This window comes from Providencia sp. PROV129 (assembly GCF_028482245.1).
Lineage (GTDB): Bacteria > Pseudomonadota > Gammaproteobacteria > Enterobacterales > Enterobacteriaceae > Providencia > Providencia vermicola.
Genome location: NZ_JAMPQD010000029.1, coordinates 1 through 46,543, shown reverse-complemented (window position 1 = coordinate 46,543; position 46,543 = coordinate 1). Strand labels below are relative to the sequence as shown.

The 46,543-nt window shown below is 41.9% G+C and carries 44 protein-coding genes; 36 read left to right on the top strand and 8 right to left on the bottom strand.

Annotation, left to right across the window (positions count from 1 at the left end):
• Positions 1-151: 151 nt before the first annotated feature.
• From PSF27_RS19150 to PSF27_RS21245, 3 genes are read right to left on the bottom strand one after another with little or no spacing between them, the layout of a single operon-like run.
• Positions 152-883 (bottom strand): DsbA family protein, encoded by a 732-nt coding sequence (locus tag PSF27_RS19150; RefSeq protein ID WP_272682079.1) that lies wholly within the window; start codon positions 881-883, stop codon positions 152-154.
• The gene (locus tag PSF27_RS19145) at positions 880-2,961 is read right to left on the bottom strand and encodes a protein-disulfide reductase DsbD family protein (protein ID WP_272682078.1); all 2,082 of its coding nucleotides are present in this window, start codon (positions 2,959-2,961) and stop codon (positions 880-882) included. The genes PSF27_RS19150 and PSF27_RS19145 overlap by 4 nt, the downstream gene beginning before the upstream one ends.
• Positions 2,962-3,009: 48 nt before the next feature.
• Entirely contained in the window at positions 3,010-3,417 is a 408-nt protein-coding gene (locus PSF27_RS21245) for a metal resistance protein (RefSeq protein ID WP_442958955.1), read from the bottom strand.
• A 588-nt stretch (positions 3,418-4,005) separates the two neighbouring features.
• On the opposite strand from PSF27_RS21245, the gene PSF27_RS19140 reads away from it, so the two are divergent.
• From PSF27_RS19140 to PSF27_RS19125, 4 genes are all read left to right on the top strand, one after another.
• Complete coding sequence (locus PSF27_RS19140) at positions 4,006-4,899, top strand: amino acid ABC transporter substrate-binding protein (protein WP_206085269.1); 894 nt, start codon at positions 4,006-4,008, stop codon at positions 4,897-4,899.
• Between the two features lie 115 nt (positions 4,900-5,014).
• On the top strand, positions 5,015-5,755 hold the full coding sequence (locus PSF27_RS19135) for an amino acid ABC transporter permease (protein ID WP_272574312.1): 741 nt from the start codon (positions 5,015-5,017) through the stop codon (positions 5,753-5,755).
• Positions 5,756-5,759: 4 nt separating this feature from the next.
• The gene (gene gltK, locus PSF27_RS19130) at positions 5,760-6,437 is read left to right on the top strand and encodes a glutamate/aspartate ABC transporter permease GltK (RefSeq protein ID WP_206085472.1); all 678 of its coding nucleotides are present in this window, start codon (positions 5,760-5,762) and stop codon (positions 6,435-6,437) included.
• A complete protein-coding gene (locus tag PSF27_RS19125; RefSeq protein WP_272682077.1) occupies positions 6,434-7,159 on the top strand; it encodes an amino acid ABC transporter ATP-binding protein in 726 nt (241 codons plus the stop codon). The genes gltK and PSF27_RS19125 overlap by 4 nt, the downstream gene beginning before the upstream one ends.
• A 27-nt stretch (positions 7,160-7,186) precedes the next feature.
• On the opposite strand, the gene PSF27_RS19120 is transcribed toward PSF27_RS19125, so the two are convergent.
• The gene (locus PSF27_RS19120) at positions 7,187-7,591 is read right to left on the bottom strand and encodes a GFA family protein (protein ID WP_272682082.1); all 405 of its coding nucleotides are present in this window, start codon (positions 7,589-7,591) and stop codon (positions 7,187-7,189) included.
• 381 nt (positions 7,592-7,972) lie between these two features.
• On the opposite strand from PSF27_RS19120, the gene leuS reads away from it, so the two are divergent.
• From leuS to nadD, 4 genes are read left to right on the top strand one after another with little or no spacing between them, the layout of a single operon-like run.
• A complete protein-coding gene (leuS, locus tag PSF27_RS19115; protein ID WP_272682081.1) occupies positions 7,973-10,555 on the top strand; it encodes a leucine--tRNA ligase in 2,583 nt (860 codons plus the stop codon).
• A gap of 30 nt (positions 10,556-10,585) precedes the next feature.
• Positions 10,586-11,125 carry an LPS assembly lipoprotein LptE gene (lptE, locus tag PSF27_RS19110; RefSeq protein WP_206085265.1) on the top strand — a complete coding sequence of 180 codons (540 nt, stop codon included), beginning with the start codon at positions 10,586-10,588 and terminating at the stop codon, positions 11,123-11,125.
• Positions 11,125-12,156: a DNA polymerase III subunit delta gene (holA, locus tag PSF27_RS19105; protein ID WP_206085264.1), complete on the top strand. Its 1,032-nt coding sequence runs from the start codon at positions 11,125-11,127 to the stop codon at positions 12,154-12,156. The genes lptE and holA overlap by 1 nt, the downstream gene beginning before the upstream one ends.
• Positions 12,149-12,823, top strand: coding sequence for a nicotinate-nucleotide adenylyltransferase (gene nadD, locus PSF27_RS19100; protein WP_272574311.1), 675 nt, complete (start codon positions 12,149-12,151; stop codon positions 12,821-12,823). Before holA ends, nadD begins: the two co-directional genes overlap by 8 nt.
• Here the strand turns inward: nadD and PSF27_RS19095 are convergent.
• Positions 12,811-13,536, bottom strand: a complete 726-nt coding sequence (locus PSF27_RS19095; RefSeq protein WP_272574310.1) for a DUF1722 domain-containing protein — start codon at positions 13,534-13,536, stop codon at positions 12,811-12,813. The two genes, nadD and PSF27_RS19095, sit on opposite strands and share 13 nt — an antisense overlap.
• Positions 13,537-13,803: 267 nt before the next feature.
• Between PSF27_RS19095 and rsfS the strand changes: the two genes are divergently transcribed.
• From rsfS to lipA, 9 genes are all read left to right on the top strand, one after another.
• Positions 13,804-14,130 (top strand): ribosome silencing factor, encoded by a 327-nt coding sequence (rsfS, locus tag PSF27_RS19090; protein ID WP_206085261.1) that lies wholly within the window; start codon positions 13,804-13,806, stop codon positions 14,128-14,130.
• A gap of 2 nt (positions 14,131-14,132) precedes the next feature.
• Complete coding sequence (rlmH, locus tag PSF27_RS19085; protein ID WP_206085260.1) at positions 14,133-14,603, top strand: 23S rRNA (pseudouridine(1915)-N(3))-methyltransferase RlmH; 471 nt, start codon at positions 14,133-14,135, stop codon at positions 14,601-14,603.
• Positions 14,604-14,635: 32 nt separating this feature from the next.
• Positions 14,636-16,525, top strand: coding sequence for a peptidoglycan DD-transpeptidase MrdA (gene mrdA / locus PSF27_RS19080; protein WP_272682076.1), 1,890 nt, complete (start codon positions 14,636-14,638; stop codon positions 16,523-16,525).
• 39 nt (positions 16,526-16,564) lie between these two features.
• Entirely contained in the window at positions 16,565-17,677 is a 1,113-nt protein-coding gene (gene mrdB / locus PSF27_RS19075; protein WP_272539839.1) for a peptidoglycan glycosyltransferase MrdB, read from the top strand.
• 13 nt (positions 17,678-17,690) lie between these two features.
• Complete coding sequence (gene rlpA / locus PSF27_RS19070) at positions 17,691-18,668, top strand: endolytic peptidoglycan transglycosylase RlpA (RefSeq protein WP_206085257.1); 978 nt, start codon at positions 17,691-17,693, stop codon at positions 18,666-18,668.
• A gap of 167 nt (positions 18,669-18,835) precedes the next feature.
• A complete protein-coding gene (gene dacA / locus PSF27_RS19065; RefSeq protein WP_206085256.1) occupies positions 18,836-20,047 on the top strand; it encodes a D-alanyl-D-alanine carboxypeptidase DacA in 1,212 nt (403 codons plus the stop codon).
• 136 nt (positions 20,048-20,183) lie between these two features.
• A complete protein-coding gene (gene ybeD, locus PSF27_RS19060; RefSeq protein WP_047756149.1) occupies positions 20,184-20,447 on the top strand; it encodes a DUF493 family protein YbeD in 264 nt (87 codons plus the stop codon).
• A gap of 218 nt (positions 20,448-20,665) precedes the next feature.
• On the top strand, positions 20,666-21,229 hold the full coding sequence (gene lipB / locus PSF27_RS19055; RefSeq protein WP_241016873.1) for a lipoyl(octanoyl) transferase LipB: 564 nt from the start codon (positions 20,666-20,668) through the stop codon (positions 21,227-21,229).
• A gap of 123 nt (positions 21,230-21,352) precedes the next feature.
• Positions 21,353-22,318 (top strand): lipoyl synthase, encoded by a 966-nt coding sequence (gene lipA / locus PSF27_RS19050; RefSeq protein ID WP_206085254.1) that lies wholly within the window; start codon positions 21,353-21,355, stop codon positions 22,316-22,318.
• Positions 22,319-22,477: 159 nt separating this feature from the next.
• Here the strand turns inward: lipA and cspE are convergent, their stop codons facing one another.
• Both cspE and PSF27_RS19040 read right to left on the bottom strand, forming a co-directional pair.
• Complete coding sequence (gene cspE, locus PSF27_RS19045) at positions 22,478-22,687, bottom strand: transcription antiterminator/RNA stability regulator CspE (RefSeq protein WP_206085253.1); 210 nt, start codon at positions 22,685-22,687, stop codon at positions 22,478-22,480.
• A gap of 217 nt (positions 22,688-22,904) precedes the next feature.
• Positions 22,905-23,363: a methylated-DNA--[protein]-cysteine S-methyltransferase gene (locus PSF27_RS19040; protein ID WP_206085252.1), complete on the bottom strand. Its 459-nt coding sequence runs from the start codon at positions 23,361-23,363 to the stop codon at positions 22,905-22,907.
• Between the two features lie 282 nt (positions 23,364-23,645).
• On the opposite strand from PSF27_RS19040, the gene nrdH reads away from it, so the two are divergent.
• From nrdH to PSF27_RS18980, 12 genes are all read left to right on the top strand, one after another.
• On the top strand, positions 23,646-23,873 hold the full coding sequence (gene nrdH, locus PSF27_RS19035; protein WP_206085251.1) for a glutaredoxin-like protein NrdH: 228 nt from the start codon (positions 23,646-23,648) through the stop codon (positions 23,871-23,873).
• An 8-nt stretch (positions 23,874-23,881) separates the two neighbouring features.
• Positions 23,882-24,307: a class Ib ribonucleoside-diphosphate reductase assembly flavoprotein NrdI gene (gene nrdI, locus PSF27_RS19030; protein ID WP_206085250.1), complete on the top strand. Its 426-nt coding sequence runs from the start codon at positions 23,882-23,884 to the stop codon at positions 24,305-24,307.
• Complete coding sequence (nrdE, locus tag PSF27_RS19025; RefSeq protein ID WP_206085249.1) at positions 24,307-26,439, top strand: class 1b ribonucleoside-diphosphate reductase subunit alpha; 2,133 nt, start codon at positions 24,307-24,309, stop codon at positions 26,437-26,439. The genes nrdI and nrdE overlap by 1 nt, the downstream gene beginning before the upstream one ends.
• A 13-nt stretch (positions 26,440-26,452) precedes the next feature.
• Complete coding sequence (gene nrdF / locus PSF27_RS19020) at positions 26,453-27,424, top strand: class 1b ribonucleoside-diphosphate reductase subunit beta (RefSeq protein ID WP_206085248.1); 972 nt, start codon at positions 26,453-26,455, stop codon at positions 27,422-27,424.
• Positions 27,425-28,154: 730 nt separating this feature from the next.
• The gene (gene proV / locus PSF27_RS19015; protein ID WP_272682075.1) at positions 28,155-29,354 is read left to right on the top strand and encodes a glycine betaine/L-proline ABC transporter ATP-binding protein ProV; all 1,200 of its coding nucleotides are present in this window, start codon (positions 28,155-28,157) and stop codon (positions 29,352-29,354) included.
• Positions 29,347-30,507: a glycine betaine/L-proline ABC transporter permease ProW gene (gene proW, locus PSF27_RS19010; protein ID WP_272682074.1), complete on the top strand. Its 1,161-nt coding sequence runs from the start codon at positions 29,347-29,349 to the stop codon at positions 30,505-30,507. Before proV ends, proW begins: the two co-directional genes overlap by 8 nt.
• A 104-nt stretch (positions 30,508-30,611) precedes the next feature.
• Entirely contained in the window at positions 30,612-31,607 is a 996-nt protein-coding gene (gene proX, locus PSF27_RS19005) for a glycine betaine/L-proline ABC transporter substrate-binding protein ProX (RefSeq protein WP_206085245.1), read from the top strand.
• A 134-nt stretch (positions 31,608-31,741) separates the two neighbouring features.
• Positions 31,742-32,941 (top strand): MFS transporter, encoded by a 1,200-nt coding sequence (locus tag PSF27_RS19000; protein WP_206085244.1) that lies wholly within the window; start codon positions 31,742-31,744, stop codon positions 32,939-32,941.
• A 662-nt stretch (positions 32,942-33,603) separates the two neighbouring features.
• Positions 33,604-34,119, top strand: a complete 516-nt coding sequence (mprA, locus tag PSF27_RS18995) for a transcriptional repressor MprA (RefSeq protein ID WP_206085243.1) — start codon at positions 33,604-33,606, stop codon at positions 34,117-34,119.
• 217 nt (positions 34,120-34,336) lie between these two features.
• Complete coding sequence (gene emrA, locus PSF27_RS18990; RefSeq protein ID WP_206085242.1) at positions 34,337-35,518, top strand: multidrug efflux MFS transporter periplasmic adaptor subunit EmrA; 1,182 nt, start codon at positions 34,337-34,339, stop codon at positions 35,516-35,518.
• A 17-nt stretch (positions 35,519-35,535) separates the two neighbouring features.
• Entirely contained in the window at positions 35,536-37,071 is a 1,536-nt protein-coding gene (emrB, locus tag PSF27_RS18985; protein WP_206085241.1) for a multidrug efflux MFS transporter permease subunit EmrB, read from the top strand.
• Between the two features lie 99 nt (positions 37,072-37,170).
• On the top strand, positions 37,171-37,593 hold the full coding sequence (locus tag PSF27_RS18980; RefSeq protein ID WP_206085240.1) for a hypothetical protein: 423 nt from the start codon (positions 37,171-37,173) through the stop codon (positions 37,591-37,593).
• 68 nt (positions 37,594-37,661) lie between these two features.
• Here the strand turns inward: PSF27_RS18980 and PSF27_RS18975 are convergent, their stop codons facing one another.
• Positions 37,662-38,765 carry a tRNA/rRNA methyltransferase gene (locus PSF27_RS18975; RefSeq protein ID WP_272682073.1) on the bottom strand — a complete coding sequence of 368 codons (1,104 nt, stop codon included), beginning with the start codon at positions 38,763-38,765 and terminating at the stop codon, positions 37,662-37,664.
• A gap of 170 nt (positions 38,766-38,935) precedes the next feature.
• Here PSF27_RS18975 and PSF27_RS18970 point away from each other — a divergent pair, with 170 nt between their 5' ends.
• The 7 genes from PSF27_RS18970 (at position 38,936) to PSF27_RS18940 (ending at position 45,944) form a co-directional block, all read left to right on the top strand.
• Positions 38,936-39,637 carry a tRNA-uridine aminocarboxypropyltransferase gene (locus PSF27_RS18970; protein ID WP_272682072.1) on the top strand — a complete coding sequence of 234 codons (702 nt, stop codon included), beginning with the start codon at positions 38,936-38,938 and terminating at the stop codon, positions 39,635-39,637.
• 235 nt (positions 39,638-39,872) lie between these two features.
• Entirely contained in the window at positions 39,873-42,509 is a 2,637-nt protein-coding gene (locus PSF27_RS18965; protein ID WP_206085471.1) for a bifunctional acetate--CoA ligase family protein/GNAT family N-acetyltransferase, read from the top strand.
• A gap of 159 nt (positions 42,510-42,668) precedes the next feature.
• Positions 42,669-44,024: a CDP-diacylglycerol--serine O-phosphatidyltransferase gene (pssA, locus tag PSF27_RS18960; RefSeq protein ID WP_272682080.1), complete on the top strand. Its 1,356-nt coding sequence runs from the start codon at positions 42,669-42,671 to the stop codon at positions 44,022-44,024.
• A gap of 54 nt (positions 44,025-44,078) precedes the next feature.
• Positions 44,079-44,423 carry a YfiM family lipoprotein gene (locus PSF27_RS18955; RefSeq protein ID WP_225819939.1) on the top strand — a complete coding sequence of 115 codons (345 nt, stop codon included), beginning with the start codon at positions 44,079-44,081 and terminating at the stop codon, positions 44,421-44,423.
• Between the two features lie 109 nt (positions 44,424-44,532).
• Positions 44,533-44,856 (top strand): antibiotic biosynthesis monooxygenase family protein, encoded by a 324-nt coding sequence (locus tag PSF27_RS18950; RefSeq protein WP_206085236.1) that lies wholly within the window; start codon positions 44,533-44,535, stop codon positions 44,854-44,856.
• On the top strand, positions 44,849-45,253 hold the full coding sequence (locus tag PSF27_RS18945) for an amino acid-binding protein (protein WP_272682071.1): 405 nt from the start codon (positions 44,849-44,851) through the stop codon (positions 45,251-45,253). Before PSF27_RS18950 ends, PSF27_RS18945 begins: the two co-directional genes overlap by 8 nt.
• Positions 45,234-45,944: an ArsR/SmtB family transcription factor gene (locus PSF27_RS18940; RefSeq protein ID WP_272682070.1), complete on the top strand. Its 711-nt coding sequence runs from the start codon at positions 45,234-45,236 to the stop codon at positions 45,942-45,944. Before PSF27_RS18945 ends, PSF27_RS18940 begins: the two co-directional genes overlap by 20 nt.
• Positions 45,945-46,543 lie beyond the last annotated feature (599 nt).

The window sequence follows — 46,543 nt, the reverse complement described above, 5'->3', positions numbered from 1 at the left end:
GGCTAGGCGGCAAGTGAAACTAAGCCCTAGGAGCATACACAAGTATGTGACTAGGGTTAGTAAACGAAGCCAACACCGCCACAGCACGAAGTATGACGAGGATAGAGCCAACACCGCCACAGCGCGAAGTATGACGAGGATAACGAGGATATTATTTGAGCTTAGCTAGCTGCTCCTTCACCACCTCTTCAAACTGCTGTGCATCGATAGCCCCTGGGATCATCTCATCACCCACCAGCGTTGCAGGCGTTCCGTTTACCCCAAGTTTTTCTGCTAACATCATATTTGTACGAATGCCTTCACGGCTTTTCTCACTCGCTTTAAGCTTGTCGTTACCCGTTGCTTTGAGCGCATCTTTGATATTTGCATCTGACAGCATGCCTTGCTTTTGCATAAATTTATGATGCAATGCTTCAAATGCTTTCGGGTCTTCTTGCCAGAGTGTCATGGTTAATTGTGCTGAATCTAACGATGTTTGGCCTTTAAATGGTAAATACTTGATCACCACTGCAACGTCATCTGGGTATTTTTTCACGATATCCATCAGTTGTGGGTCAAAACGTTTGCAATATGGGCAGTTAAAATCGGTAAAGTTAACTAACACCAACTTGGCATCTTTTTTACCTATCCGCGGGCTTGTTGGGTCGTTAAATAAGGCATTGTGCTCGGCTTTTAGCGTTTCTTTCATCTGCGCTTGTTGTTTTTCACCTTGCTTCGCTTGCAGCGCAACAATAGCTTCTTCCAAAATTTCTGGGTTTTCAACTAACGTATCACGTACCAATTTACGCACTTGCGCTTCTTGGTCTGCCGTTAATGGGGCGGCTTGAGCTGTTGCCCCCATCATGAGAGATGAAAATAGAACAGCTAAAATTGTTTTTTTCATTTTGTGGCTCCTTTGGCCTGATTCATAACTGAGATTAACGATTCACGGTCAAGTATTGTTGACAGCACCTCGCCGTCGGCCAAGTTAGGGCCATAAATCTGATTAAAAGGAACTGCGACTTGCCCACGTTTTTGCAAGAACGCAGTAATTTCAGGAGACGGTTTGGTCCAATCTCCACGTAATGCGACAACATCTGGCTCACCTAATAGCTGCTGAATATCATCTCTTAATAGTACATTGTATTTATTTGCCTTGCAGGTAACACACCACTCTGCCGTTACATCAATAAAAACGCGTTTGTTTTGTGCTAGGGCATCGGTAATTGCCTGCTCAGTTAAAGGTTGCCAATTCACTGTATCTTTGACTAATGAGCGACTTCCTGCCTGCTGTCCTTGGGTCATCCAAACAAAAGTGCCCGCAAACAATGTAAATAATACTAAGGGGAAAATAGCCGCTTTTATCCCTTTTTTGATAGCAATAAAGACCACCAGCAAGACTAAGAATATCATGGCAATCGCGGTGGAGTAGGTTGCACCAAAATGAGGAATTAATAAGCTAATTAACCAAAGGCTAGACACTAACATCATCAAGCCAAGCACCGCGCGTAATTTCAGCATCCATGTGCCAGGTTTCGGAAGTAATTTTGCAATAGCAGGGAAAGCGGCAATCAGTAACCAAGGTAAACTCATTCCAATACCTAATGCAGTGAAAATTAACCATAACTCACTCATTGGCGCGGCGAGCGCAAAGGCTACAGCGGTGCCCAAAAATGGTGCAGAACACGGAGTGGCTAATAACGTTGCAAATACGCCTTGCCAGAAATGCCCACTATTCCCCTGTCCCCCCGCTGTCGCGAGGCGTGTATTCGCTTTACTGCCAAGGTTAATTTCGAATAAACCGAATAAATTTGCTGTAAACAATGCGGTAACTAGAACCATAAAACCAATAAACCATGGGTTTTGGAATTGAATTCCCCAACCAACTGCTTGCTGGCCAACACGTAACAGCGTCATCAACAGAGCGAGTAACCAGAAAGAAACTAAGATCCCAGAGGAAGAGAGTAAAAATTGACGACGAATGGTTTTTTGTTCACCCTGTGGCGCCATCAATACGGAGCCGAGTTTCATTGCAAGCACAGGAAGAACGCATGGCATCAAATTAAGAATTAGTCCGCCAACGACAGCGAACAAGACCACTTGCCACAACGAAATTGTACTTCCTGCTCCATTTGGGCTAATTGTGCCAGTAAATGGCGTCACTTCACTGCTAATTTGCTGGGAAATGTCACCATCAGTGACCACAAATGATACGTTTTTTCCTGTTAAGTTTGGTGATTCCCCCCCCCAATCATCACTTACATCAATGATTGCGGTAAGGCTATTCCCTGATGTTTTAATCACTGGCACCCCTAAAACAGCGCCATCGACTACATCAGTGAAAATATTTGGTTTAATCCATGCACTACCTGAATTTTTTTGCAGCTCAATAACCAATTTTTCATTGGCAAAACCCGCTTTTGCTTGCTCAACCAAACCACTCGTTGGTGGCACGGCCCCTTTGGCTTGGTTAAAAGCCCACGTAAAATCAGCGGGGGCTGGCTCCGTTAAATCAAGCTCAAAAGGATAATCGGTTAAAATACAGACATTGCTACATGTCGATAACGTTAAAACACCTGTTAATTTATCGAGTTTGTCTTTGCTAGAGACTGTAATGGGGAAAATAATATCGCCCATATAGCCTTGAGTTGACACCCCAGCCACATCAAAACGCCCAGGTGCGGGCCATTGCCAATCTATTGTATCGACGGGTGTTGACCAAACGATTTCAGGTGCGACGCCCCCTTCTCCTGGTGAGCGCCAATAGGTCTTCCAACCATCATCGAGTTTCACATCCAGCAAAATATCAATTTTGCCATCGTCCTGTTGAGTCGAACTCAGCAAACGCACTTGTGCATGCATTGGGGTGTTATCACTCATCCACCCAGTTTTTGCAGGTTGCAGCCACCCCGTATCCGCAGCCTGTAAGCTGCTCGAAAATAGAGCAAATAAAATCAAAAATGAATTAATTAAAAAACGCATTGTTTCCTCCAGAATAAATTACACCAACGAATTGAAATTCGTTGTGCGCTAATTCCGAAGATTACAAAACTGTAAGTGTCGTCTGACTCTTGGAGGGGCATGCTTTTCTTCATTGTTTGCTCTAGATATAAATAGATTAGTGCAAAATACCATTAATGCAGCTAAAGCAAGAAACATAAAGAAGAAAGGCTCGATAACAGCAGGTAGCAAAGTGATTAATGATTTAGCACTAAGCTCACAACTAGAAAGATGCGTACTGCTATCACTTTGTTCTAATTGAGATTTATCGGTATAGGTAAGGTTAGATCGAGCATGACTTTGTGCGTGAACTAAAACGTTCGGCACAAAAAAATTGGCAAATAGACGCTCTCCGACGGCGCGCTGATTCATACAAATCAATACCATCAGACAGGCGAATATCACTAATCCTTTACCTAATTTTAAATGCCTGTTCATGCGTTTCTCGGTATATCTTCCTGAAATAACACCAATTAAACAACTTTAGCAATAATAACGGTAGAAATCTAACTTTGACTAAAACCGTTATGCCATCTATAAGTTAAATGGAGGTTACATCTTACACAGCAAAACATTCCGTACAAGTAGCATCATCTAACTTTACAAATACATTTCCCTTTTCGATAAACAAAAACTTACCTATCTCTAAAACTCGGCACAGAAATTGCTACATCTTATACAGGAATGAAAGTGGCGATAGTTTGCACCCTAACAGTGCGCGATTATCAGTTTTAAACAATTTTTAGTCGTTATTCACCATATTAGTGCGCTGATTCAAGAATGCACCAAATAATATGCGAGATAGCTCCCGAAATTGAAACAATCCATTTTCATTAGTTAACAAATTTAATTACTTTTTAACAATAATAAAACATACAGCCGATGATCGTGGCGTTATCGAAATCCTCGACACATCAGCAAACATAACACAACAAAACTAACGTCATTCAAGTGTAACCTCGTTCCATGACAGGTCACCTTTGAAATATGACGGGTTTACACCGATGTTCTAAAGGAGCTGTAATTATGCGTATAAGTAAGCTTGTATTATCAATGATGATTTTAGGTGCGACCTGCGCAGTTCAAGCAGACGAGCTAAACGGGACTCTGAAAAAAATCAAAGATAACGGTGTCATTGTTGTTGGTCACCGTGAATCTTCTGTACCGTTTTCCTACTATGACAATAACCAGAAAGTCGTTGGTTATTCACAGGATTACTCAAACGAAATCGTTGATGCAGTGAAGAAAAAATTAAATATGCCAGATCTGCAAGTGAAATTAATCCCAATTACGTCGCAAAACCGTATCCCATTGTTACAAAATGGCACCTTTGACTTCGAGTGTGGCTCAACCACCAATAATATAGAAAGACAAAAACAAGCGGCGTTCTCCAACACAATTTTCGTGGTTGGTACACGCTTACTGACTAAGAACGATTCTGGCGTCAAAGATTTTGCGGACTTAGCAGGGAAAAACGTTGTTGTAACCTCTGGTACAACGTCTGAAATCCTGTTAAATCAATTAAATGACGAAAAAAACATGAAAATGCGCATTATCAGCGCCAAAGACCATGGTGATTCATTCCGTACTTTAGAATCTGGCCGTGCCGTTGCCTTTATGATGGATGACGCACTGCTAGCGGGTGAACGTGCTAAAGCGAAAAAACCTGAAATTTGGGAAATCGTTGGTAAGCCACAAACTGAAGAAGCCTATGGCTGTATGTTGCGTAAAGACGACCCGCAATTCAAAGCACTGGTTGACGAAACTATCGCAACCGCACAAACCTCAGGCAAAGCTGAAAAATCCTTTGATCGTTGGTTTAACCAACCTATCCCACCAAAAAATCTGAATCTGAAGTTTACGTTGTCCGATGAAATGAAAGCACTGTTTAAAGCGCCAAATGACAAAGCACTAAACTAATAAAAAAGACAAACAGGGTGTTACTGGAAGTAAGGGTTGCAAGGCGGTCGTTCCCCGCCTTGCTCACTCTTCACAGTATTCGGGACAATCTAATTGCCCACAGGAAGTCAAAATTATGTCAATTAATTGGAATTGGGGAATATTCCTTCAGGAAGCCCCGTTTGGGAATACCACTTATTTAGGGTGGTTAATATCTGGCCTAGAAGTCACTGTCACACTTTCTATTTGCGCATGGATTATCGCATTCTTAGTCGGTTCATTTTTCGGTATTTTACGTACAGTCCCTAACCGCTTTTTAGCCTTTTTAGGTACCGCTTATGTGGAATTATTCCGTAACGTGCCACTCATCGTGCAATTCTTCACGTGGTATTTAGTGATCCCTGAGCTGCTTCCCCGCTCAATTGGCGATTGGTTTAAAATGGAGTTAGATCCTAACTATCAATTTTTTATTTCTTCAATGTTATGTCTGGGGTTATTTACCGCAGCACGTATGACCGAACAGGTACGCGCGGCAATACAATCACTGCCTAGAGGGCAAAAAAGCGCAGCGTTAGCGATGGGCTTAACCTTGCCACAAACCTATCGTTACGTATTATTGCCAAATGCGTATCGCGTGATCTTGCCACCAATGACCTCAGAAATGTTGAACTTGGTGAAAAACTCTGCCATTGCCTCCACCATCGGCTTAGTCGATATGGCGGCACAAGCAGGTAAGCTGCTCGATTACTCAGCTCACGCATGGGAATCATTCACTGCAATTACATTAGCTTATGTAGGTATTAACGTCATCATTATGATTTTGATGGCGCTATTAGAGCGTAAAGTTCGCTTACCTGGCACATTAGGAGGGCGATAAAATGATTTATGATTTTGATTGGAGCTCAATTGCCCCAAGCATGCCCTTCTTAATTGATGGCTTTATTGTAACGGCTAAAATCACATTAACCGCTATTGTAGTGGGGATTTTATGGGGAACCGTCTTGGCGGTCATGCGTTTATCAACTTTCAAGCCAATTAGCTGGTTTGCTGCGCTTTACGTGAATACGTTCCGTTCCATTCCACTCGTTATGGTCTTGTTATGGTTCTATTTAATCGTTCCAAGCTTATTACAAAATGTTCTAGGCTTATCACCAAAAAATGATATTCGTTTGATTTCAGCAATGATAGCCTTCTCTCTTTTTGAAGCGGCTTATTATTCCGAAATCATTCGTGCGGGTATTCAAAGCATTTCCCGTGGACAAGCCTCTGCTGCGTTAGCGCTAGGCATGACACAAATGCAAACCATGAGACTCGTCGTGTTACCGCAAGCGTTTAAAGCGATGGTACCACTGTTATTAACACAAGGTATTGTGTTATTTCAGGACTCATCCCTTGTGTATGTCCTGAGCTTAACCGACTTCTTCCGTACCGCCACAAATATTGGTGAGCGAGATGGCACACAGGTAGAGATGGTACTGTTTGCAGGTCTGGTGTACTTTATTATCAGTTTTGGCGCTTCAATGTTAGTGAATTATCTTAAGAAAAGGACTGTTTCATGATTACCCTGAAAAATGTATCCAAATGGTATGGCCAATTTCAGGTGCTCACAGACTGCACAACTGAAGTTAAAAAAGGTGAAGTTGTCGTCGTATGTGGGCCATCTGGTTCGGGTAAATCCACATTAATAAAAACAGTGAATGGCTTAGAACCTATTCAGCAGGGTGAGATTTTTGTGAATGATATTCAAGTCAATAGCAAAAAAACAGACCTTGCAAAACTACGTTCTAAAGTGGGGATGGTATTCCAACACTTTGAATTATTTCCACATTTATCCATTATTGAAAACTTAACACTGGCGCAAGTTAAAGTGTTAAATCGCGATAAAAAGGAAGCTGAGGCAAAAGGTTTGAAATTATTGGAACGCGTAGGTTTATCCAGCCATGCCAATAAATTCCCTGCTCAGCTTTCAGGGGGACAACAACAACGTGTCGCTATTGCTCGAGCGCTGTGTATGGATCCTATCGCCATGTTGTTCGATGAACCCACATCGGCCCTTGACCCTGAAATGATCAATGAAGTGCTCGATGTTATGGTTGAGCTCGCCAATGAAGGAATGACCATGATGGTGGTGACCCATGAAATGGGCTTCGCCAAAAAAGTAGCTAATCGCGTTATTTTTATGGATGAAGGCAAGATTGTCGAAGACAGTAAAAAAGAAGACTTTTTTGCTAATCCTCAGTCTGATAGAGCAAAAGATTTCCTCGCTAAAATCTTGCACTAAATTCAGTTATTACATGGCAGAAAACCATTAGGTTTTCTGCCACTTTTTATAAATAATCTGCCCAATAACCCCACCACCACCATCTTTTGGATGATGTATTCCATCCATCACTTTCACCTCAGCAAAATCAAATGGAGAAATGCCCTCTAAGCATGCCACATTAATGCCATATTCTTCTGGGTTCGAACGTCTTTGATGAAAAGTGTAAATGCCACACACTGAGCAAAAATAATGTACGGCTTGATTAGTATTAAAGCGGTATTGAGTTAGCTTTTCTTCACCTTCAAGAATATTAACTCCAGATAATGGCGCAGAAACCGCGATGGCTCCTCTCATGGAGCAAAAAGAACAGTTGCAACGCCTAGCAGTATTAAGCCCATCAGTTAAAGCCACTGTAAACTTTACCACACCACAGTGACATTGTGCTTTCATTTTAACCACTCAATCTTCTCCTCATCTTTAATCTTCCCCTTAATTTATGCGTAATATTTTCATCTTATTAAGGGATTGATGCTCTTTTGTACATAATATAAATGTGCCGTTTTACGTCTATAGACAAATAACCACTTACTGAATTTGAAATAGTTCAACAAACCACTACCATTTCACTGTTTTTTTAGTTAAGTTGTTTGGTTATCAGAGTAAAATATTCTGACTCCGTTCCCCGAAAAGCAATATCCAGCTTCCCCCGAAGGTTCAGCTAATCAACTATTGTTGTTTTCGGTGAGGATCCGCTATGCTATGCGGATCTTAATTAAGAAAGACATTCACGCTACAAATGTAGCATTTATTCACCATAGGATTATCGGTGCCATGCAAGAACAATATCGTCCAGAAGATATAGAGCCTAAAGTACAGCGTCACTGGGATGAAAAAGCAACTTTCAAAGTGACTGAAGACAACAGCAAAGAAAAATACTACTGCCTGTCCATGCTACCTTACCCTTCTGGTCGACTACACATGGGCCATGTACGTAACTACACCATGGGTGACGTTATCTCTCGTTACCAACGTTTGTTGGGGAAAAACGTTCTCCAACCAATTGGTTGGGATGCGTTTGGTCTACCTGCTGAAGGTGCTGCGGTTAAAAATAACACTGCTCCTGCGCCATGGACTTATGCCAATATTGATTACATGAAAAGCCAGCTTAAAATGCTCGGCTTCGGTTACGATTGGGATCGCGAAGTCACGACTTGTACCCCTGAATATTACCGTTGGGAACAATGGTTCTTCACTAAGCTGTATGAAAAGGGTTTAGTGTATAAAAAAACCTCAGCGGTCAACTGGTGTCCACATGACTTAACCGTTCTGGCTAATGAACAAGTCATTGATGGGTGCTGCTGGCGTTGTGATACCCCAGTTGAGCGCAAAGAAATCCCACAATGGTTCATCAAGATTACTAACTACGCAGAAGAGTTGCTCAACGATCTGGACAAATTGGAAGATTGGCCTGAGCAAGTTAAAACGATGCAACGCAACTGGATCGGCCGCTCCGAGGGGACTGAGATCACCTTTAATGTTGCTGACCGCGATGAAACCTTAACGGTTTATACCACTCGCCCTGATACCTTTATGGGTGCAACTTATGTTGCCGTTGCCGCAGGTCACCCTTTAGCAAAAGAAGCCGCTACGAATAATCCTGAATTAGCGCAATTTATTGATGAATGCCGTAACACCAAAACCGCAGAAGCGGATATGGCAACGATGGATAAAAAAGGGATGGCAACAGGCTTATTCGTTGTACATCCATTGACTCAAGAAAAACTGCCAATTTGGGTCGCAAACTTTGTATTAATGGAATACGGTACTGGCGCGGTTATGGCCGTCCCTGCTCACGACCAACGTGACTGGGAGTTTGCTCACAAATACAATCTGCCAATTAAAGCCGTCATTGCTGATGCAGAAGGCAACGAGCCTGATTTATCCCAAGAAGCCATGACGGAGAAAAACGCACTGATTAATTCAGGTGAATTCAGCGGGTTAGACCATCAAGCTGGTTTCAATGCGATTTCAGACAAACTTGTTGCACTGGGTGCAGGCCAACGTAAAGTCAACTATCGCTTACGTGACTGGGGTGTTTCACGTCAACGTTACTGGGGCGCGCCAATCCCAATGGCAACATTGGAAGACGGCACTGTCGTTCCTGTTCCAGAAGATCAACTGCCTGTGATTTTGCCTGAAGATGTTGTGATGAACGGCATTACCAGCCCGATTAAAGCAGATCCTGAGTGGGCGAAAATGACCATTAATGGTCAACCTGCACTACGTGAAACAGATACCTTCGATACCTTTATGGAATCTTCTTGGTACTACGCACGTTATACTTGCCCTCAATATGATGACGGTATGTTAGACCCAGCCGCAGCTAACTACTGGTTACCTGTAGACCAATATATTGGCGGTATTGAACACGCTATCATGCACTTAATGTATTTCCGTTTCTTCCACAAATTGATGCGTGATGCAGGGCTGGTCAACTCCGATGAACCCGCAAAACGCCTACTGTGCCAAGGCATGGTACTTGCTGATGCATTCTATTACACGGGAAGCGATGGACAACGTGTTTGGGTTTCCCCTGCTGATGCCATTGTTGAACGTGATGACAAAAACCGTATTACTAAAGCTGTAGACAATGAAGGCCATGAACTGGTTTATACTGGTATGAGCAAAATGTCTAAGTCTAAAAATAACGGTATTGACCCACAATTAATGGTCGAAAAATACGGCGCAGATACGGTTCGTTTATTCATGATGTTTGCAGCACCGCCTGAGCTAACCCTTGAATGGCAAGAGTCTAGCGTTGAAGGCGCCAACCGATTCGTTCGCCGTGTTTGGCGTTTAGTGCATGAACATTCTCAAAAAGGCGCAACATCTCCTTTAGATATCAGTGCATTAACGACAGAGCAAAAAGACTTACGCCGTGATCTACACAAAACAATCGCTAAAGTCTCTGATGATTTTAGTCGCCGTTATGCATTTAACACGGCAATTGCCGCGATCATGGAGTTCTTGAATAAATTAGTCCGTGCTCCGCAAGAAACCGAGCAAGACCGTGCATTAGTCCAAGAGTCTCTCGAAGCCATTACACTGATGCTGTCACCTATTATCCCACATGCTTGCTTTGAAATGTGGAAAGCTTTGGGTCATCAAACAGACATCGATTTCGCACAGTGGCCTGTTGCTGATGAAAAAGCCATGATTGATGACACTAAGTTGGTTGTCGTTCAAGTCAATGGCAAGGTGCGTGGTCGTATTACCGTTCCAGCCGATGCGACACAAGAATTTGTCTTAGAAATGGCGCAACAAGAGCCTAGCGTGTCAAAATACCTTGAAGAGGTGAGTATTCGCAAAGTAATCTATGTTCCAGGCAAATTGCTTAACCTTGTTGTAGGTTGATATTAGGCTGTTGGCTGATAAGGAGGCCAGGTGCGTTATCTAATAACTTTATTTTTGAGTCTTGCGGTACTCGTTACCGCAGGTTGCGGTTTTCGTTTACAAGGAACAACGCAAATTCCTGAAGAATTGAAAACATTGCAGCTGAGTTCAAACGATCCATACGGCTACCTGACACGTGCCCTTCGGGAACAATTGCGACTCAATAACGTGACGATCCTCGAAACAGGCAACGCGAGCGTCCCTATTTTGAAAATCACAAGTTCCAGTGAAAACACTGAAACTGTATCGATTTATCAAGATGGTAAAGCTGCTGAGAAACAATTAACGTTCACGATGAATGCGCAGGTTTTAATGCCAGATGGTGCAATATACCCGCTGCAAAGCCGTGTAGAACGTACTTTCTTTGACAACCCATTAGAAGCACTTGCAAAAGATGCGGAAAAAGAGATTGTTAAGCAAGAAATGCAAGAGCAGGCGGCACGCAATATCGTCCGCAAGTTACTGTTGGTTCACTCAGCTGAACTTGAAAAAGCGAAAGCTCAAGCCGCTGAAGCTAACACGCAACCATAATGACGCGTATTTACCCTGAACAGTTGGCCTCTTCGTTACAAGAGTCTCTAAGAGGCCGCTATTTAATTTGGGGCAATGAGCCCCTTCTTCTTCAAGAAAGTCAGGATGCGATTCGTAAAGCCGCTATTGAGCAAGGGTTCGAAGAGCATTTTACTTTTGCCCTTGAGCAAAACACGGATTGGGATGAAATTTTTAGCTTGTGCCAAGCACTGAGCTTATTCGCCAGCCGTCAAACACTCACTTTACTGCTCCCCGAAAATGGCCCAAATGCGGCAATGGCGGAAAAATTAAACCAGCTTTCTCAATTATTGCACGCCGATTTACTGTTGGTGCTGCGTGGGCACAAGTTAACCAAAGCCCAAGAAAACAGTGCTTGGTTTAAAGCTATTAGCCAAGATGCGATTTATGTCAGCTGTTTAACGCCTGAATACCAACGCTTGCCTCAATGGGTGTCTAAGCGCGCATACAATATGCGGTTATCCCTCGAAGCTGAAGCAAACCAATTGCTTTGCTATTGTTATGAAGGGAATCTATTGGGGTTAGCTCAAGCTCTTGAGCGACTTTCATTACTCTACCCCGATGGCAAATTGACCTACCCACGAGTTGAAAGCGCGGTGAATGATTCCGCACATTTCACCCCTTTTCATTGGGTTGATGCCCTATTAGCGGGGAAATCTCGCCGCTCATGGCATATTCTTGAGCAACTTCAACATGAAGATGTTGAACCTGTTATTTTATTGCGCTCAATCCAACGAGAATTAATGCTGTTGATCACCTTAAAACGCCAATCAGCGACTACACCTTTAAAAACCTTATTTGACCAACACAAGGTCTGGCAGAACCGCCGTGGCGTGATGACTGAAGCTTTGCAACGTTTAAGTTTGCATCAATTACAATCTGCACTCATGTTATTAACTCAAGCAGAGGTTCACATTAAACAAGACTTTAGCCATTCTGCATGGCCCGATCTTCAATCCCTGTCTATGTTGCTGTGTGGCAAATCATTTGCAGAGAATTTTATTCATGGTTAATCAGCTTGCTTTTCAAAAAAAAAATACGGGTCTGCAAGCCTTATTTGGCGGAACATTCGACCCCATCCATTATGGTCATTTGCGCCCTGTTCAAGCACTCGCAAAGCAAGTTGGGTTACAAAAGGTTCTTTTGCTACCAAACCACGTTCCGCCTCATCGCCCGCAGCCTGAAGCAAGCCCATCCCAACGATTAGAAATGGTAAAATTAGCCATTCAAGGTAATCCGTTATTTACAATTGATACACGGGAACTCGAAAAAAATTCGCCATCTTATACCATTGAAACATTGACAGAATTACGCCAAGAAAAGGGCTCGACGCAACCTTTAGCGTTTATTATTGGGCAAGACTCATTACTTTCCATTAATACCTGGCACGGGTGGGATAAAATATTAGATAACTGCCATTTACTGGTTTGCTCACGTCCAGGGTATGCAACACAATTTACTGACCCGAAAATGCAAGCATGGCTTTCACAACATAAAACAGCCCAGCCCGAAAAATTGCGCAGTACACCCCACGGTTATATTTTTTTAGGGGATACACCGCTTATTAATATTTCCGCTACAGAGATACGCCAAAAATTAATTGCAGGTGATAGCTGCCGTGATTTAATTCCTGAAGCTGTTTTACAGTATATTCACCAGCAAGGTCTTTACCAACGATAAGGCCTTTCTCTTAATACATTACAGTTAGGGTAAGGCGCAAAGAAATATTGCCCCTTGAGGTAGTCATCGGGATATTGCTGTAGCAATTGCTGCATCATCATTAATGGCCGATTAATGGGCAAATAACCTTCTCGATAATCATTAATTAACCACAACAATCGTTTTTTCTCGTCTTGAGTTGCTTTATGTTTAAAATAGCCTTGCATATGGCTAAGTGCATTTACTTGAATATTTTTAGGCGCTACGGTTGCAAATATTTCCATCAAGCTCGCTTTATATTGATTAAAAAATAACGTCAAATTACTGCCTTTGCGAATAGTCGCCACTAGACGACCTGTTAATTGATACCCCACAGGGGAGTACGCCATAATCAAATATTTATGACGACTATGAAATTGAATTATTTCATGATGAGTTAACCGCTGTTGCAAATATTCAAGCCGTTGCAAGGTATATAATTGCGTTAAAAAAGCATCCCAGTGGGGTATATCTTGCAATTTATCTCCCGTTAAAATAGGTATATTCGCAGGAAATAACCCGATTAATTCGGATAGATTCGATAATGAACAGACCACTCCCAACGCCCCCGCTGTACAAGAAACACTCGATAGATTGGTTATGGATTCCACAATAGGAGCGATGTCATCCTGTATTTCTATCGGGAGGTGATTAATCCCTTCAAACATAAACACTTGAGGCTTAATTATTTGCACTCTGTTCATCCCATTCTAAAATATTTGTTAGGGTAAAAATTTCTTTTGTTATTTTGTAAAGTTAACACAAACTTCTTGCCCAAATGAGCAGATATCCCTATAAATTTCACTTCAAAATGAATAAAAAAGAATTTAGCCGATTTTTCTTAAAATCTAGGGTAAAATGACTCTGCTGAAAATGAGTCTAATTCGTTTATTGGCAGCAAACTATTTGTCTATAAACTACAAACAGTATTTAACATCATATTCTGTTTGTTTGAATAAAAGGTGAACCTTTTGCAAGGAACTGAACTCCAAAAATTTATTATCGAAAGTCTCGATGATGCGAAAGCCGAAGATATCATCACTATCGATGTTCAAGGGAAATCAAGTATTACCGATCAGATGATCATCTGTACAGGAACCTCAAGCCGCCATTTGATGTCCGTCGCTGACAGGTTGATTGACGCTTGCCGTAAAAACGGGTTAATGCCGTTAGGTGTTGAAGGGCAAGGAATTTCTGATTGGATTGTTGTTGATCTTGGCGATGCCATCGTTCACATCATGCAAGATGAAAGTCGCCGTATGTATGAATTAGAAAAACTCTGGAGCTGAGGTTGAAATTACAGCTCATTGCCGTTGGAACAAAAATGCCGGACTGGGTTCAGACCGGCTTTATGGATTATCTCCACCGATTTCCTAAAGATATGCCGTTTGAACTAACGGAAATTCCAGCAGGAAAACGTGGAAAAAATGCCGATATCAAGCGTATTTTGGAAAAAGAAGGCGAGTTAATGCTTGCCGCAGTAGGGAAAGGTAATCGCATTGTCACACTGGATATTCCAGGTGACCGCTGGGATACCCCCAAACTTGCTGTCCAACTTGATAAATGGAAACAAGATGGTCGAAATGTCAGCTTGTTGATTGGTGGTCCCGAAGGCCTTGCCCCTGCTTGCAAAGAAGCAGCGGAGCAAAGTTGGTCATTGTCACCACTTACGCTACCACACCCTTTAGTTCGAGTCCTTGTTGCCGAAAGTCTTTATCGGGCATGGAGTATTACGACTAATCACCCTTACCACAGGGAATAGTCAGGTTTTAATATGTTCAAAATGGCAATGGGATGAAAACACAACGCACCCCTTTTCGCGACCATACCGCTGAATCTGTCTTATTTATTCGCCGAGCGCTTATTGCCTTCGGCGTGATTGTTATTTTGACTGCCATTCTTGTCACTAATTTGTATCATCTGCAAATTGTTCGTCATGAAGATTATCAAACTCGTTCAAATGATAACCGAATCAAATTAGTCCCTATTGCGCCAAGCCGCGGAATTATTTATGACCGACGAGGAACACAACTTGCGCTTAACAGCACATTCTATCAACTAGAAATCATTCCTGAAAAAGTCGATGATTTAAAAGAAACACTTGAAAAATTACGCAATGTTGTCGATTTAACCGATGAAGATATCACTAACTTTGAAAAAGAGCGTAAACGTTCACGCCGTTTTACCTCTATTGCACTGAAAACTCAACTTAATGAAGTACAAGTAGCGCGCTTTGCAGTTAATCAATACCGCTTTCCTGGTTTAGAGGTCAAAAGCTACCAGCGCCGTTCTTACCCTTATGGATCCGCATTAACTCACGTGATTGGCTACGTCGCAAAAATTAACGATAAAGACGTAGAACGCTTGGATAAAGAAGGCGTATTGCCAAACTATGCTGCGAGCCACGATATTGGAAAATTAGGCATTGAACGCTTTTACGAAGATATCTTGCACGGTAAAACAGGCTATGAAGAAGTCGAGGTCAATAGCCGCGGTCGCGTGATCCGCCAGTTACATGAGCAACCGCCTCAAGCAGGGCGTGATATCTATCTCACTATCGACCTAGAACTACAAACTTATATCGAAAAACTGTTAACCACCAGCCGCGCCGCTGTCGTCGTAACCGACCCTCGCAATGGAGAAATACTGGCTTTGGTATCAAACCCGAGTTATGACTCAAACTTGTTTGTTAATGGTATCTCGAACAAAGATTATCAGGCGTTGCTAAATAACCCAGATAGACCGCTTATTAACCGCACCACTCAGGGGCTCTATCCTCCTGCATCAACGGTAAAACCATTTATTTCGGTTGCTGCCCTAAGCGAAAAAGTGATCACACCGAATACCACCATTTTTGACCCTGGCTGGTGGCAACTTCCTGGCTCAGAAAAACGTTACCGTGACTGGAAACGTTGGGGGCACGGTAAATTAAATGTTGTTAAATCGATTGTTGAATCAGCGGATACTTTCTTCTATCAAGTCGCTTATGATATGGGGATAGACCGTCTTTCTGCGTGGATGACGCGTTTTGGTTTCGGAGAATACACAGGCATTGACCTTGCAGAAGAACGTTCAGGTATCATGCCAACCCGAGAATGGAAGCAAAAGCGTTATAAAAAACCCTGGTATCAAGGGGATACAATTCCTGTTGGAATAGGTCAAGGCTACTGGACAGCAACACCAATCCAAATGTCTAAAGCATTGATGACGTTAATCAATGATGGCCAAGTCAAAACCCCTCACCTGCTGTATGGCACGAAACTGGGTAACGCAATGGTGCCTTATGAAGATAAGGAAACCAAGCAAATTGGTGACATTCATTCGGGATATTGGGAACTGGCTAAACACGGTATGTATGGTGTCGCAAATGCGCCGAACGGTACGGGTCGTCGCAGCTTTATTGGCACCCCCTATAAAGTGGCTGCCAAATCAGGAACTGCACAGGTTTTCAGCTATGAAACCTATAATGCAAGTAAGCTGGCAGAACATTTACGTGACCACAAATTAATGATTGCTTATGCACCTTATGATAAGCCAACAATTGCTATCGCGATTATTTTAGAAAACGGCGGTGCAGGTCCAGCAGTTGGTGATATTGTTCGCCAAATATTTGACCATGTCCTGCTTGGCGATAACCGAACTGAAGTTGTCTCATCAGCAGCAGGTGTGGGGGAAGATCGCTAATGCGTGTTTTAAGAACCTTTTTTATGAGCAATAAAGATTATGACTGACGATAAGAGAAAAAATTCATTATCAACGCGTCTGCACATAGATGTACCTATGTTATTGATCATTATTGCATTACTTGCTTACAGCGCGTTTATCATGTGGAGCGCTAGTGGGCAAGACCCTGAAATGATGGAAAGAAAACTTGGGCAAATTGCCACAGGTTTTATTGTCATGATTGTGATGGCACAAATTCCTCCTCGGATGTATGAAAGTTGGGCGCCGCACTTATTTATTTTTTGCGTGATTTTACTGATTTTTGTAGATGTGTTCGGGCAAATAAGTAAAGGGGCTCAACGTTGGTTAGATTTAGGCTTTGTACGTTTTCAGCCATCTGAAATCGCTAAAATAGCCGTTCCTCTGATGGTAGCGCGCTTTATGAACCGCGATTCGTGCCCGCCTTCATTTAAAAATACACTGATTGCCTTAATACTGATTTTTGTTCCAACACTACTCGTTGCCGCACAGCCTGACCTTGGAACCTCTATTTTAGTCGCGGCTTCAGGGCTGTTTGTTCTCTTTCTTGCGGGGATGAGCTGGCGGCTTATCGCCGTTGCAGCCATCGCACTTGCCGCCTTTATCCCGCTGTTATGGTTCTTCTTGATGCATGATTATCAAAGAGCTCGCGTGATGATGCTACTCGATCCTGAAACAGACCCGTTAGGTGCTGGCTACCATATCATTCAATCTAAAATCGCCATTGGCTCTGGTGGGCTCATGGGCAAAGGTTGGTTACATGGTACGCAATCTCAACTGGAGTTCTTACCAGAAAGGCATACCGACTTTATTTTTGCTGTACTGGCAGAAGAACTGGGTTTGGTTGGTGTTCTTATTCTTTTAGGTCTCTATATACTGCTAATCATTCGTGGGCTGTATATCGCCGCGAGTGCACAGAATACGTTTGGCCGAGTGATGGTTGGCGGTTTGATCTTAATCCTTTTTGTTTATGTATTTGTTAATATCGGCATGGTAAGTGGTATATTACCCGTTGTTGGCGTCCCCCTCCCCTTGGTGAGTTATGGGGGGTCTGCCTTAATTGTATTAATGGCTGGGTTCGGTATTATCATGTCGATACATACACACCGAAAATTTCTATCCAAAAGTTTATAAAATGAGGCTTAGTATGCGTTTACAATGGATAATGCTTGGCATCACTGCCGCGCTACTCAGTGGCTGTGTGACAGAAGACGTTAAGCAGGCACCACAAGTGCCGACAAATGTGCCAACACAAGATGTATTAGGTGCAGAGCCTCATTATGAGCCATATCATCCGACGGCAAATAACGACTATTCCCGTAATGGGCAACAATATCAAATTGTTCGCGATCCAGCTCAGTTTTCACAAGTCGGTTATGCATCAATTTACGGTGCTGAATCGACTGGCAATATGACCGCAATTGGTGAGCGCGTAAACCCCGTTGAATTAACGGCTGCGCATCCTACGTTACCTATCCCAAGCTATGTTCGCATTACTAATATGATGAATGGCCGTATGATGGTCGTTCGTGTTAATGACCGTGGCCCTTACATCCCAGGTAAAAGTATTGCAGTTTCCCGCGCAACGGCAGATCGCTTAAATTTAATGCCGACAACAAAAATCAAAATTGATGCAATTTCAGTTGCACAAGATGGCAGTTTATCTGGTGCAGGTACCGTTGGCTCCAACTTTGTCAAACAAAGCTATGCCCTGCCAGGACGTCCACAATTAGGTTCAGGCCCAATGGGCACACCTGTAATGGAAAATTTACCAACGCCAGAAAATGCACTGCCAGTTCAACAACCTAAAGAACCAATGCAACCCACCATGCCTGACATGAGCTTGCAAACACCAACGCCTACACCTGCGCCTCAAGCTGCGAGTGAAGAAGCGGTACCTGAACGCGGCTTTTTAGTTCAAGCAGGGGCAATTAGTAGCCAAACCAATGCACAATCGATGCTAAATGAGTTAAAAAACCAGTTTAATGTGCCTGGTCGTCTCCAACCTTATAATGGAATTTACCGCGTACAATTAGGGCCATTTAGTACAAGACAACAAGCTGTCGAGGTTCAAGGGCGTTTGCAGTCCGAACGCAACCAAGCTTCGATGGTTATCGCACCTTAAGGCTTCAAATATGTGAAGGGGAAAGAGATAACACCACTTCACATATGAAAAAGATAAAATGCAATAAAATGATTGGCGCAATGTAAAAGGGGCTTTTTTGTTCACTCACTCTTTTGCTACACTGCGCCTCCTTGTGTTAACCGAATTTCGGATGTAATGGTACAACCATGAATAATGTCGCTCCATCACGCATTGTGCGTCACACTGTGCTGGGTTCTGCACTGCTGCTTTTGACTGCCAATATTGCAACTGCTAATGAAACTTTTCCAAATACCTCAATTCCTGCGGCACCGCCAATTGATGCAGAAGCTTATATTCTGATTGATTATAATTCAGGAAAAGTCCTCGCTGAAAGTAATGCAGATCAGCGCCGTGATCCTGCTAGTTTAACCAAAATGATGACGAGCTACGTGATTGGTCAAGCGATTAAATCAGGTAAAATTGGTGCGAATGACATGGTCACGGTAGGTGAAGATGCATGGGCAACAGGAAATCCTGTGTTTAAAGGCTCCTCATTGATGTTTTTAAAACCAGGCGATCGCGTCAGTGTTTCTCAGTTAACGCGCGGTATTAACCTGCAATCAGGTAACGATGCCTGTGTCGCGATGGCGGATCATATCGCGGGTGATCAAACCAATTTCGTTCAGCTAATGAATGGCTATGTGAATAAACTGGGCTTGAAAAATACCCATTTCCAAACGGTTCATGGTTTGGATGCCGATGGGCAGTATAGTTCAGCACGAGACATGGCACTGATTGGCCAAGCACTCGTACGTGATGTCCCTGAAGAATATGCTATCTACAAAGAAAAAGAGTTTACCTTTAACAATATCCGCCAAACAAACCGTAATGGCCTGTTATGGGATAAGAGCCTCGCAGTTGATGGGATCAAAACGGGTCACACTAATGCCGCAGGGTACAACCTAGTTGCCTCTGCAACTGAAGGTGACATGCGTTTAATTTCTGTCGTTATGGGCGGCAAAAGTAGCAAAGGCCGTGATGCAGAAAGTAAAAAATTATTAACTTATGGCTTCCGTTTCTATGAAACAGTAAAACCACTGCAAGCAGGGGTCGATTTTGCCAGTGCACCCGTCTGGTTTGGTGATGAAAACGAGGTCAAACTCGGTGTTGTCGAAGATCTCTACCTGACTATACCGCGTGGTCGTTTAAAAGACTTGAAAGCCAGCTATGAACTATCCACTACAGAGCTGCAGGCCCCATTAACAAAGGGCCAGCAGGTGGGGACAATTAGCTTCCAACTAGATGGCAAAACTATCGAGCAGCACCCATTAGCGGTGCTGAAAGATGTTGAAGAAGGTGGTTTTTTCAGTCGCCTAATCGACTATATTAAACTGTTATTCCATCGCTGGTTCGGCTAGCCCTTGAAACGAAAATAAGTCATCCCCATATAGTAAGTATCAATATGTTTGTTGGATGAAGACAACTCATTGGCTGGTTTGATACCAGCCAATCTTTTTCAACCAGCGACACAATTTAAAAAAATTAGGAGTGCCCATGAAAACGAAATTAGGTGAACTGCTTGAGTTCCCATGTCCATTAACTTACAAAGTAATGGGCTTGGCACAGCCTGAACTGGTTGATCAAGTGATTGAAGTGGTTCAACGCCACGCACCAGGTGATTATGCCCCTGATGTCAAACCAAGCAGCAAAGGTAATTATCACTCAGTGTCGATTACCATTAATGCCACCCATATTGAACAAGTTGAAACCTTGTATAGTGAATTAGGTGCATTAGAATTAGTGAAAGTTGTTCTTTAATGAACGCTTAACTGACAAGCCGAATAGCATCACTGCTGTTCGGCTTTTTTGTTTTATGGGTTAGATAAATAACAAATTAATAACAAAGCAAACTGGAGATATGCTTTTTGCGGAGTTATACTGCCTTCATTTGAACCGTTGGACACAAAATTTTGTCAGACAGAAGCATCATCATTCGCCAACTTGGCCATGCACCTTATCAAACGGTTTCTGATGCCATGCACCAATTTACTGAGTGTCGCACCGCAAAAACCCTTGATGAAATTTGGCTTGTTGAGCACCCGCGTGTTTTCACTCAGGGGCAAGCAGGGAAAGCTGAACATGTTTTAGCTCCTGGAGATATCCCTGTCATTCAAAGCGATAGAGGCGGCCAAGTCACCTATCATGGCCCTGGTCAGCAAGTCATGTATGTTATGCTTGATTTAAAGCGCAATAAAATTGGCGTACGTGAACTCGTCACTGCGCTGGAAAACACGGTGGTAAACACTCTAGCCCATTTTAATATTGAAGCTTACCCTCGCCCTGATGCCCCTGGTGTTTATGTTAATGGGGAAAAAATTTGCTCTCTTGGGTTACGCATTCGCCAAGGTTGCTCATTCCACGGGTTAGCATTAAATATTGATATGGATCTTGAGCCGTTTAACCGTATAAACCCGTGTGGTTACAGTGAGTTGAAAATGACTCAAGTCTGTGACCTCGCCCCCAAAGTGTCATTATCTGATGTTCAGCCTGTGCTAATTAGCCAATTCTGTGACACACTGGGATTTCATATTGTTCAATAATAATGCTATAATTTTTTAACATTTTTAAAAAATTTTTTAATGGGTGAGTTACGGCGCTCCCTGTATTTTGTTTAGAATTAGAACTTATCCATCAGCATAAAAGATAACTGGAACCGTCATATTATGAGTAAACCAATTCAGATAGAACGCGGAATTAAATATCGTGACGCCGACAAAATGGCGCTGATCCCTGTCAAAAATGTGGTGACTGAACGCGAAGAAATTCTACGCAAACCTGACTGGATGAAAATTCGGCTTCCCGCTGACTCAACACGTATACAAGGTATCAAAGCAGCGATGCGCAAAAATGGCCTTCACTCCGTATGTGAAGAAGCCTCCTGCCCAAATCTATCTGAATGCTTTAATCATGGTACAGCTACCTTTATGATCTTAGGGGCTATTTGTACCAGACGCTGTCCATTCTGTGATGTTGCCCACGGCCGTCCTAACGCACCCGATGCAAATGAGCCTGAAAAATTAGCGCAAACGATCAAAGACATGGCATTACGTTATGTGGTGATCACCTCTGTTGACCGCGACGATCTGCGTGATGGTGGCGCACAACATTTTGCGGATTGTATCAGTGCTATTCGCGAGAAAAGCCCATCGATTAAAATCGAAACCCTAGTCCCCGATTTCCGTGGCCGTATGGATCGCGCATTAGAAATCTTAACGGCAACACCACCTGATGTGTTTAACCACAACCTTGAAAACGTGCCACGTGTTTATCGCCAAGTTCGCCCTGGTGCAAATTATGAATGGTCACTGAAATTACTCGAAAAATTCAAAGAAGCTCATCCTGATATCCCAACCAAATCAGGTTTGATGGTTGGCCTTGGTGAGACTAATGCTGAAATCATTGAGGTTATGCGGGATTTACGTCGCCATGGCGTAACCATGCTGACCCTTGGGCAATACTTGCAGCCGAGCCGTCACCATTTACCTGTAAAACGCTACGTAAGCCCTGCAGAGTTCGATGAGATGAAAGAAGAAGCGATGGCAATGGGCTTTACCCATGCAGCTTGTGGGCCTTTTGTACGCTCATCTTACCATGCTGACTTGCAAGCTAAAGGCGAAGAAGTGAAATAAGTACTCAATTTATTCATTTATTCACCTAGAGACCTGATTTGGGAAACCGAGTCAGGTTTTTTATTGCCAATCATTCCTCAGTTTTTTCCATAAAAAAACTCGCTCCAGTTAACTAGAGCGAGTTTATAGCTGTTCGTTTCTAATTGTTAATTATTAAAATTACAGAGAGACAACGTTTACAGCAGATGGGCCTTTAGCACCTTCAGTGATTTCAAATTCAACTTTCTGGCCTTCCGCTAGGGTTTTGAAACCATCGCTAGCAATCGCAGAAAAGTGAACAAAAACATCTTTGCTGCCATCTTCTGGAGTGATAAAACCAAAACCTTTAGATTCGTTGAACCACTTAACGTTACCTTTAACTTTAGACATCAAATTATTACCTTTAAAATAAAATAGACACACCATCTGTATCAAGCTCAGTACATCAGATCTCTGAGTTACTTGTCTACAACCTAGATCACGAAAACCAACTAAAATGATAAAAATATATTATTTATTGGTTATTTCCGCTCTGCTTTCGCCAATTATTCTTATCAATAGCAATTAATCCAACTAATAGTATCACCTATAGCGAATTATTTAGATTTTACTTCTCATGTAATAGCAGCCAATCTTTAATATCTAATCCCCCCGTGTATCCCACTAACTTACCATCATGGCCTAACACACGGTGACAGGGCACGATTAATGAAATGGGATTACGTGAATTTGCCATTCCCACCGCACGGCAATAATTGGCAGAGCCTAACTTCAACGCTAAATCCTTATAACTCCAACGCTCCCCATAAGGGATCCCACATAGATGCTTCCATACTTTCTTTTGGAACTCTGTGCCATGGGGGTTTAACGCCACCGTAAACGTTTTTCTTTTGTGGTTAAAATATTCTTTTAATTCTTTAGCACACAGTTTGGAGTGCTCGTTTTTACTCTCTTTTTCTGTTTTTTCATCAACAAAATAGAGGCTCGTGATCCCTTCGTCATCCGCCGTAATATGGACCCACGGCTTAGGAAATTTATCTGGTGTCGCTAAATATTGATGGTACATAGTATCTCCTTAAAAGGATTCATTTACCTGATTGTATATACAGTTATAGAGTAAATTATTTCTACATTGCAATGCTATTTTTTCTTAGTGTGGCAAACGGAATCATCAAATACCCCATTTTTTTATTTTCAATATAAATAACAACCTAGCAGATAATTAGAATAATTATCATTCAACATTCACTATTCACTATATATTGTGTGGTTGATAAATTTTCAATCTATATATAGTCTTTGGGTATCACATGCCAAGATGCTCTTAGAAATTTAAAAGGTGAATATGATGAATAAGATTACCATTTATAGTAAGCCCAACTGCGTTCAATGTAATGCCACCTATCAAGCCTTAGACCGCAAGCAAATCGCTTATCAGATAATTGACTTAACAAAAGATACCCAAGCGCTTGAATTAGTTAGAAAGTTAGGTTACCAACAGGTACCAGTTGTTGTTGCGGGTGACAAACATTGGGCTGGTTTTCGTCCCGATATGATAAGCCTTCTTGCCGCATAGGAAATCCCATGAAAACGGAATCACTCATCTATTTTTCAAGCCGCTCAGGCAATTGCCATCGATTTGTTGAAAAATTGGGCTTGCCTGCAACGCGCCTCCCAATCGGGCCACAAGAAATGAGCCCTATTGCCACAAAACCTTATGTTCTACTGCTTCCAACCTACGGTGGCGGTGGCACAAAAGGCGCGGTGCCAAAAGAAGTGATTCAGTTTTTAAATATCGAGGAAAACCGTTTATTCCTTCGTGGTGTGATTGCTGCGGGGAATACTAACTTTGGCGATGCTTACGCAATTGCGGGGGATATCGTCGCACAAAAATGCCGTGTGCCTTACCTCTATCGCTTTGAACTCTTAGGTACTGCAAAAGATGTTCAGTCGGTTAAAGATGGCCTACAAACGTTCTGGCAACATGCCCACAACGAGAGCTTTTCATAATGGATACAATACAAAATAATACTGAAGTTGATTACCATGCCCTGAATGCCATGCTGAATTTATATAACAGCGAAGGTCATATTCAGTTTGATAAAGATAAAGAAGCTGCACACCATTATTTCCGCCAGCATGTTAATCAAAACACTGTATTTTTCCATGATTTAAAAGAAAAACTAGATTTTCTTGTTCAAGAAAATTACTACGAAAACGATATATTGCAGCAATACCGTTTTGACTTTATTAAGTCACTGTTTCAGCAAGCCTATGCGCATAAATTTCGTTTCCAAACCTTTCTTGGCGCATTCAAATACTACACCAGCTATACGCTGAAAACTTTTGATGGAAAGCGCTATTTAGAACGCTATGAAGACCGTGTTTGCATGGTGGCATTAACTTTAGCACAAGGCTCAGAATCACTCGCTAAATTGTATGTCGATGAAATTATTACGGGCCGTTTCCAACCCGCTACGCCAACATTTCTCAATTGCGGGAAAAAGCAGCGAGGCGAATTAATATCCTGTTTTCTATTGCGTATAGAAGACAATATGGAGTCTATCGGGCGTTCTGTCAATTCCGCACTCCAACTATCCAAACGGGGTGGCGGAGTTGCCTTTATGATGACCAACTTACGCGAACAAGGCGCCCCAATAAAATTGATTGAAAACCAATCTTCTGGTGTGGTTCCTGTGATGAAAATGTTGGAAGACGCCTTTTCCTACGCGAATCAATTGGGCGCTCGTCAAGGTGCAGGAGCCGTGTATTTACATGCGCATCACCCTGACATTATGCGTTTTCTCGACACAAAACGGGAAAATGCAGATGAAAAAATACGCATAAAAACCTTATCCCTTGGCGTGGTGATCCCAGACATTACTTTTCAGTTAGCCAAAAATAACGAAGATATGTACTTATTCTCACCTTACGATGTACAACGTGTTTATGGCGTTCCCATGTCTGAAATCAGCGTCTCTGAAAAATACGCTGAAATGGTGGATAACAAAGCTATAAAAAAATACAAAATTAATGCCCGGGAATTTTTCCAAACGTTAGCTGAAATTCAATTTGAATCGGGCTACCCGTATATTTTATTTGAAGATACCGCCAATAGAGCCAATCCTATTGCAGGGCGAATTAATATGAGCAACTTGTGCTCAGAAATTCTGCAAGTTAATCGCCCTAGCCTGTATGAAGAGGATTTAAGTTACCAAGAAATTGGTAAAGATATCAGCTGCAATTTAGGGTCTATGAATATTGCCAAAACCATGGATTCACCGAACTTTGCACGATCCATCGAAGCTGCTGTCAGAGCACTTAGTGCCGTGTCCGATATGAGCGATATTCGTTCTGTACCGTCTATTGCACAAGGAAACCGTCAATCCCACGCTATTGGCCTTGGGCAAATGAACTTACATGGCTATTTAGCCCGTGAACATATTCATTATGGTAGTGAAGAAGCACTTGATTTTACCAATATCTATTTTTATACAGTGACTTATTACGCCCTAAAAACATCAAACCAATTAGCGATTGAGCGCAAAACCGCCTTTGTTGGCTTTGAGCACTCCACTTATGGCTCAGGTGACTATTTTGATAAATATATCAACGATATTTGGTTACCAAAGACACAAACCGTGCAGGAATTATTCCGACGTTCGGGTATCGAAATTCCCACACGAGAAGACTGGCAAGCCTTAAGACAATCAGTGATCACCTATGGTATTTACAACCAAAACTTGCAAGCCATCCCCCCCACAGGGTCTATTTCCTATATCAATAATTCCACATCTAGCATTCATCCAATTGTTTCTCGTATAGAGATCCGTAAGGAAGGGAAGATTGGTCGAGTCTATTATCCGGCCCCATTTATGGATAACGAGAATCTTGAGTATTACCAAGATGCCTATCAAATCGGCCCTGAAAAAATTATTGATACCTATGCGATGGCCACCCAACACGTTGACCAGGGCTTATCGTTAACGCTCTTTTTCAAAGATGATGCCACAACGCGAGATATTAACCGAGCACAAATCTACGCATGGAAAAAAGGTATAAAAACTTTGTATTACATACGATTACGTCAAACCGCTTTGGAAGGTACTGAAGTTGACGGCTGCGTATCTTGCACTCTGTAATAGGAATCAGAATATGACCACCAATACATCCGCAGCCCCTGTGAAGGCAATCAACTGGAACCGCATTCAAGATGATAAAGACCTTGAGGTTTGGAACCGCCTCACCTCTAACTTCTGGTTACCCGAAAAAGTCCCGCTATCCAACGATATCCCATCGTGGAATACCCTCACTGAAGCAGAAAAAAAGCTGACTATACGTGTCTTTACCGGTCTAACACTGCTTGACACCATTCAAAATACGGTTGGTGCGCCTTGTTTGATGCCTGACTCACAAACGCCCCACGAAGAAGCCGTTTTATCCAATATTAGCTTTATGGAAGCGGTACATGCGCGCTCTTACAGTTCTATTTTCTCCACCTTATGTTCCACCAGCGATGTCGATGAAGCTTTTCGTTGGAGTGAGGAGAATAATGCATTACAGAATAAAGCTAAAATCATTCTTTCTTATTATTGTGATTCACATCCATTAAAGAAAAAAGTGGCGAGTGTCTTTTTGGAATCTTTCTTATTCTATTCTGGGTTTTATTTACCTATGTATTGGTCAAGCCGTGGCAAACTCACAAATACTGCTGACTTAATTCGATTAATCATTCGAGATGAGGCGATTCATGGTTATTATATTGGCTATAAATTCCAAAAATCATTATTGAATTATGATGAAAAAACACAATCAGAAATAAAGAATTTTACTTTCTCATTATTATTCGATTTATATGAAAATGAAGTAAAATATACCCAAGAGCTATATGACCCCGTAGGCTGGACAGAAGATGTTAAAAAGTTCTTACACTATAATGCCAACAAGGCTTTAATGAATTTAGGTTATGAAGCCTTATTCCCTGATACAGTCACCGATGTGAGTGCGGCAATATTATCTGCATTATCCCCTGACGCGAATGAAAATCATGATTTCTTCTCAGGTTCAGGTTCTTCTTATATTATTGGCAAAGCTGTCAGCACAGAGGATGATGACTGGAACTTTTAATCAATTGATTGATTAATTTATTTTACATTTAACTTAAAGCATCAATACCAAACATACCCTGATGAATAATAATAACTTTATTTTTTAGGGTATTTTTTAGACTAAAAAACACTCAAATCAGTTCGTTTTTTATAGGGATATCTGTTTGATTACTCATTTTTAATGAATTAATCAGGCATTTTTTTCATTTCTCTATTTTGAAACCTGAAAATAAGTTAATAAAATTAATGATTATGGTATTTTATCTTATTTATTTTCATTCGCTAATTATTACATTATTGTTGTCTAAAAATTATCATCATTAATTCACTAAATCTCATTTGATTATTTTTAATTCTGTCAAAATAAATACAGTCTCACCAGCAAGTTAACTATCTCTATTAATTTTCATATTATTGCTCATACTCGCTACTTTCTTTTGATTATTTGAATGATATTCAGCATTTTTGACATTCATTTTTTTGATTAATTCTGCTTAACCAAGGGTTGTCAGGAGTTTTTATTATGCTAGGGTTTATTGCTTGCAATTTTTACTAATAATCTAATCAGGAGCATTTGAATTTAAACCATAATGAATAAACCCATTAAATTAAAATAGGAATTTCTGCCCTAATAATTTTCAAGCGATAGCCTACGTTTAGGTCTCAATAGGCTCGACTATCATCATTGAATCAACATTATTCATTTGGGCTCCAACTCTTTTGTTGATTGAAAATTGGGTAAATAATATATGGCAATAAAATTAGAAGTTAAAAATTTATATAAAATATTTGGGGAAAATCCTGACTCCGCATTTAAGCTTTTAGAATCAGGAATGGACAAAGATGCTATCTTTGAAAAAACGGGCCTCACGGTCGGTGTTCAAGATGTGAATCTGGCGATTGAAGAAGGCGAAATCTTCGTAGTCATGGGGCTTTCGGGTTCAGGGAAGTCCACTTTGGTGCGCCTCCTCAATCGCCTGATTGAACCTACCAGCGGCCAGGTGCTGATTGATGGGCAAGATATCTCTAATATTTCCGACAAAGCGCTGCGTGAAGTACGTCGAACTAAAATCAGTATGGTATTCCAATCCTTTGCGTTAATGCCACACATGAATGTGATTGATAATACAGCTTTTGGCATGGAACTTTCTGGCATTTCAAAAGAAGAACGCTATAAAAAAGCAATGGATGCACTGAATCAAGTTAACCTCGATAAATGGGCTAACTCATTCCCTGATGAGCTTTCTGGCGGAATGCGCCAACGCATTGGCTTAGCGCGAGCACTCGCTAATGACCCTGATATTCTTTTAATGGATGAAGCCTTTTCTGCTCTTGACCCACTCATTCGAACAGAAATGCAAGATGAATTGCTTTCTTTACAAGGTGATAAACAACGCACTATCGTTTTTATCTCCCATGACCTCGATGAAGCTATGCGAATTGGTGACCGCATTGCCATTATGCAAGGTGGCGTGGTCGTTCAAGTCGGAACACCCGATGAAATACTGAATAACCCTGCCAATGACTACGTCAGAACTTTCTTCCGTGGAGTTGATATTAGCCAAGTATTCAGTGCCAAAGATATAGCGCGAAGACGCCCTAATGCATTGTTGCATATCGCGCCTGGCTTTGGGCCTCGTTCAGCCTTAAAAGTGCTTAATGATGAAGACCGCTACCATGGCTATTTGCTCTCACGCGGCCATACTTTTGCTGGTGTTGTATCCATTGAATCCTTAGAAAAAGCGCTGCATGACAAAGCCGGAATTGAAGCTGCCATTTTGCCAGATATCGAGCCGATTCAAGGTAATACCTCCTTAAATGAAGTCATCTCGACGATTGCACAAGCACCTTGTGCGGTCCCTGTCGTCAACGAAAAAAATCGTTATTTAGGGGTGATTTCGAAAGGCATGCTACTACAAGCACTGGATAAGGAGACGCCAAATGAGTAAGCAAAATCAAGAAAATACCATCGACCAACAGGATCCATGGGCCGATACTCAAGTTGAGCAAACGCCAGAACAAACGCCTGAAACAACCTCATCAGACGATCCATGGGCAACAAGCTCCACGCCAGACCAAAGTGCTTCAGATGATCCATGGGGTGGCTCACCCACAACAGATTCAGGATCCAGTGATTGGCTTGATGCAGCTCCAACAGATAGCATCGTACCCGATCAGTTTAATATTATGGATCCTTTCCAGCATACGCTTATCCCCCTTGATTCATGGGTTGCCCATGCCATCGATTGGGTTGTTCTCAACTTCCGTCCTGTATTTCAAGGAATACGAGCGCCCATCGATTTTATTCTCAGTGGGTTTGAACAATTTCTCACCTCGCTACCGTCTCCCGTAGCCATTATCATTTTTGCATTACTTGCTTGGCAATTTGCAGGACGAGCAATGGGAGTTGCCACCTTTGTTTCGATGATAGCCATTGGAGCAATTGGTGCATGGTCGGAAGCGATGGTGACGTTATCGCTGGTACTCACCTCATTGATGTTTTGTATTGTGATAGGGCTACCGTTGGGGATTTGGCTAGCGCGCAGTGATAGAGCCTCCAGAATCATTCGCCCATTACTTGATGCAATGCAAACCACCCCTGCATTCGTCTATTTAGTGCCGATCGTCATGTTATTTGGTATCGGTAATGTGCCAGGCGTCGTCGTCACCATTATATTTGCATTACCGCCGATCATTCGTTTGACCATTTTAGGGATCAAGCAAGTCCCTGCCGATTTAATTGAAGCCGCGGAATCATTCGGAGCAAGCCCTCGCCAAATGTTGTTTAAAGTGCAATTACCACTCGCTATGCCAACCATTATGGCTGGGGTTAACCAAACCTTAATGTTAGCGCTGTCAATGGTGGTTATCGCATCAATGATTGCAGTCGGGGGCTTAGGCCAAATGGTCTTAAGGGGGATAGGTCGCCTTGATATGGGCCTCGCATCCGTCGGGGGTGTCGGTATTGTGATCCTCGCCATCATTTTAGACCGCCTTACCCAATCTTTAGGGCAAGATACTCGTGGTAAAACACCGACTCGTTGGTATCAGAAAGGCCCTATAGGACTGGTCGTACGCCCATTTTGCAAAAAAAACAATTAATTAAAACATCCTCCATTCACCTGAGTGCCATTCACTTGGCACTTAACTTGGCTCTTCCCATTACAGCCAAGCTCGCTGCGAAATAAAACAGAGGGAACAATATAATGAAACATAAAATCATTCTTGCATCTGCACTGACAGCCATATTTACCGTTCCATTGGCAACCGCTAACGACCTACCTGGTAAAGGAATAAAAATTAATCCTGTACAAAGTACAATCAGTGAAGAAACATTCCAAACACTGATCGTTGCAAAAGCCCTTGAGGAACTGGGCTATGATGTTCAGCCTATCAAAGAGGTCGACTATAACGTAGCTTATGCATCCATTGCGAATGGTGATGCAACTTACTTAGCCACCAGCTGGGTTCCTTTGCATAATGCCCAGTATGATGCTGCTGGCGGTGATAACGTGTTCTATCGTCAAGGGAATTATGTCGTCAATGCGGCTCAAGGCTACCTCATCGACAAAAAAACGGCTGAAAAATACAATATTACCAATGTGGAACAACTCAAAGATCCTAAAATTGCCAAACTCTTTGATTCAAATGGCAATGGTAAAGCCGATTTAACAGGCTGTAACCCAGGCTGGGGTTGTGAAGCCGCCATTAATAATCATTTAAAAGCCTATGATCTCGAAAAAACAGTTGATCACAACCAAGGTAACTATGCGGCAATGATGGCAGATACCATTACCCGATATAAAGAAGGTAAGCCTATTTTATACTATACATGGACACCTTACTGGATCAGTGATGTGCTCAAGCCTGGTCGTGATGTGGTCTGGCTAGAAGTGCCTTTCTCTTCAATGCCAAACGGTGAAAAAACAGACACGACGTTACCTAATGGAAAAAACTATGGTTTCCCACCGAATACCATGCATATCGTGGCTAACAAAAAATGGGCTGCGGATAACCCTTCAGCAGCAAAATTATTTGAAGTGATGAAGCTGCCTATTGCGGATATCAATGCGCAGAATTTAAGAATGCATAACGGGGAAGCCTCACAAGCGGATATTCAACGTCACACAAATGCTTGGATAAAAGCTCACCAATCGACATTTGATGGCTGGGTGAAAACAGCGAAGGAAGCCGCTAAGTAAGCATAAATCACATAATAAAATGCCTAAAGCCACCCGCTAATCTGGGTGGTTTTTTGTATCAATGGCAAAAAGAAATAAACCAAGGTAATAAATTTTGTTTATAGTAGTCGCCTAGCTAATATTAGGTAACCCACATGAAACAGACCCAAACTGCTGAGCTAACAACGGGCCTCACAATTTTGATGGCCATTGCGACAGGCCTTGTCGTTGCCAGCAACTATTATGCCCAACCACTGTTAGATACCATTGCTGCTCAATTTAACCTGACAACTAATATGGCAGGGTTTATTGTCACAGCCGCACAGCTTGGCTACGCAGTCGGTTTACTGTTTTTAGTTCCTCTAGGGGACTTATTTGAACGAAAACGTCTAATATTATTTATGACGTTTCTTTCCGCTTCAGGCTTACTCATTACTGCTCTTTCAACCAATATTTGGCAAATCCTATTAGGAACGGCACTCACAGGACTATTTTCTGTTGTTGCTCAAGTACTTATTCCAATGGCAGCCTCCATTGCACACCCCAATAAACGGGGGAAAGCCGTTGGGATTATTATGAGTGGCTTACTGCTGGGGATTTTACTGGCGAGAACGGTATCTGGCGCAGTGGCAATGGTCGGAGGCTGGCGAGCGATTTATTGGGTCGCATTTGTTTTATTAATTATCTTATTAATTGTATTAGCGATTAAATTACCTCGCTATCATCAAAAAGCCAATCTTAACTACTTTCAATTACTTTGCTCTATTGGTCGCTTATTTTTTAGTACACCTGTTTTAGCTGTCCGAGCCTCACTGGGTGCACTTTCTTTTGCCAATTTTGGTTTACTGTGGACAGCAATGGCATTTTTATTAGCGAGCCCCCCATTTAACTACTCTGAAGGAACTATCGGTTTGTTTGGCCTTGTTGGTGCAGCGGGCGCATTGATGGCATCTCAAGCAGGGCACCTTGTGGATAAAGGTAAAGGCAAGATAATCACCACAATTGGACTCGTTTTATTACTGCTCTCCTGGTTACCCATTGGCTTAGCAAAACACTCCTTGATCGCCTTTATTATTGGCATTTTAGTTCTTGACCTTGCCGTTCAAGCTGTCCACGTTACTAGCCAAAGCACCTTATATCGAATTATGCCTGAAGCGCGTAACCGCCTCACTGCAGGGTATATGACCAGTTATTTTATTGGTGGCGCACTCGGCTCGTTATTATCAGGTTATGCCTATGAGCGCGCAGGCTGGGAAGGAGTCGCAATTGCAGGCGTTAGTTTAACGGCCTTAAGCTTAATTATTTGGGTCATTGGTATCCGATTTGATCCAACTATCGCTGCTTCAGATGAATAATGCGTTTTCCTTTTCTGCGGCTGTTAACATTTTGTTTTAAATGTTATCAGCCGCACGTTAATACTTAAAAATACATAATATATTCAGAGTGGAATCATCACTTTTCTTACTCATATTTATGCATAATCAATAAATTACCATCAATAATTCAAGATAATAGTTATATGTTGTTATTATTACCATGGCGAAAGTTAACAAATGACACTGTTAAACAAATACTATAGCTCTTCAGTAAGGTATAATTATTGTTAATTCAATAAGTAATTACTGGTAATAATAATTATACAAAATTAAAAAATAAGTACTTACACTTAGATGATCGCAATATCTATCTAACTTGTAATTATTGGGTAATAAAAAAAATGGTATTGAGTTAATACGATGTGATTATATATTGTTTTATATGGTTTTGTTTGACGTATAAATTGCATTTATTTTGGTTAAATTATAGCCAAATAAACTTAAATAGGCTAGAAATGCACTTTGCGCTATACTGAAACCCATAAATTACATTCATAATATTTATGAATCATGTATCATTATCAAAATAAAATCATCGATGTTAATTAAGTATAATTGCTAATTCTATCTTTTAATATACCATTTAGATGGTTGATGACAGTTGTAATCTTACCAACTGAAACTAATAAGGTATCCAAATAATGGAAAGTTCATTTACACCGACAGAAGAGCTTTTAAATGCTCGTGTCGCGCAACAAGATACACACGAAAAACCGATCCCGTATCAAGAGATACTCTTAACACGCTTATGTATGCATGTTCATGGAAAATTACTTGAATCTCGTAATAATATGCTACGAGCTCAAGGAATTAATGAAACACTTTTCATGGCCTTAATGATCTTAGATACAAAAGATTCACGCAGTATCCAACCTTCTGAGCTCAGTGCAGCGCTTGGTTCATCTCGCACCAATGCGACACGCATCGCTGATGAACTCGAAAAGAATGGTTGGATTGAACGTAAAGAAAGTCACAATGATAGACGTTGTCTACATTTGCACCTCACCGAAAAAGGCTCAGAGTTTTTAAGTGGTTTGTTACCGCCACAACATCGAGCGTTAATCGATATCTGGTCAGTTTTAGAAGCTGATGAAAAACAACAGCTTGATAAACTAATGCGTAAATTACTGACAAAACTGGATACTATAAAAGATTAACCATTATTTTTGTAAGGTTAATGTATTTGAGGCATTCGAAGGCTTAAAAGCAAAAAAAAACTTTTCAGCCTACAATATTTCATTATCCTTTCAACCTTGTGCTTTACGATATTCCCATCAAGCAACAAAATCATTTGTAGTCTCAGTTTCCAGTGGTTATTACTAGCTACTGGAAACAACCGTGATCCTTATCCATCAAAAATGGAGTAATACCAGTATGAGTTCCCCTGAGGAAATGCAACAAACGCAAGCTCCCCAACGAAATAAAAAAAGACAGCGCAAAAATGCCTTAATGTTTTTAACGTTTATTTTTATCGCTATTGGCGTGGGTTGGGGCGTTTACTGGTATTTAGTCCTTCGCCATTATGAGTCAACGGATAACGCTTACGTTGCTGGTAACCAAGTGCAAATTCAATCCCAAGTATCAGGGAGCGTCATGACCGTTAACGTTGATAATACTGACTTCGTACAAAGCGGTACTGTGCTAGTTGAACTTGACCCTCGAGATGCTGAACTTGCACTGGATAAAGCCAAAACCGAACTGGCAAATAGTGTACGCCAAACCCGCCAGCACATTATTAATAGCCGCCAGCTGCAAGCTAATATTGATGTTAAACGTTCTGAATTAGGGCGTTTACAAAACGACCTAAAACGCCGTGAAGTGCTAGGTAGTAGTAATTTAATTGGTAAAGAAGAGCTACAACACGCCCGTGAATCAGTCGTCAGCGCAAAAGCCGCATTGGACATGGCAGTTGAACAATATAATGCTAACCAAGCGATCGTGCTTAACTCGCCCATTGAAAAACAACCCGCAGTAGAACAGGCTGCGACTCAAGTTCGTAATGCATGGCTAGCCTTACAACGCACCAAAATTGTTAGTCCAGTAGACGGTTATGTCTCTCGCCGTAGTGTGCAAATTGGCTCACAAATCACCCCATCAACACCATTAATGGCTATCGTTCCATCGAGTGGCATGTGGATTGATGCAAACTTTAAAGAAACGCAACTTGCAGATATGCGTATCGGCCAACCAGCGAAAGTAACAGCCGACTTCTACGGCAAGGACGTGGTCTTTAACGGTACCGTGGTCGGTTTAGACATGGGAACGGGAAGTGCATTTTCATTATTACCTGCACAAAACGCCAGTGGAAACTGGATAAAAGTAGTACAGCGCCTGCCCGTGCGTATCGCGTTAGACCCTGCGCAACTTGAAGAACGCCCATTGCGTATCGGTTTATCCACTGAAGTGACGATTGATACTCTCAATAAAGATGGCAAAGTACTGTCAAAAGGCATGCGCGATGCGCCAGCATACCATACATCTGCATTAGCGGTGGATATGTCTCCTGCGGACAAAATAGTTACTGAGATAATTAATAATAACGCTGGGAACAAATAATTGGGGGCGCAACTGACATGACAGCACCGCTCACTGGTTCAAAACTGGCTTGGATGACTATCGCCCTTTCCTTGGCGACCTTTATGCAAGTACTTGACTCAACCATTGCTAACGTTGCTATCCCAACGATTGCGGGTAATTTAGGAGCATCTAACTCCCAAGGAACGTGGGTGATTACCTCGTTTGGTGTAGCAAATGCAATCTCTATTCCCGTTACTGGCTGGCTAGCACGGCGTATTGGTGAAGTTCGACTATTTCTATGGTCAACGGGTCTCTTTGCCTTAACATCTTGGTTATGCGGCATTTCTGGCAGCTTAGAAATGCTAATTTTATTCCGTGTACTTCAAGGTTTAGTCGCAGGGCCACTGATCCCTCTATCCCAAAGCCTACTTCTGAACAACTACCCCCCTGCCAAGCGCAGCATGGCACTGGCACTTTGGTCAATGACCATTGTTGTGGCTCCAATTTGCGGGCCCATTCTTGGGGGCTATATTAGTGACAACTACCATTGGGGATGGATATTCTTTATCAACGTCCCATTCAGTGTGGCGATTATCTTTGCCATCATGCGCACTTTAAAAGGCCGTGAAACAAAAGTTTCCATCCAACGCATTGATACTATTGGTTTAGTCTTACTGGTTGTCGGGATTGGTGCACTGCAAATCATGCTCGACCAAGGGAAAGAGCTGGATTGGTTTAACTCAACCGAAATCATTGTCTTGACGGTGATCGCCGTTGTGGCGATAGCCTTCTTAATTGTCTGGGAGTTAACTGACGACCACCCTGTCATTGACCTCTCTCTATTTAAGGAACGTAATTTTACCATTGGCTGCTTATCACTCAGCCTCGCCTATATGCTGTACTTTGGTACCATCGTCTTGCTCCCGCAGTTGTTGCAAGAGGTCTATGGTTATACTGCAACATGGGCGGGCTTAGCCTCTGCACCCGTTGGGTTATTGCCGCTACTGATCACGCCAATTATCGGTAAATTTGGTAACCGCATTGATATGCGTTATTTAGTGACATTCAGCTTTATTATCTATGCTGTCTGTTACTACTGGCGTGCTTATACCTTTGAACCAGGTATGGGCTTTGCAGCAGCTGCCTGGCCGCAATTTGTTCAAGGCCTCGCGATTGCCTGCTTCTTTATGCCATTAACCACCATTACCTTATCGGGGTTACCCCCTGAAAAAATGGCATCGGCATCTAGCTTATCTAACTTTACCCGAACGCTAGCGGGGGCAATTGGTACCTCGATTACCACGACAATGTGGACACAAAGAGAATCCATGCACCATGAAAATCTTGCAGAATTTGTCAATCCATACAATCCAAATGCACAGCATATGTACAGTGAATTGGCTCAGATTGGCATGAATGAGCAGCAAAGTGCAGCTTACTTAGCCAAAACCATTACAGATCAAGGCTTAATCTTATCAGCTAATGAAATTTTCTGGTTATCCGCAGGGATCTTTATTTTGCTGATGGTGATCGTCTGGTTCGCTAAACCACCATTTGGCGCTGGGTCGAAAGACGGTGGTGGCGCTCACTAACTTCAAATTAACCCTACATTTCCGTGTAGGGTTAATTTTGCTTCATTTTTTCCCATCAAATACACTAGTTCAACCATTAATCTGCTTAGGTAAACGCTCATGAAATCATGGATTGAAAACAGTCAGGTATTAGCATTGATTAATACAATAAGTGATATTCAGGCGGAGCAATTCCGCAGAAAACTTATTTGCTATGTCAACCAATACCAAGAGGTTTATCCATTCGATATTTTGGACGATGTTCAAGCCTATATGCAGTTAAAGTTAGAGGCTGATGACTTGAATTTTAATACAGTCCCCGATGAAATTAAGCAGGCTCTTACAGAAGGTTATTACGAATACTGCATCAGTTTAAACGAAATATCTGCGGCATATATGATAGTAACTAAATCCACACCATTAACGCGTTTAGATCTCATTCAGTTCACTAATCACTTATTAGAAGCTTATTCATGTAATTATCCAGAAAATGAATTTCTCGTGCCGAAACTTGCTGAGTTTGCAGATTTATTTACTCACTAACCAAATAGTAGATAGAAAAAAGCCATACGTGAAAACGTATGGCCTTAGGAATCATATCGATAAGACAATTATTTAACTTGGTTTTGCTGCCACCATTGTGCCAACATCACCCCTGTAGCAACAGAGACATTCAGGCTTTCAACTTTGCCCGTTCCGCCGATAAACAGGCTCATATCCCCTTGATCCCACGTACTATCGCTCAAACCATCACTTTCTTGGCCTAAAACAAGCACCATTTTGGCTGGCAATTTTGCTTTTGCTAAATCTTGGCTGCCTTTATGGCTTGACGTGGTCACGATGGTGTAACCCGCTTTGCGGAATTTCTCTAATGTGGACGTTAGACCGTCAGCATCAATAGCTTTAATGTGCTCAGCACCACCCTCTGCGGTACGAATTGCCGCACCAGATTCCAACATGCCCGCATCTTGTAAAATCACACCTTGCACACCAAAGTGGGCGCAACTACGCATGATCCCGCCTAAATTATGTGGGTTACCAACATCTTCCAGCGCTAATACACAATCTTTTTCTGCGGCTTGTGCTAAATATGCATCTGCGCTCATGCCGCCTCGTTTTTTGATAATAAAGCACACGCCGCCATGGTGTTCTGTTCCAGAGGCTTTCGATAACTCTTCATCATCAACAACATGGTAAGCTTTACGGTTTGCTGCCATCCATTTCAGGGCATCACGAAAACGTGGGGTGACAGATTGCAAGAACCATGCGCGAACAATGGCATCTGGTCGATTTTTAAACATCGCTTGGCACGCATTTTCGCCGTAAATTCGGGTCTCTTCTTGGCGTTGCTTGCGCAGTTGCTCAGGGTCGATTTGGCTTTTGCCAACAATCCCACCATGGTCATTTTCAAATTCTTCGCTATCTGGTTTAGAAACAGTGCGCCACGGAGAACGCTCACGCGGTGTACTCTCGCGGTTATCTGAACGGCGTTCTTGGCGGCCACCTTCAGGGCGATTTGAACGCCCCCCTCTTTCTTGACGGCCACCACCACGTCGATCACCACCGCGTTTATCGCTACCACCACGTCTATCATCGCGACCACCGTCACGACCGCCACGGCGTTTATCGTTACCTTTGTTGTCCTGCTCTTCGCTGCGGACATACATCACTTTTACTTTGCCGTTTTTACCACTAAAATCATTCGAGTCGTTCATCACTATCCCCTACTAAGCTATGGCGCGAAGATTACATGATGTTGCAAGGCTACGCTACCGATTCGCGCTATTATCTCACCGAAAAGTTATTGAATATACCTCTATCGCATAGAAATCGTTTTGCGTACAATATGCGGCTTATTTTATGGCCTGTAAAACAGTAATCGAACATGACACCTAATGCCGTTTATCACCTCCGCCAGCAACGCCTCGCCTTATCGACAAAACCTTTTAAAGCAAGGGGCTGTCGCGTAAAACGCTGCCAATATTGCTTGCTACCCATTCCGCAATGCCTGTGTCAAAAAACGGCGTCCGCTCAAGCGAAAAGCCAATTTTGCTTAATCATGTTTGATGGTGAAGTATTTAAACCTAGCAACACGGGAAAACTGATCGCGGATGTTCTGCCTGACACCCTTGCTTTTCAGTGGTCAAGAACAGCTCCAGATGCACTACTTTTAGCAGCCTTACAGGATGATACCCGCCAGCCTTACCTCATATTCCCTGAAAGCTATGCACAAGAAAACCGTGTTGTCGTGAATAAACCGAACATCTCTGATAAGCCAGCTTTATTTATTCTATTAGATGGAACCTGGCCTGAAGCGCGCAAAATGTTCCGCAAGAGCCCGTACCTCAATAACATTCCAATGCTATCCATCAATACAAAAGCTCGGACAGACTACCTGCTACGCACACCATCCCGTGAAGAACAGCATTGCACCGCAGAAGTTGCCGCAACCATATTAGAGCTTGCTGGTGATATCCAAGCCTCACAGCAGTTATTTAGTCATTTTAGCCTGTTTCGTCAAAAATACCTTGAAGGGAAACCCCATCACCCTGTGGCACAAATGGTGTTAAACGCAGCGGTTCCCTAACTATTTTTAGGGACTGTTTTCACGATTTTTTTCGTAAGCAGTTCCAAGAAATAGCAACTTTCGGATAAACGTCATCATAAAACGTGAAGGTGCTTGTATAAATTAATTAAATTCACCAGATAAACTAGCGCAATATAAAAGATAGGGCATAGTATTCATAAGTATTACTCAGCCTCTTTTTATCTCTTGAACGATTATACCGTTCACCAAGCGAAGGGTTATCTTTATGGGTTTAGTGAGTCAGTTAGAATCTTTATTCAGGCCAAAATCAATTGTGGTCATTGGCGCCTCTGAAAACCCGAGCCGTGCAGGTTCGGTGATGATGAAAAACCTTCTCACCAGCGGCTTTAAAGGCCCGATTCTCCCAGTTAATCCAAATCGTAGCTCCGTCTTGGGGGTACTGGCCTATCCCTCTATTGACAAGCTTCCACTCAAACCTGACCTTGCGGTAATTTGTACACACCATTCGAGAAATATTACTTGTTTACAGCAACTTGGTGAAGCTGGCTGCAAAGTTGTCATTATCTTATCATCCCCTTCCATTCAATTTAATGAATTAAAAAAGGTGGCTCAGCAATACCAAATTCGGCTTTTAGGCCCTAATAGCTTAGGCTTTTTAGCGCCATGGCAAGGTTTAAATGCCAGTTTTTCTCCTATTCCAATACTCAAAGGCAAACTAGCTTTTATTTCCCAATCTGCGGCAGTTTCTAATACTGTGCTTGATTGGGCAAGGCATCGTGATATCGGTTTTTCCTATTTTATCGCTCTGGGTGATAGTATCGATATTGATATTGATGACTTACTGGATTACTTAGCCCGCGATAGCAAAACCAGTGCAATTTTGCTTTACCTTGAAAACATCAGTGATGCACGACGCTTTTTATCGTCATCACGCAGTGCATCACGTAACAAGCCTATTCTCGTCATAAAAAGTGGTCGAACACGCAAAGCCCAAGAGCTTTTAGGGGAAAAACCCAGCTTGGATGCCGCCTATGATGCCGCTATCCAACGCGCGGGGCTATTACGGGTGCAAGATACCCATGAAATGTTTTCTGCAGTTGAAACACTAAGCTATATGACCCCACTACGGGGTGAACGTTTATCAATCATGAGCAATGGTGCCGCGCCTGCAGCCATGGCACTGGATGAACTTTTACAGCGTAATGGTAAGCTGGCCAAACTCAGTATTGAAACCGAAAATGAACTCAGTGCCCTACTTCCACTTGACCTCTCTACACAAAATCCGATTGACTTGGGTGATGATTCCACAGTAGATCGCTACATTAACGTATTAAACAAAATGCTCGATAGCCATGATCATGATGCTCTTTTATTGATCCATACCCCCAGCGCGATCACTGAAAGCAAGTCCATGGCAGAAAAAATCATTAAAACCATCAAGCAGCATCCTCGAGGAAAATGGCTGACGATATTAACCAATTGGTGTGGTGAATATTCATCCCAAGAATCCCGGCGTTTGTTTAGTGAAGCAGGGATCCCAACTTACCGCACTCCTGAAGGTGCCATAACTGCTTACATGCATATGGTGGAATACCGACGCAACCAAAAACAATTAAAAGAAACACCAGCACTGCCTGTGGGCATCACTGCCAATACACAGCAAGCGCATGAATATATTCAACAAGCATTAAAAAATAACAACTTACATTTAGATACGCATGAAGTTCAACCTATTTTAAAAGCTTATGGGCTACATAGCTTACCCACTTGGATTGCCCACTCAAGTGATGAAGCGATTGAAATTGCTGAGAAAATTGGTTACCCCGTTGCTTTAAAACTGCGTTCTCCCGATATTGTGCATAAATCAGAAGTTCAAGGTGTTATGCTATATCTGAGAAACTCGAAAGAGGTTGAAGATGCCGCAAAAGCGATTATTGAACGTGTCTCCACCAATTTTCCAAACGCTCGCATCGAAGGTTTATTAGTACAAAGCATGGCAAACCGTGCTGGCGCCCAAGAATTACGTATTGCTGTAGAATTAGACCCCGTATTTGGGCCATTGATAATGCTAGGCGAAGGGGGAATTGAGTGGCAACAAGAAAGCCAAGCTGCTGTCGCTTTACCCCCACTAAATATGGCACTCGCGCGTTATCTTGTTATTAACGCAATCAAAGGTTATAAAATTAAATCGCGCAGTGCATTAGAACCGTTAAATATCCCAGGGCTCTCAAGCTTATTAGTCAGAGTCTCAAATTTAATCATCGATTGCCCTAATATTACACGTTTAGACATTCACCCATTACTCGCCTCTGGCGATGAATTTACCCTGCTGGATGTCTCCATGACACTCAGCCCAAGTGATAGCGCAACAACCTCTAGGCTTGCTATTCGCCCTTACCCAAGTGAATTAGAAGAAACCATTCATTTAAAAGATGATTTAAGCTGCTTATTACGCCCAATACTTCCCGAAGATGAACCACTATTGAAGTCTTTTATCGAGCAGGTCACAAAAGAAGATCTCTATTATCGGTATTTTAGTGAAATCAGCGAGTTTACCCATGACGATCTCGCCAATATGACCCAAATAGACTACGACCGTGAAATGGCCTTTGTCGCAGTAAAAAGCCAAAGTTCCACCCCTGAAATTATTGGTGTTGTTCGTGCAATGGCAGATCCTGATAATCAAGAGGCTGAATTCGCAGTATTAGTACGCTCCGATATGAAAGGGCAAACACTGGGCTATCAGTTGATGCAAAAACTGCTTAACTATACCCGCGGTCATGGCATCAAAAAATTAACCGCAATCACCATGCCTGAGAATCGTAATATGATCAGCTTGGCCAAAAAATTGGGGTTTGAGGTTGAAGTACTATTTGAAGATGGTGTTGTAAACCTCACTCTTCATCTTTAACAACGCAGGGATGTGTCGCATAACCTGTATGGAAATTAAACAGATATGCAATTTATTCTAAATGGTTTGACTAAATATGCTATCATCCCTAGATCATTCGCTTAAAAATGTGCGCAAAGCGATTTGCTATTGGACTAATAAGAGAAAATTCACACTGTGATGTTGTCAAAATTAAAACAAGCAAAGCATCAACAATATTTGGTAAGTTTACCTAAACTCTCTCAAGATGTTGATGATGTCAAAACGCTATATAAGACAGAAGATTTTCGTGATGAACTGCTTAAACAAATTTCTCTCGCTGAAAATACTATCTACATTACGGCTTTGTATTTAGAGAAAGATGACGCAGGTAAAGACATTCTTCATGCGCTGTATGCGGCAAAACAAGCTAATACATCATTAGATATCAAGATTCTCGTCGATTGGCATCGGGCTCAACGAGGGCGCATTGGTGCAACCGCAAATTCCACCAATGCAGATTGGTATTTCGATGTCTCACAACATTATCCAAATGTCGACATTCCTATCTATGGTATTCCAGTCAATACTCGGGAAGCTTTAGGTGTCTTACATCTAAAAGGCTTTCTTTTTGATGATACCCTATTGTATAGCGGAGCAAGTATCAATGATGTGTATTTACAACGACATGAAAAATATCGTTATGACCGATATCACCTTATTAAAAACAGTCAGCTAACCGCATCAATGCGAAAATTTATTGATGACTCTTTATTACCCGCTGATGCCATTCATCGTCTAAATACAGAAACGCGCCCTAAAACCGCTGAATTTAAGCACCTAATAAAACAATTCCGCTTAGGGCTGCGCGGGTCTTCTTACCAATTTGTCGGTAATGCATCAAATGATGAATTATCCGTAACACCTTTTGTTGGCTTAGGTAAGAAAAACGATCTCAACCGAGTGATCACCCACCTAATGGGCTCAACCAGCGATAAGCTAACTATTTGTACGCCGTATTTTAACCTTCCTGCTGTATTAGTACGGATCATCAGCCGATTACTACGTGATGGTAAACATGTAGAAATTATTATTGGCGATAAAACGGCTAACGATTTCTATATTCCACCTGAAGAGCCTTTTAAAATTATTGGGGCACTTCCTTATCTATATGAAATCAACTTACGCCGCTTTGTTAGTCGCTTACAGCGCTTTATTGATAGCAAACAGCTGACAGTAAGGCTTTGGAAAGACGGTGACAATACTTATCATTTAAAAGGTATGTGGGTCGATAATCAATGGCAATTTATTACGGGTAATAACTTAAATCCGCGAGCATGGGGCTTAGATCTGGAAAATGCAGTCTTAATTCACGATCCTAAGCAACAACTTCAAGATCAACGCCATCATGAATTAGAATGTATCCGCACTCATACAAAAGTCGTTAATCACTACAGGGAATTAGATAGCATTCAAACCTACCCTGTTAAAGTGAAGAAGCTAATTCGTAGGCTACGACGCATACGTGTAGATCGGCTCATCAGTCGTATTTTATAAATTTTCAACAAAGCGTCACTTTAAAGTGGCGCTTTTCAATTTAGGTGACTGGTAATGATCCCTAATATCATAAGAACATTAATCATTTGCTCGCTAATGTTATCAACAACAGCATGCAGTGGTTTCCATTGGTCTAATGATAACTGGAAAGGTAAAGACAAAGCGCAGCATTTTGCATTCTCCGCGGCGATGGCTGCGGCAGGTAATGCTTATGCAGACAGACAAAATATGTCACATCGTCATGCCGCTCAATTTGGTCTGTTATTTTCTATTTCACTTGGTGCTGCGAAAGAACTCTATGATAGCCGCCCCGAAGGAACGGGTTGGAGCTGGCACGACTTTGCCTATGATGTAGCAGGATCCGTCGCTGGTTATACTTTATACCAATCTCTTAAGTAATCCTTATTCTCAATATCATCCCCTCTATTGCTATTAATACTTCGTCCATCATCGAAGTATTAATTAATGAAAAGTTTATATTTACGCTTTCTACATTAAGGAGAATTCTATGATTGCGGTGATCTTTGAAGCTATTCCAATCCCTGAGCAAAAAACGCGTTATTTTGAACTTGCTGCTGAATTAAAATCTGAACTAGTAAACATTGAAGGTTTTATTTCGGTTGAGCGTTTTCAAAGTATCACTACTGAAGGAAAAATTTTATCGCTGTCTTGGTGGGAAAATGAAGCAGCTGTGATGGAATGGAAACGTCATTTTATGCACCAAAGTGCGCAAAATGAAGGGAAAAAATCCGTTTTTTCTCATTATCGCATTCGAGTTTCACAGACCATAAGGGATTATTCCTTCGATAAAGAGGATAACTACAATGTATGATATTCATGTCATTATTGAAAACCAAGTGGGTACATTAGCATTACTCGCGACAACTTTAGGCCAACATGGTGTTGGTTTAGAAGGTGGCGGGGTATTTTCTGTCGAAGGAAAAAGCCATGCGCATTTTTTAATCACACAGCCTGAAGAAGCTAAAAAGGCACTAACTAAAGCTGGCATACAAGTAGAAAGCATTTCACAGCCTGTAATTCGTAAGCTAAAGCAAGAACGGCCAGGGGAGCTTGGTGACATAGCACAGTGCCTAGCAAACCACCAAATTAATATCCTAATTCAATATAGTGATCATCATAACAGGCTAATACTCATAACTGACAACAATGAATTAGCCTCAGAAGTAACTAAAAAATGGGATATCCCTAATGATAAAAAACAAAATTAACCAACCCATTGATGAAAATGAGCATTTAGAAAAATCCATTTCAAAAGTTGCCTCCGCTATTGCTGACCCGTCAAGGGTCAGCATTCTCTGCGCTTTAATGGATGGTAGAGCTTGGACAGCGACAGAGTTAAGCGCTGCAGCAAACATTGCACCTTCAACAACCAGTGCTCACCTAACGAAACTTTTGAATAACCACTTAATTAGTTGTTTGTCTCAAGGCAGACACCGTTATTACCGGCTTGCAGGATCGGACATTGCTGAATTGCTGGAAATATTAATGGGGGTTTCGATGAAGCTAGAATATCAGGCTCCAATCTCGACCCCTATTCATTTAAGAAAAGCGCGTACTTGCTATGACCACTTAGCGGGGGAAATAGCAGTTCAGATTTATGATTTTATGGATAAAAATGGCTGGTTTACATCTAAAGAAAATAAATTATCAATGATTGGTATTGAGCAATTTCACAACCTCAATATCAATATTCCAATGCACACTAAACGCAAAATGGCGTGTGCTTGCCTAGATTGGAGTGAAAGACGTATGCACTTAGGTGGAAGCGCAGGTGCTGCATTATTACACGCTTTTGAGCAAAACGAATGGGTAGTAAAAACAGCAGGCTACCGTGAGGTTACGTTTACGACAAGTGGAAAAAAAGCCCTAAAACGTATTTTTGGCATTGATATCGTATAAACTTCATCACTAGAGACGTATATAACTTTTACGTTTCGCTATATTGTTCTAATACACCAAGTGGTGAGTGATTATTCGTAGTCTTATGCGATGTGGGTATACTTCCATAATTTTATGCGTTGCTCACTACTTTACTTTGTACTCCTCAACTGTATTCATTTAAATGATAAACTTAACAAATGGTATTCAGTAAGCCGTTCCCACTGTCATCCAAAAAAATAAAGTCCCAAGCTGCTACTCGCGTATTTTATATCTGAAATTATACTCACTGAATTAATAGCTTAGTTATAACACCTTGTCCTCTGGTGTCATCCCACTGTTTCCATAACGATGTGAGTTGTTACTCACTACTTTATACCTTGTCGTTACATGATAACTGCGGCGGTCTAGAAAGATCGGTATAAATCGCTAACATAATTAAATGCACGAACTATTTTCACTACTTTAAATTAATAGCGAATATTTTTATGACCAGTTTATTTAATCGTGAAACAGTTCGATAAAGATTATGGAATTACTAATATAAAGCTATTTAAGATAGGATTTTTTAAATAAACATATAAAACAAAAACCCCGTGATTTTCATCACGGGGTTTCGA

Coding starts and splice junctions, on each gene's coding strand:
- PSF27_RS19150 (WP_272682079.1), bottom strand. CDS start 883: ATGAAAAAAACAATTTTAGCTGTTCTATTTTCATCTCTCATGATGGGG.
- PSF27_RS19145 (WP_272682078.1), bottom strand. CDS start 2,961: ATGCGTTTTTTAATTAATTCATTTTTGATTTTATTTGCTCTATTTTCG.
- PSF27_RS21245 (WP_442958955.1), bottom strand. CDS start 3,417: ATGAACAGGCATTTAAAATTAGGTAAAGGATTAGTGATATTCGCCTGT.
- PSF27_RS19140 (WP_206085269.1), top strand. CDS start 4,006: ATGCGTATAAGTAAGCTTGTATTATCAATGATGATTTTAGGTGCGACC.
- PSF27_RS19135 (WP_272574312.1), top strand. CDS start 5,015: ATGTCAATTAATTGGAATTGGGGAATATTCCTTCAGGAAGCCCCGTTT.
- PSF27_RS19125 (WP_272682077.1), top strand. CDS start 6,434: ATGATTACCCTGAAAAATGTATCCAAATGGTATGGCCAATTTCAGGTG.
- PSF27_RS19120 (WP_272682082.1), bottom strand. CDS start 7,591: ATGAAAGCACAATGTCACTGTGGTGTGGTAAAGTTTACAGTGGCTTTA.
- leuS (WP_272682081.1), top strand. CDS start 7,973: ATGCAAGAACAATATCGTCCAGAAGATATAGAGCCTAAAGTACAGCGT.
- holA (WP_206085264.1), top strand. CDS start 11,125: ATGACGCGTATTTACCCTGAACAGTTGGCCTCTTCGTTACAAGAGTCT.
- nadD (WP_272574311.1), top strand. CDS start 12,149: ATGGTTAATCAGCTTGCTTTTCAAAAAAAAAATACGGGTCTGCAAGCC.
- mrdA (WP_272682076.1), top strand. CDS start 14,636: ATGAAAACACAACGCACCCCTTTTCGCGACCATACCGCTGAATCTGTC.
- mrdB (WP_272539839.1), top strand. CDS start 16,565: ATGACTGACGATAAGAGAAAAAATTCATTATCAACGCGTCTGCACATA.
- rlpA (WP_206085257.1), top strand. CDS start 17,691: ATGCGTTTACAATGGATAATGCTTGGCATCACTGCCGCGCTACTCAGT.
- dacA (WP_206085256.1), top strand. CDS start 18,836: ATGAATAATGTCGCTCCATCACGCATTGTGCGTCACACTGTGCTGGGT.
- ybeD (WP_047756149.1), top strand. CDS start 20,184: ATGAAAACGAAATTAGGTGAACTGCTTGAGTTCCCATGTCCATTAACT.
- lipB (WP_241016873.1), top strand. CDS start 20,666: ATGCACCAATTTACTGAGTGTCGCACCGCAAAAACCCTTGATGAAATT.
- lipA (WP_206085254.1), top strand. CDS start 21,353: ATGAGTAAACCAATTCAGATAGAACGCGGAATTAAATATCGTGACGCC.
- cspE (WP_206085253.1), bottom strand. CDS start 22,687: ATGTCTAAAGTTAAAGGTAACGTTAAGTGGTTCAACGAATCTAAAGGT.
- PSF27_RS19040 (WP_206085252.1), bottom strand. CDS start 23,363: ATGTACCATCAATATTTAGCGACACCAGATAAATTTCCTAAGCCGTGG.
- nrdH (WP_206085251.1), top strand. CDS start 23,646: ATGAATAAGATTACCATTTATAGTAAGCCCAACTGCGTTCAATGTAAT.
- nrdI (WP_206085250.1), top strand. CDS start 23,882: ATGAAAACGGAATCACTCATCTATTTTTCAAGCCGCTCAGGCAATTGC.
- nrdE (WP_206085249.1), top strand. CDS start 24,307: ATGGATACAATACAAAATAATACTGAAGTTGATTACCATGCCCTGAAT.
- nrdF (WP_206085248.1), top strand. CDS start 26,453: ATGACCACCAATACATCCGCAGCCCCTGTGAAGGCAATCAACTGGAAC.
- proV (WP_272682075.1), top strand. CDS start 28,155: ATGGCAATAAAATTAGAAGTTAAAAATTTATATAAAATATTTGGGGAA.
- proW (WP_272682074.1), top strand. CDS start 29,347: ATGAGTAAGCAAAATCAAGAAAATACCATCGACCAACAGGATCCATGG.
- proX (WP_206085245.1), top strand. CDS start 30,612: ATGAAACATAAAATCATTCTTGCATCTGCACTGACAGCCATATTTACC.
- PSF27_RS19000 (WP_206085244.1), top strand. CDS start 31,742: ATGAAACAGACCCAAACTGCTGAGCTAACAACGGGCCTCACAATTTTG.
- mprA (WP_206085243.1), top strand. CDS start 33,604: ATGGAAAGTTCATTTACACCGACAGAAGAGCTTTTAAATGCTCGTGTC.
- emrA (WP_206085242.1), top strand. CDS start 34,337: ATGAGTTCCCCTGAGGAAATGCAACAAACGCAAGCTCCCCAACGAAAT.
- emrB (WP_206085241.1), top strand. CDS start 35,536: ATGACAGCACCGCTCACTGGTTCAAAACTGGCTTGGATGACTATCGCC.
- PSF27_RS18980 (WP_206085240.1), top strand. CDS start 37,171: ATGAAATCATGGATTGAAAACAGTCAGGTATTAGCATTGATTAATACA.
- PSF27_RS18975 (WP_272682073.1), bottom strand. CDS start 38,765: ATGAACGACTCGAATGATTTTAGTGGTAAAAACGGCAAAGTAAAAGTG.
- PSF27_RS18970 (WP_272682072.1), top strand. CDS start 38,936: ATGACACCTAATGCCGTTTATCACCTCCGCCAGCAACGCCTCGCCTTA.
- pssA (WP_272682080.1), top strand. CDS start 42,669: ATGTTGTCAAAATTAAAACAAGCAAAGCATCAACAATATTTGGTAAGT.
- PSF27_RS18955 (WP_225819939.1), top strand. CDS start 44,079: ATGATCCCTAATATCATAAGAACATTAATCATTTGCTCGCTAATGTTA.
- PSF27_RS18950 (WP_206085236.1), top strand. CDS start 44,533: ATGATTGCGGTGATCTTTGAAGCTATTCCAATCCCTGAGCAAAAAACG.
- PSF27_RS18945 (WP_272682071.1), top strand. CDS start 44,849: ATGTATGATATTCATGTCATTATTGAAAACCAAGTGGGTACATTAGCA.
- PSF27_RS18940 (WP_272682070.1), top strand. CDS start 45,234: ATGATAAAAAACAAAATTAACCAACCCATTGATGAAAATGAGCATTTA.